This window comes from Myxococcus sp. CA039A (assembly GCF_013336645.1).
GTDB lineage: Bacteria > Myxococcota > Myxococcia > Myxococcales > Myxococcaceae > Myxococcus > Myxococcus llanfairpwllgwyngyllgogerychwyrndrobwllllantysiliogogogochensis.
In genome coordinates this window covers 1-57,671 of record NZ_JABUMQ010000010.1, presented here as the reverse complement: position 1 = coordinate 57,671, position 57,671 = coordinate 1, and the positions used below count along the sequence as shown (strand labels likewise).

Sequence of the window (57,671 nt, the reverse complement as noted above, 5' to 3'; positions counted from 1 at the left end):
CGAGGTCGGGAGTCGACGGGGTCGCCACTCGCGATGGAGGCGGGCGGTGACCCCGTCGATGCCAGCTCAGGTGTCGCGAAGGGGCGGAAGCCTGGCGCGGGTCCACATCTCGCGAAGTCGTGCGCGGAGCGCCTCGGGTGTTTCGGTCAGCAGCCGCGCGAAGTCCGCGGTCGCATCCCCCAACAGCTCGGGCTCCCGGTCGCGCATGAAGCCCGTGGCGGCCTGGACGAGCCATGAGGCCGACTCCTCCCTCTGCCCGCACTCCAGCTCCAGGATGCCCAACTGGAGGCGGGTTTCAGTGGAGACGCGCCGTTTGCCAAGCTTCTCCCGGAGGGCGAGCGCCTTGAGGTACCACGTCCGTGCCGCCTCGAACTCCCGCTGCTCCCGGGCGAGCCCCCCGAGCCGGTGGCAGACCATGGCCGCGTGGTCCTCGCTTCCCAGCTTCTCGTCGAGGACGAGCGCCTGGAGGAACCACGTCTGGGCCGCCGCGAAGTCCTTCCGCCTCCGGGCATTCGCCCCGAGCCGGAAGTAGCCGCTCGCCACGTCCCGCTGGTGGCCCCGCTTCTCGTCGATGGCGAGCGCCTTGCGGTACCACGCCTCGGTCTCCTCGAAGTCCTGCCGCTCCCGAGCAACTCTCCCGAGCTTGGTGCATGTTCGAGCCACCGCGTTCTCGTCACCCTGCTTCTCCTGGCTCGCGAGCGCCTTCAGGTACCAGGATTGAGCCGCCTCGAAGTCCTCCCGGTTGAGGGCGACCCTTCCCAGGTCGGAACAGGTGTTGGCCGCGTCGTGCACGTACTCCTGTTTCTCTTCGAGGGCGAGCACCTTGAGGAGCCACGTCTCGGTCGCCGCGAAGTCCTCCCGTTCCTCCGTCACCGTCGCGAGCTGCTCGCAGGTGTGGAGCACCGCGTCCTCGTCGCCTTGCTTCTCCCGGATGGCGAGCAACGGGAGGTACCACGCCTCGGCCGCCGCGAAGTTCCGCCGCGCACGGGCCAGGGTGGCGAGCCGCGAATACAGGCCGGCCATGCCGCGCTCATCGCCCAGGCGTTGGTAGAGGGCGAGTGCCTTGCGGTAGCACGTCTGGGCGGCCTCGAAGTTCCTCCGCTTGCTCGCGACGATGCCGAGCTGGGTATAGCTGATGGCCGCGTCGTGCTCGTTGCCCAGTCTCTCCTCGATGGCCACCGACTTGCGGTACCACGCCTCGGCCGCTTCGAAGTTCCGCTGTTCGTGGGCGAGCCTCCCCAGTTGATAGGCGGTGCCCGCGAGGGTGCGCTCCTCGCCCCGCAGCTCATCCAGGGCGAGCGACTTGAGGAACCACGCCTCGGCGACCTCGAGGTCTCTCTGCGCCCAGACCACCCTCCCGAGCTGGTGGCAGTACGCGGCGGTGCTGGCCTCGTCGCCCTCCGCTTCCACGAGGGCGAGCGCCTTGAGGTACCACGTCTCCGCCTCCTCGAAGTCCTTCTGTGCTTCGGCGACCTCCGCGAGCAGTTTGTAGGTGGCGTCGTCGTAGGCGTTGCCCTGTTTCTCCTCGAGGGCCAGTGCCTTGCGGAACCAGATCTCGGCCGCGTCGAGGTCTTTCCTCGACCGTGCCACCTTCCCAATCTGGTAGTAGGCGTAGACGGTGCTGTGCAGCTCGCTTGTCTTCTCGAGGATGCCGAGCTGTTTGAGGTACCACGCCTCGGCCGCTTCGAAGTCCTTGCGCTTCCGGGCCAGGTCCCCGAGCAGGTAGTAGGTGCTCTCGGCGAGGGACTCGTCGCCCCGCGCTTGCGCGTCGGCGAGGGCCTTGAGGTACCAGGCCTCCGCCGCCTCGTAGTCCCGACGTTCCTCGGCGGTGCTCCCGAGCGAATGGTAGAAGTCGGCCGTGCCTTGCGCTCCGTTGCAAGAGCGCTCCTTGCGGTGCCACGTCTCGGCCGCCTCGAAGTCTCGCCGCTTCTCCGCGAGCCTGGAGAGGGAGCCATAAAGACTGCCCTCTCCGCGCTTGTCTCCCCGAGCCACTCTGATGGTGAGCGACTTGAGGTACCACGCCTCGGCCGCCACGAAGTCGCACAGCTTCTCGGCGACGCCGCCGAGCCAGAAGCAGGTCTGGTCCAGGCCGTCCGTGTCGGGGTTCTGCTCCTCGATGGCGAGCGCCTTGAGGAGCCAGGTCTCGGCCTCCTTGAAGTCCTCCTTCTCCTTCGAGATATCCGCGAGCAGGTGGTAGAGGCGGCCGTTGTCGTTCGCGTGGCCTTGCTTCTCTTCGAGCGCCAGCGCCTTGAGATACCAGGCCTTGGCTGCGTCGAGGTCTCGTTGCTCCAGGGCGGCATCTCCGAACTGGTGGTAGGTCGCCACGGTACTTGCTTCGCCGCCTGGCTTTCCCTCGACTGCGAACTCCTTGCGAAACCACGTCTCGGCCGCCTCGAAGTCACTCCGCTTCTCCGCGAGCCTCCCGAGCTGATGGCAGGTCCTCGCGGTGCCGTACGCGTCGCCCTGCCTTTCCAGGAGGGCGACTGACTTGCGGAACCATTGCTCGGACGCCTCGAAGTTCTGGCGCACCCGGGCAAGCTTTCCGAGCTGGTGACAGGTGTTGCCGACGCTGAGTTCGTTGCCCTGCTTCTCTTCGAGGACGAGCGCCTGGAGGAACAACGTCTTGGCCGCATCGAGCCGACTGCGCGCGTGGGCGAGCCTCCCGAGCAGATGGAGGGCGACCGCCATCGCCGCCTCATCGCGTTCGGAGGCCCATTCCAGCAGGTCCTTGGACAGCCGCTCGGCCTCGGTGAGGTCGCCCAGGTTCAGGGCGTGGCGGGTGAGTGCCTGGGTCAGCGTCGAGCGCAGCGCCGCCAACCCATGTGCCTTGGCGAGCTCCAAGGCGTGGTGGAAGTTGGCGCCGTGGAAGAAGAAGGGGTCGCGTTGCTCGTCGAGCGACCAGGGTTTGACCTGGCTTGCGACCTGACCCATCCGTTCGACGAACGCCCGCTCCCAGTCCTCCCGGTTCTCACGGACGTGGGTTCTCAAGTACCGGGTGAGGACGGGCTGGAGCGCATGGACGCCCGGCTTGTGTGGAGACACCAGCCCCGCGATGGCGAGGAGCCCGAAGAGCCGCTCGACCTGTTCGGAGTCGGGGGCCCCGGGAACCGACGCTCCCATCCTGACGATGTCCGCGGACTCCGCGAAGCGCTCATGCAAGCCGAGCGGCACGAGCAGTGAGCGCAGCTCCTCGGGCAGCCTCGCGGTGAAGAGTCGCAGCGTGGCCACCATCTTCGCGAAGGATGCGCCCCCATCGAGTCCCGGCCCGGCGCTCGCCTCACGCAGGGTCTTCAAGAGGACTGCTGCTTCCGGGTCTTCCAGGTGGGGAAGGGCCATCCGCATCATCAACGGGTGGCCTTCCATGGCCTCCATCAGCGCGACCTCGTCCGGGGTCCTCCGGTCCGGTGTCCCCGCGGGGGTGCGAAGAAGGGTGGCGCGAAAGCGCCATCGCTCCTCTTCCGGCAGGCCATCCAGGCGGATTCGGGTGACGAGCGACTCGTCGAGCCACTTCTCTTCATCGTGGCTGATGATGAGCACCCGGGTCTTGCCGCCCCGCAGTTGCTCCAGGAACCGCTTGAGCCACGCGCGGTCTTCGGCGGGAAGCAACCCTCGCGTGGACTCGAATTGGTCCCAGACCACGACGTGTGGCTTGCGCTTCAACTGCCGCGACACGATGACCTTGGCGCCCATCGGTTGCGACAGTGCGTCGTGGTCCTGGAACTCCACCACGAACGGGTTGATGACATGCTCGGCGCTGCGGATGTCGCTGAAGTCGAACCAGAACGCCTTCTCGCGGAGCTTCTCCTTCGTCGACAGCCCGTGCAGGAAGGCGCGGACCAGCGTGGTCTTTCCGATACCCGCGGGTCCGTGAACGAGGATGCCCACCGGGGACTGGCGCATCGCGCGCCACAGCTCGCTGAGTGGGTTCTTTCGGCTGTGCAATGAGAGGAGGCTCACGCCGACATGTACCTCGCGAGGAAGCCTCGGGTGTTCGTCCTGCTCCGTGTCACGCTTCGAAGGGGGCTCGCTCTGGCCGCTGACAGCGACCTGGGGCGCCTCGTCGTTTTCAGTCATCAATGGCGGGTATTTCAACCCGATGGCATCTGTATGGGGAGTACAGCGTGTCCCAGAGCGCCCTGCGGCGCAAGGCCGCGCCACTTCAAGGTCCGTCAACTCCGAGGCTGGATGGGGGCTCGGGAGCGTCGCCCCCAGGCGACGAAGAGCGAGAGGCCGACGAGCAGGAAGTTGAAGGGCGTATTCGCGGCCTCTCCGCGTGAGAGGTGGAAGAGGATGGCGGAGACCTGGAGCGCCGCGCAGCCCAGCGCGGCGAGGACTGTCAGGCCCGGCTTGATTCGAGTGAGCGAGGGCAGGACGACGCCAATCCCGCCGAGCAGGTCGAACAGCGCCGTTGTGTACAGGAACGCCACCGGAACCTGACCTGTCCACGGAATCATCGCGGCGAGCGCTGCGACTGGCGTCAGGAGCTTCCAGAGGCCGGTGCCGGCGAAGAGGACTCCCAGGAGTGCCTGAACGAGCCACAGACTGGCGGGGAGCGTCTTGGATGGACTCGTGCTGCCGGTGATCGCCGTGGTCATGGAATTCCTCGGGTTCTGCTCTGGTGCTACCAATCGCGCTCCCAGCCCACGACGCGGGGATGGGCATCGCGGTTGAAGAATACCTGGAGACGTCCCCCCAGAAGGTAGAATGGCAAGGGCTCGTACTCCCATGTAACGGTGGGGCCCGACGAGGGCACACTGATGCTGGAGGGGAGTCCAAGGACTCGCTCGACTTCGGCCTGCGTGCGCCCTTCCAGCGCCGCTTGCCGTGCCCGCTCCACCAGTGCATCCACCCGCGCCGAGTTGATGGGCTCCAGCACTGCTGCCTGCATCCAGGGGTTGACGAGGATGATGAGTCCCACGAGTCCCCACGCGAAGCGCAGCTCGCGCAGCTTTCGGTCGCGCAGCCACGTCAGCAGGATGAGGTATCCCACCGCGAAGCCGGAAGGGCAGAACCCGAAGAGGAAGATCCCGGTGAGCGGCACATCACGATAGAGGGATGCCAGTGAAGTCATGCGTGTCGCTCGTCTCCGATGAAATTCGTGCCTCCGGCGCTGGCGCCGTGAACCCTAGCAGAGCGCGCTTCCAATGCCTCTTGTGAGGCGGAGGCGAGAGCCGCTCAGGCTGGCGCGAGGCATGCTCCAGGACAAACAGGAACCCGCCCGGACGTGCGTGTCCTGGCGGGTGCGTCTGATGGCCCTACGGCGACCAGCGAATGCGCCTGACGCCGCCGTGGTTCGAGCACCTGCCCTGGGCCCCGTCGCGGCCGTTGCCGCATACCTGGTAGGAACTGGCCACGTCGCCGTCACAACAACGGACCTCGCACGTGCGCCATCCTGGAACGCACGCACGACCCACAAGGCATGACGACGCAGCTCCACGACTCTCATGGCCTCCTCCACTTCGTTCCGCGTCTGCAGGGTCCTGAATTTCAGACGCAGATAGGAATACGCCCCGGTGTCTGTGAATTAAGCGCCGTCGTACTTGGGGCGGGGTCCGAGTTGGCCAGTGGTCGTTTGCCGTTGATTCCAGATGGAATCATCCCATGCCGCCACGAGAACCCCTCGGTCGAATGCGAGCACCGCGAACGGACGTCCGAGGCCGCGCCGGGCCGCAGGGCCCCCGTGCATTGCAGGGGCCTGTCCGTGCTTCCACCTTCATCCAGGGCGTGCGACGCGAGGCCCCGGGGCGGAGGCGCGGCACATGGTGGGCGCACGGACGTTCGGACACGGGCTCGAAAGGCTGCCTGCCCCGAGGCTCGTGGCGGCCCACGACTTCCACCGGAGCCGCTGGTGGTTGCGCCAGTCACTCTGGTGGATGCCCATCGTGGGCGCGCTGCTGGGCGGCCTCATGGGCGTGGTGCTGGTGCGGCCTCCTTCGGGGCTCTCGCCCGTTTTGCGGGGCGTGGCGTGGGATGCCTCTGTGGTCGAAGCCCGGACCATGCTCTCCACGGTGCTGGGCATCGTCCTGACCTCGCTGAGTGTCGTGCTGTCGCTGTCCATGATCGTGGTCCAGAACGCCGCCGCGCAGTACTCGCCACGCTTGCTGCGCATGTACCTGCGGGGCCCGGGCATCCGCTTCATCATTCCCATCTTCATCTCCACGAGCATCTTCTGCCTCGTGGCGACGGAGATGCTTGGGTTCACGCCCACCGATGGACGGTATCCGCGGCCCGCGCTCGGCATGGCCATGGTGCTGCTCATCCTCTGTGAGGCGGCGCTGGTGTTCCATGTCCTCAACACCTTCCAGTTGATGCGCGTGGAGAACATCGTCCGGCAGATCCGCCAGGATGCGTTGGACGGCGCCCGCGCGCTGGCGCGGCGCCGGAGGCACGACGTGGAGCCGCCCCAGCCGGCGCGGACGTCCTCTCAAGACACCGTCGTGTTCCGGGCTCACGGACAAGGCTTTGTCGTGGACGTGGACGGGGCCTCGCTCTTGTCGTGGGCCGAGGCGCGGGGACTCGAGGTGCATGTGGACGTGGCCATCGGCGAGCCCGTGACGCGGGGCGCGGTGCTGGGGCGGGTGGCGCCAGGACGGCCCGAGGTCTTCCCTCATCTGGAGAAGGCCATCCTGCTGGGCCGCTGGCGCGAGCAGGGCTCGGATGTGGCGCTGTGCATGCGGCAGCTCGTGGACATGGCCGTCAAGGCTCTCTCACCCGCCGTCAACGACCCCTATACGGCCCTGGAGGTGGTGGATCAGCTCACCTTCCTGCTGTGCGCGCTGGAGCCGATGCGACTGGGGCCGCGCGTGCTCGCGGATTCCTCGGGGCGCCCACGGGTGTTCCTCCGCGCGGCCACGTTCCGCGACTACCTGTCGCTCGCCACCCGGCAGATCCTCCGCTACGGCGCTGGCGAGCCCATGGTGGTGCTCCGCCTGCAGCGGCTGGCGGGAGAGGTCGGCCAGCGCGCCACGACGGAGGAGACGCGGCAGGCGGTGCGGGACGCCCTGCACCTCATCCAGGCCGAGGCGGAGCGCGCCCAGGTGGGCATGCCGGACCTCCAGGAGCTCCGACGCCATGGCGCGGCGATGGAGCGCTTGATGGAAGGAGGCGCCATGCCTCCTGTTCCGATGCTCGCTTTCTAGCCCCTCGGGTGGGTGGCGGACGGCTCAGGGCCGTACGTCTTCCCCGAGTCGACGCAGGGCGCTGGCCAGGTCCGCGCCCATGGCGAGCACCTGGGCCCGTGTGTCCGGGAGGTCCTGGCCCGTGCGGGAACCGGAGACGTCGAGGGAGAGGCGCGCGCTGGCGGACTGGGAGCCGCACCGCACCTCGAGTTGTCCCTGGAGTCCGAGCTGGAGGGCACCATTCACGGGCCGGGAGCCGCTGCCTCCGTTGAATCTCATCATGGACGTGCAGCCGCGTTCAGGAGGAAGCGGGCAGGAGCCCTCGTTGATGGTGAAGGTGGTCTCGCCCGTCATCGTCGCGAGGATGCCGGTGCCACAGTTCATGTCGTTGAGATGGACATGCACCCTGCTGCGGACGCTGTGGGTGGCGTCGATTCGGACGACATCCCGGATGGGGGTGAAGTCCGTGCGACCATTCAGCTCGGTGCCCAGGGTCCCCGTGACGTCATACGTGCCCGTGACGTTGGGACGATGGTCGGGCTGGTTGTCGTCCGGAGGTTCCACGTACCCCGGCTCCTCCGGGGACTTGGAATCACTCTCACCACACGCACTGAGTGCCAGCAGGGCAACCGCCATCAAGATGCGCGAACGCAGCATCTGGGCTCCCTTTCAAGGGGACGAAACGCGAGACATCACTGCCGGCCTTGCTGCCCCGCGTTCAGGGAACCCCGGAGGTCTATTTCCCGCGCAACGAAAGTTGCAGGTGTGCCCATGCCCGGCCACCCGTTCGTTCCGTGCTGACGTCGCGGGGGGCCGACTGTTAGAGCGCTGATGCATGCGAATCGCCATCTCCGGGACTCATCGCGCGGGGAAGTCCACCCTCATCGAGGAGTTGTCCGACCTCCTCCCCACCTACGTGACGGTGGATGAGCCGTACCACCAGATGGAGGAGGAGGGGTACGCGTTCGCGGAGACCCCGTCGGTCGAGGATTTCGAAGCGCAGCTCGCGCGCTCCATCGACAACCTGGAGGAGGGCACCCGCGACGTGTTGTTCGACCGATGTCCGGTGGACTTCATCGGATACCTGTTGGCCCACGAGGACAGCGACGCGTTCGACCTCGATGCGTGGCTCCCGCGCGTACGCGGCGCGCTCCAGAAGTTGGATTTGATCGTCCTCGTCGGCATCGAGCGCCCGGACCGGGTCTCGCTCTCCGCCTCGGACGACAAGGCGCTGCGTCTGGCTGTCGACGAGAAGTTGAAGGACCTCCTCCTCGAGGATGCTCACGGCTTCGAAGTGGAGGTGCTCGAGGTCGAAGGTTCTCCGAGAGCGCGTGCGAAACAGGTGCTCGCGCACCTCTCTGAAGCAGATTGATAATGAGACGCTCCTGTTGACTGACGCATGTGACCTGCCGTTAAAGTGTCGCTCGCAGGGGCCGAAGAGAGCGCTGACGTGGTCAAGGTGGAGTGGTTGCGATGCGTCGTGAAGGCGGCCCTGCTGAGGGGCGGCCCTGCCCGTGCTGACTCCGATGTGCCTGGCTGGGGAACAACGACGTCCGGGCGTGCCCCGTCAGACGTGTTGAGTCCCCCCAAGAACCTCCTCGTGGCGGGTGGCCCAGGAGTCTGTCCTTGACCCACGGACTTCCTCGGAACTCCCCGGAGTAGTTCGCATCCCCTGGGCAGCCCCTGACGCGAGAGCTCGTCGGCTCGCTCCGGGTCCGTCGCCGTTTCACGCATTTCTCCTCCTTCGCCAGAACTCCATGCTCTTGCCTCAATCACAAGCGCGGCTCGCGCTCATTCTCTTGTTTTGTCTGGGCCTCCTGCCACTCGAAGAAGCCCATGCCGCCTGTATCGACGGGGAGACGGTTTCCTGTTCGTCCGGCGCGTGTCAGGGAACCCGAATCTGTGAAGGAACCGCCTACGGGCCCTGCACCTATTCAGTGGAGTCCACCACCCCGTGCTCTGTCTGCGGGCGCAACGGGAAGCTCCAATGTAGTGCCACGGGAAGCACCATCCCCGGCTCCTGCACCGCGTTGCGGGACGAACTCTGTAACAGCTGCGACGACGACGGCGATGGCGCCGTGGACGAGGGCCTGTCGGGGCTGTCGTGCACCATGGCCAATGGCTGCGGTGGCGTCAGCGTGTGCGCGTCGGGGGCGAGCACCTGTGCCTGGACCGCGGGCAGCACGAAGGCCTGTGACTGGTGCGGGCCGAGCGGCCGCTCCGTCTGTGGGCAGGACGGCTCCGTTGGACCGTGTCAGCCCGTGTCTCCCTCTCGCGAGGTCGAGTGCAACCGCTGTGACGACAACAAGGACGGCATCCCCGACGGGGCCACGGGCAACGCGGAGTCCTGCAACGGGCAGGACGACGACTGTGACGGTGCCATCGATGAGGGGAGCAGCGGCATCGAGGGGGATGTGTGCCAGGTGGATGTCGTGCAGGCCTGCTGCGAGCCCACGACCTGCCAGGCCCAGGGCAAGAACTGCGGCGCCCTCGCGGATGGCTGTGGTGGGACGCTGAACTGCGGGACCTGCCCGAGCGGCCAGTCCTGTGGCGCTGGAGGGGTGGCCAACGTCTGCGCGTGTACCCCCATTCCGCAGGCTACCGCGTGCAACGGCAAGTGCGGCCTGGTGCCCAACGGGTGTAACGGCTCGTGGAATTGCGGCGGCTGCGCCGGCACGCAAACGTGTGGAGGAGGTGGCACGCCGAACGTCTGCGGCTGCACCGCACTCCCGCAGTCCACCGTCTGTGCCGGAAAGAACTGCGGCACGGTGTCCGACGGCTGCGGTGGCTCCTACTCCTGTGGCGGCTCCTGCTCGGGCGCCAACACCTGTGGCGGTGGCGGTACGCCCAACGTCTGCGGTTGCGCTGTCTACGAGGACGCCTGCGACGGCAGGGAGTGCGGAACCGCGAGCAATGGCTGCGGTGGGACGGTGAACTGCGGCAGTTGCTCGGGAGGTGCCTACTGCCGAGCGGGTGTCTGCACGGGCGGCTCCGAACCCATGAAATCAGAGCAGCGGCGATGAGGCGCACTTCGGACGTCGTCTCTCGGGACCTCCAGGACATCGACATGACATCAGAGCCACTTCAGAAGAAGGATGGTCGGGCGAAGCGCGCCCTTTCGCTGTGCATGCTGGGCCTCTATGGCGCGAGCCTTCTCGGGTCGTGTGGCCCCATTCCGGGCAGCGGCGAGGGACTGACCGAGGCCGAGGTCTCGGAGAACCGCCTGAGCGGGGATGAGCGGCTGCTGCCGCCCGTGGGAACGGTGGTGGACACCAATGCCCTGGCCGGGCTCGCCGCGGGTGCCACCGAGGGAACGTTCTCGGTCACCCCGGATGGCGCGGCGACCTACCGTCTGCCCTTGTGGGTGCCTCCGGGCCGCGCGGGGATGCAGCCGGAGCTCGCGCTCAGCTACCACAGCCGCTCCGGGATGGGGCTGGCTGGGATGGGCTTCACGCTGACAGGGACGCTCTCCCGCATCACCCGTTGTCGCAAGACGCTGGCGCAGGACAGCGCGGTGGCGCAGGTGCGCTTCGACGCGACGGATGCGCTGTGTCTGGACGGCGCCCGGCTCATCCACCTCAACCCCGAGACGACGCAGTACGGCGCCAGCGGGAGCGTGTACCGCACCGAGGTCGACACCTTCGCCCGGGTGATGCTCTCCACCAGCACCCCGAATGGTCCGCCGGATTACTTCGAGGTGCGTCAAAAGGACGGGCGCATCTTCACCTACGGCGCCGTGCTGGCGGGGATGCGGGTCCTCCCCACCCAGGCGCTGCCCGCGGGCGTGAGCACGGCGAACCTCCAGGCGGTGCGCTACGCCTGGGCCCTGTCCGAGGTGAAGGACAGGCAAGGCAACTACCTGCGGCTCGGCTACGACCTGCTGGGCGACCAGGAGACGGGCTACGAGCAGCGGTTGAAGAACATCGAGTACACGGGCTCCTACACGGACGCGACCGTGGCCGCGCGTCTGCGTCGCGTGGAGTTCCACTACGAGCCGGGGGACCTGGATGAGTCCTACGTGGCGGGCTTCAAGATGCGCTCGGCCTCGCGCCTGGACCACATCGACATGTTCGCGCCGGACGTGCCTGTCTCCCAGTGGGAGTCGGGTCCGAGCACCCTCTGGCGCAGGTACACGCTCGAGTACCGCAACGACAGTGTCTCCGGGCGGAGCCTGCTCAAGTCCGTGCAGGAGTGTGACGGCCGGAACGCGTGCAAGGAGAAGACGTCGTTCGACTGGGAGCTGGGCTCCGAGCAGTTCCTCACCCTCAACACGGGCATCGCGGACGTCGCGGCCAACAGCGACGTCCCCGACACGTCGAGCACCCTCCATTACAAGGCCCGCGATTTCTGGAACGTGCACGTCGCGGACGTCAACGGAGACGGAAAGGACGACCTGCTCTACCGCTTCATGCGGTTCTCCTCCACGGCCGGCTACTTCCCGGCGGAGTGGCGTCTGAGGTTGAGCACCGGCTCGGGGTTCGGCGGCTACACCACGGTCAACCTGCCCAGCTCGCAGGTCGGTGACTCGCAGGATGACCTTTCGGCCGTCGACATGGACATGGACGGAAAGACGGACATCGTCGCCCTCAACCGGACCGACTGCGACAACAACATCAGCGGCCACTTCCAGGTCTACCGCTACAACGGCTCCAACTTCACGCCCGCCGTCTTGGACGGCCATGAGACGTATGCGGTGTGCGGCACGTCGACCGCGACCGTGAAGCCCCCGGGCCTCCAGGTGGCCGACCTCAGTGGTGACGGCCTGCCGGACCTGCTCCGCTCGTGGCGCCCCAGCAATGCGAGCACGAGCGTCCCGACGGAGTGGGCCTGGCGGCTCAACCAGTTGGGCATCACTGGCAGCCTGGGCTTCCCTGGCTACACCGCCATCGGCGCGCGCTCCGGCATGGACCATTCCGGCTTCGTGGCCGACGTGGACGGCGACGGCGCCGCCGAGGTGCTGCTGCGCAAGCCGAACAGCCTCCCCACCACCCAGTCACGCAGCCCGGATGGGTTCGCCGGGTACTACACCGCGGTGGGCATCAACCCGGATGGCAGCCGGCGCGAGACGGAGACGACGCTGACGGCCCTGCCCTGGGACTACGAGTTCAGCGGGCCCTTCCACTACCGCGACATGTGGATGGTGGACGTGACCGGCGATGGGCTGCCGGATGCGCTCACGCTTCACAAGGAACGTCAGCCGCATGACGGCGTCCCGCGCGAACTCCGGTTGGCCATCAACAACGGCAGTGGCTTCCTGCCTCCGCAGACGCTCTCCATTCCCGCGGGGGCCATGCCTGGCCCCTCGCAGTGGGGAGCGGTGGGGCGCTTCGTCGACAGCGGCGTGCGCCTCCTCGACTACAACATGGATGGGCGTCAAGACCTGCTGCTGACGGACAGTTACAATGACCGGGGCACCATCCGGACGAACCTCACCGTGCTGTTGTCGACGGGCGCTGGCTTCACCTCGAAGGTGCTGACCGGCCTGCCGGTGGGGATGTCCACGGGGCAGGGCTTCACCTCACCCCTGGGCTCCACCACGGATCTGGAAGGGGCCGGCTGGGGGCAGAAGCTCACGCGGGTGGGCGACATCAACGGTGACGGCCTGCAGGACATCATCCAGGTCGTCGGGAACGTCTTCACGAGCCAGCTCGTGGTGCACCTGCGCCAGGGCCTCAAGCCGGACCTGCTCCGCCGGGTCACGGATGGCAATGGCAAGTGGGCCTCCTTCGAGCACCGCGCGCTGGGGAACTCTCCGGGCCACTTCACGGCGGGCGGGTGCACCTATCCCCAGTACTGCGGGGTGCGGGGCATGTGGGCCGTCAATGCGTACATGACGGACAACGGGCTCGACGGCCCGGATGCCTTCTTCCACTGGTCCATCCTCGCCTACGAGGGGGCTCGCACGGACCTCCGCGGCCGTGGCTGGCTGGGGTTCTCCCGCCGCACCGTCACCGACCAGATAACGAGCAAGGTGACGACGACGGTCTATGACAACACCACTCGCACTGGCACGCTGTACCTGCACGCGTTCCTCCCCAAGCAGGAAGAGGTCGCCACGCCCCTGACGGGACGCACCCATACCGTCACCAGCACCTTCACCCGCGAGCCGCGCATCGCTCCGGAAGGGCGCACCCGGTTCCTCTGTCCCTCGGTGACGACCCTCTCCGAGAAGGACGGAATCTTCGGCACCGTGTCGTGGAAGCTCCAGTCCCAGGACTGCGACGGCTACGGCAATGCCACGCGGCTCTTCACCGTCGTGCGCACGGATGAGAACGCCGTCGAGGGCACCTGGACGGAGCGCGTCCTGGAGGTGGAGAACCATCCATCCACCTGGGTACTGGGCCTCACCCGGCGGGAGACGGACACGTCCTACACTCCAGCCTCGACCCGCCATCCCGGCGGACAGCAAGCCACCCGCGCCACGACGTACCAGTACTGCCCCGGAGCTTCCTGCCCGGAGTCCAATGCCCTGTGGCGCGTCACCCAGGCGCCGGAGGGCACCGCGGACACGAAGCTCTTCACCACGTACTCACGCGACCTCACCGGCCAGGTGACGTCCATCGAGACCTCGGACACGCAAGGGGTGCTGCCGCGTCTGGAGCAGATCTCCTACGAGGGCCTCGAGAAGATCTTCCCCACGGTCATCATCAACGCCGCCGGGCACCGCACCGACGTCGCCCATCACCCGGGGTTGGGAGTGGTGGCGCTCACCGAGGACCCCAACGGGGTGCGGGTGCGCAACGCGTATGACGGCTTCGGTCGCCTTCGGATGGAGACGGCTCCCTACCGGGAGGGAGGAGCTTCTGGGGGTGCCACGGTTTGGATGGAGTACCACCGGGAGGCGCCGGGAACCCGCATCACGGTCCAGCGGGACGGCAGTCCCTCCCTGACTCACAGGCTGGACCGCTGGGACCGGGAGATCTACACCCTCGTCCAGGCCGCCGACGGCTCCTGGAGTCGCGCGACGATGGCCTATGACTTCTTCGGGCGCACCTTGCGCATCACGCAGCCTCGGTACGACCGCGAAGCCGAGAAGGCCACGACCTTCACCTACGACAACCTGGGGCGGAAGTTGAAGCAGACGAACCCGGACGGCACCTTCCGGGAGTGGGTCCACGAGTGGCGCACCACGACTGTCTATGACGAGAAGCGGAACAAGACCTACGTCAACCGCAACCCGCTGGGGCAGGTGGTGCATGTGAGCGAGCTGCGGGAGCCATCCGCTCCCTGGCTGGTGACCGAGTACCTCCACGGGCCGTTCGGCGTGCTGGACTCGACGAAGGACCCGAGCGGCGCCGTCACGGTGATGGAGTACGACGTGCGGGGGCGTCGCACGAAGCTGCTGGAGCCCAAGCTGGGCGCGCTCATCACCCTCTACGACGCCTACAGCGATGTCCGTGAGGAGACGGACGCGGCGGGCGTCCTGACGCGCTATGCCCACGACACCCTGGGGCGCGAGGTGTTCATCCGGAACCCGGATGGCCAGACGCACCTGTTCTGGGACACCGCTCCCCAGGGCAAGGGGGTATTGGCCAAGGCGGAGAACGACCGGAACACCGTCGCGACCGCGGATGACGTCGTCACGACCTATGCCTACGACACGCTGGGGCGCTTCACGCAGGAGTCGCTGTCGCTCAATGGCGCGACGTACCCCGTCGACCAGAGCTACGACGGGTACGGGCGTCTGGACAAGACCTGGTATCCGACGGGCCCCGGTGGCACCCGCCTGGCCGTCCAGCAGACGTATACGGCCACGGGTTACCCCGAGGCCGTGCGAGACGCGGCCACCAGCGCCGAGTACTGGCGCGTGAAGGACCGGGATGCCGCCGGCCGCCTGCTCGTCGAGGCGCGGGGAGGCAATGTCATCACCAGCTGGAACCGCTACGACGGCCAGGGGCGTCTGCGCTTCATCGAGTCCCGCAAGGCGGCCGGACAGCTCGTCCAGTCGCTGGCGTACAGCTACAACGCGGATGACAGCCTGCGCAGCCGTCACGACAACCTGAACCAGGTGACGGAGTCGTTCCAGTACGACGGCGTGGACCGCCTGACGCGTTGGACGGTGCAGGCGGGCTGCGACAACACCGTCACCAACTACGGCTACGACGACCTGGGCAACCTCAACGCCAGGCGGGTGGTCCGCAATGGCACACAGACCGAGCAGCTCTACTTCCAGTACGGGGCCCTCACCGCGTCACGGCACGCCATCACCGGCGTGAGCACGGACCCTGCCTTCGGCACACTGGCTGAGACGTTCAGCTACGACACCGGGGGGAACCAGACCCAGGCGAACGAGCCCGCGACGGGGCGCTTCCGCAACATCACCTATACCGCCTTCAACCTGCCCTCGACGCTGGTGACTCAGCAGGGAACGCTGACGTTCACCTACGACGCGCTCCAGCGCCGCACGCTCAAGCAGCACAGCAACGGGGACTCCACCCTCTACGTGGCGGGGGGCCTCTATGAGAAGCGCAAGAAGGCGGGCGTCGAGTCTCACGTCTTCCAGGTGATGGCCGGAGGGAAGGCGGTGGCGCAGGTGACGCTGGCCGCGAGCGGCGGCGCCACGCCCGTCACCACGTACCTGCTGCACGACCACCTGGGCTCGGTGGAGACGGTGACGAACGACGCAGGCAACGTGCTGGAGCAGCGCAAATACCAACCCTTCGGGGCGCAGGGCCGGGCGGACGACCCGACGCTGGCGCCGGCCTCCACCGCCAGCGACGTGCGTGTGGGCTTCACCAGCCACGAGTGGGACGACGAGGCGGGGCTGGTCAACATGAAGGGGCGGCTCTACGACCCGAGGGTGGGGCGCTTCCTGACTCCCGACCCGGTGGTCAAGGCGCCCTATTCCAGCCAGGCGTTCAACCGCTACAGCTACGGCTTCAACAACCCCCTGCGCTACGTCGACCTCAGCGGGTTCACGCCCACCGAGTCCTCGAGCGTCGTGGGCACCTGGCATACGGCGGACGGCGAACTGATGGAGATCTGCGGCTCGGCGAACCCCGGTGACTGCGGCGCTCCCAGCGTGGGAACGGGGACTGGTGACGGAGTCGGACAGGGTGACAGCACTCCTTCGGCCGTCGCGGGTGGGGCCGACCAGAACGGCAGCATGGAGACGGGCTACGTCGAGTCCTCGTGCAAGTACTGCGTGGGAGATGGTCGCGGCCTGTTCGCGATGAACGACCAGCAGATGGATTCGCTCCAGGGATGGCTGCGGGAGACCAAATGGTCCTACGTCCCCTTCGTGGGGCTCGGCACCACGTCGCTCAACCTGATGCTGTCGTTGATGCGAGGTGACAACGATGAGCTGGCCAGTGATGTGACACAGGTGGTCATCTCACTTGCCTCCGCGAAGGTGGTGGGGTTCGCGTTCAAGACCGCGGCACCCATTGTCACCTCGGCGACCCGCAGTTTGATCAACAGGGCGGGGCTCGCCCTCGCCCCCAGATTCCCGCTCGGCGGCTGCTTCGTCGCGGGGACTCCCGTCCTCACCGCGGAGGGCCTGAGGCCCATCGAGGAAGTCCTGGCGGGAGACTGGGTGTGGGCCTGGAACGAGAAGACGAAGGAGCCGGGCTGGCACCGGGTGACGAGGACCTTCATCAAGCCGGAGAGGGTGGTGCTCCGCGTCGTCCTCGAAGCGCCTGACGGCACTCGTGAAGAGCTCGGAGTGACGGCGGAGCATCCGTTCGGCGTCGCCGGCCATGGCTGGACGGAGGCTCAGGACCTCCGCGCCGGGGATGAGGTCGAAAGCGCCACGGGACAGCTCCTGCGCGTCCTCTCCGTCGCGACGTCCGCCGAGCAGCAGGTCGTCTTCAACTTCGAGGTGGAGTTCGCCCACACGTACTTCGTCGGGGAGTTCTCCTCGTGGGTCCACAACAACTCGGTGAGCGGGCTGGCCGTGAAGGAAGCCGTGTCCTTCACCTACGGCGAGCTGCGCAAGGCGGGCCTGCACCTCACCGACCGGATGTCCGGAAACCAGTTCGTGAAGCTGGTCAAAGACATCCAGAAGGACGGCATCAAGGACAAGCTCATCAACTTCGTCAAAATCGCGAACGAGAACTACGTCGTGCTCGGAAACAACAGGTTGCAAGCCGCGCGAAAGCTGGGCCTCGCCGATGAGTTGATCTTCAAGGAGGTGCAGCTGCCGTTCCGAGGATTCAAGACGGAGGATGATGTCATCGAGGCCGCCGCCGATTTCCTGAGCGGAGGCTGAGACAGCAGGACTCCGTGAGGGTGGTGCCCCGGGTGGAGCGGGTGCCACCGCACAGGCCCTGCCGGCGGCGGAATGCCGGCAGGGCCTGTGTCCCTTCGAGTCTGGCGGAGCGTGGGCCCGCTCACTCCATGACCATCGCCTCTGGATTGGCGATGGTCTTCAGCATGGGCCCGCTGGGGCCGCCGTTGCGGATGCACTCATTCGAGTATTGCGTGACGATGTTGAGGCAGCCATCTGGCGGATTGCCCCACTGGAGGATGGAGTCCATCCACGCCGGACCGTTCGTCGACGTGTAGGTGCCCAGCGGCTGCCAGGGGATGATGACGGGGCGGTCCCACCCAATCCACGGCGTGCCTCTTCCTGTCTCGTCGCTCAGGAGCTCTCCGTTGAAGAGCGTCTTGTACACATGCGAGCCGGTGTCCGGATAGGCGCCGTGTGAACCAAAGGCCACATAGGTCTCGGGATGGAAGTTCAAGAGGCCCAGCGCTTTGTCTCCATAGACGAAGAGCTGCCCTTCGGCATGCTGGGCCATGAAGACATGGGTCGGTCTCCCGTCGACGAAGCGCACGGTGACGTGCTCCCAGTCGCCCACGTGGTTGCCGAAGGTCGAGAACTTCCCGAGGCAGGAATGCACGGCATTGTAGAAGCCCACGCAGACGCGCTTGCCTCCGTTGTAGGGGTAGAACATCCAATAGACGACGTCGGTGGTCTGGGTTGGGGCTCCGGCCTGGGTGCGAGGGATGATCTGCGCATACATCGGCACGTGGGTCGTCGGGTCCGGACGCTGGCCGTGCAGGAACGCGGGGTCCGTACAGGAGGCGCAGCCCAGTGGCTCGCGGGTCTCCATGAAGTATCCGACGGGCGTCACGTTCGCGAGGAAGAAATCGGCGGAGGACGGCCAGTAGTATTCGTCTGGATGGAGCCAGACCAGGGGCGCGTACTGGAGGACGGTGAGGTCATCGACCGGGGCACCCTGGAGTTCGGCGTTGGCGAGGGCGCTCTTGTTGAGAGCCCAGAAGAGACTGGCATTGGCGGCGCCATAACCGACCTGGCCCACCATGGATGAGGCGGTCAGGGACCGGTGGTCCGTGGCATTGGCCTGGAAGACAGTGCCGTCGCGATAGGCACTCGAGCCCCTGTCGTCCCACAGCCAGGCAGGGCTCGCGGGCAGGACATACTCACTGCGGACACACCGGATGAGCTGGGTGGACGGCTTGTCATAGCCCAGGGTGGCCACCGAGCCGAGGCAGGTATAGCCAGGAGCGGGCCTGGGGTGCCAGAAGCTGGCATCGTGAGAGCCGCGGGTGTGTTTGTCATCCCAGACGAGGTCATAGTCGATGGGAGGCGCCAGCACGTCCCCCTCACCGGAGACCACGAAGGTCATCCGAGGCGGTGAGCCATGGGAGGGCATGGCCACGTCGCCCAGGGAGTAGTGGCCCGGGAACCGGTCGAGCTTGGGACGCCAGACGGAGATGTTGTCGTGCGCTCCGGTGTTGTGGTCGTCGTAGACCCAATCGAAGTGGGTCTCTGCCTGGACGAAGAGGCGCAGCGGGTAGCGGAGCCGGGCCTTGTCGGAGCGCAGGGTGAAGTCGGCCGTCTGCCCGGCCTGGGTCGTCGCGGCGACGAGCTTGTAGCTGCCGGGCTGGAGGTCATAGGCGATGCGCGCGCGTGAGCCGCCAAGGGGGTCGTTCGCCTCGGCGAGCACGTTTCCGCTGGAGTCGAGGAGGTAGAGGTAGGGGCTGGCGTTGTTGGCTTCGAGGTCGAAGGTGACGATGTCGGGCGGGCCGGAGTGCTCGACGAGGAACTGACGGTTGGCGGGACTGGTTCGGCTCTGGCCTCCGGAAGCGAGCCACTGGCCATGGAGGATGTTGTTGTTGCGGGAGGTGGTGGACTCGACGACGAGGCTGGAGGTGACGGCGTTGAGGAGGCTGCCGGTGAGGTCCGTGTCCTGGGTGAGGACGATGCGCTGGCCGGAGAAACCCGAGTCCGCGTAAAGGGTGACCTGGAAGCCGTCGGGTACCTTGAGGGAGCGGAGGGTGTCATTGCCCAGCGTGAGCTGGTTGATGTCATACCGGCCCGCGCGCAGGGATTGACGGACTCCTCCGAAGTTGTGCTGGGAATAGACGGACACGGGGGCTTCCACCTTGATGCTGGAGGCCCGTTTGTCCCAGCCATTGCCCGTCAGGAGGGTGTCGGAGGTGAAGGTGATGGAGCTGCCGGAGAAGCGCGAGTGCTCGTAGAGGGTGACGGCCCAGCCCCTGGGGACGTGGACGGAGCTGATGGTGTCGTTGCCGACGGTGAGCTGGTGCTGGTCATACCAGCCGGGCTGCAGCGCCTGGGCGGAGGGCTCGGCGCCACCGGAGGGGTAGACGCGTGCGACAGGCGTCCAGGCGACAGGTGGAGCGGCGTAGAAGAGGGGGAGGGCGCCGCCGAGCGCGGGGTCGGCGCCGAGTGGAGCCGTCCAGCCGCAGTAGCCGCCGCCAGTGATGGAGACGACCTGGTCGACGAAGCTGTAGGACGCGGCGCCCAGCTGGCTGAAGCCACTCGTCACGAAGTAGTCGGCGGGCAGCTTGAACGGGGTGCCGCGCAAGTCGACGTTGGCCCTGCCGGAGCCGCCCCAGTCGCAGGACATGGCGGTGGCGTAGGGCATGGTGGAGATGTTGGCCTGGCCATTGTGTGAGAGCGCGCCGGTGGACGTCGCGAAGCGCCGGTCGGACGTATCGACCTCGAGCGTGACGGGGTTGATGCGCAGCTTGGAGAAGACAGTGCGGACGTTGCTGCCGGGGGCCGCGCCACCCGCGGTGTATTGAGAGAAGTTGGAGTGGAGGCCATTCTCGGGGAGCGGGAGATACTCGGTGGGAGTGCCGGCCATGTCGTGGCACCAGGCCTTCCAGGGCCGGGCGGCGTCCCCCATGAGGTGAAGGGTGTACTCACCATCTCCGGCCTGGGGCCTGGCGTTCTTGATTTCCCGGCAGGACTTCTCGCGCAGCGGGGCCAGCTGTTGCTGGAGGACGGGCAGGGCCTCTGTCTCTCCGGGCAGGGATTCGGAGTGCCCGTCCGACTCGATGCCTTCGCCCTGGCAACCCGTGGAGAGCGCGAGGAGTCCCCCGAGGAGCACTGCGCGCCATGCCGCGGATTTCAATGAAACACCCAGACTCATGTCGTGAACCCTTCGCTTGATTCAAGGCGGGGGTGGACGCAGGTCGTGGTCACCCCTTCTTGAATGAGGACTGCCCACGAGCGGGGTCCTCGAAGGAGGCCGCGCGGTGGGGGCCGCGAGGAGGCTCGAGGGGGTTACTCCGTGGGTGGAGTGCGTCGTCTCCGGGCTGGAGACGGCGAAGGGTTTTCGCGTGTGATTCCCGGGGATTTATCCGGCGCGCCCTTTCGGAGGGAGGCACAGGCGGAGAACCCGCATCACGTCCTGACCCAGGAGGGTCATAAGCGGCCCGCTCGGTCAGGGCTGAAGTGTTTCTGGAGTAGAAAAGTACGCCAGTCGCGACTTTTGAAGATTCGCGGTTTTCCTGAGACAGTCGAGGGGCCGGCTCACGCGTGGGTGGCCCGGTCATCCCGTCATCGTGGAGACATCATGAAACTGCTATCGAAGTCCCTGTTCGCAGGAGTCGCGGCGCTCGTGTTGGCCCCGCTGTCCGCGTCGGCCCTGCCTCCGGACTGCTCCCAGGCCCGTTGCAATGAGAGCACGCCGTGCTGGCTGGTCTGTGCCATTCCCTGGAGCATGCAGGTCGTCACCTGTGAGGAGTGGGTGACCGAGTGGGAGTACGGCACCTGTGGCGGCGCGGCCCTGGGGACCGAGGAGGACGAGCTGTCGTCGTCGGAGTCGTCGCGTGATGACGCCGCGCTCGTGGCCCCCATCTGCGCGCCGCCGATGCTGGCTGCTCGGGCCGTGACGCTGTAGCGCCGGTTCATCCTGAGCGGTCGAGTCCATCACTCGCATGCTGGCGGGTGATGGACTCCCATCAAGGCTTCCGGCGACTCAGGGCTCCCTGCCTCGCCTGGCGGTTCGCGGTGTTTGATTTCAGAGAAACAAGAAGCATCGGCGGCGCTTCGGTCCGTCCTCGGAAGGTGCCTTGTTCCGCGGCGGGTCGGATGACGAACAGCCAGGTGCTCCGCGGCACGGGGAGGAATCCAGCTCAAGAGGACCATCGTAAGGGCTCGTGAAATCAATCCGGTCCATCCTTCGGGGGAACCCATGACCCGTATCAGGAAGCCGCACCAGTTCCTCGCCGCGCTCGCTACCGCGCTCTTCCTCACGGCCTGTGGTGACGACGACGACCCGAACCCGACTCCCGGCACGGGGCTGGATGGCGCGCCGGACCCGGTCATGGTGGGAGAGGTCGTCGCCCTGACCGCATCGGACATGCTCGTGTCCTTCAATCGCGCGACGCCCGATGTCCTGGTGGGCTCCATCGCCGTGACGGGTCTGGACGCGGGAGAGTCGCTCTTGGGCATCGACTACCGTCCCGCCGACTCGCAACTGTATGGCCTCACCAGCGGGGCGCGAATCGTCACCCTGGCCCCGGACACCGGCATCGCCACCGTGAAGGCCACGCTGTCCGCCATGACAGGGGACGACAATCCGTTCACGGACCTCGTCGGCACTGACTTCGCCGTGGACTTCAATCCGGTGGCGGACCGCCTGCGCGTGGTGAGTGACAGCGGTCAGAACCTGCGCATCAATGTCGACACCGGCGACACCATCACGGATGGCGCCATCAATGGCGGCAATGGCGGCGCGCAGGTCAGCGGTGCGGCCTATACCAACTCCTTCGCGGAGACCGCCACCACCCGCCTCTTCGTGCTGGATGCGGCGACCGACACCGTCTACCTCCAGGATCCGCCGAACAACGGCACACTCTCCGCCCCGGTGGCATTGGGCGTGGATGCCTCGGGGGTGAATGGCTATGACATCGATGCGCGGACCAACGTCGGTTATGCCGCGCTGACGGTTGGCGGTACGCAGCGCCTGTATCGCATCACTCCGGAGAATACTTCGGCCCCCGCCACGGAAGTCGCGGCCATCGGCTCGACGGAGCCCCTCAAGGGGCTGGCCCTGAAGCAGGAGTCGGGCGCCACGGTCTACGGTCTCACCACCGACAACCAGCTCGTGCGTGCCGCCGTCTCAGCGCCCAACACGCTGACGGCGACGGTGGCGCTGACGGGGGTGCCAGCAGGGGAGACGTTGCTCGGCATCGACCTGCGCCCGGCGGACCGGACGATGTATGCCCTGTCGTCCGCCGGGAAGCTCTACACGGTGGACACGCAGACAGGCGCGGTCACCGCGAAGGCCACCCTGAACGCGGACCCCGCCGACACCACGGAACCCTTCACCGCGCTGTCGGGGACTCAGTTCGTCATCGACTTCAATCCCGTGGCGGACCGTTTGCGCGTGGTGAGCGACACGGGGCAGAACCTGCGCATCAACGTCGACACGGGCGCGACGACCACGGACGGCGCTATCAACCGGACGCCGGATGCCGTCGTCTTCGGTGTGGCGTACACGAACAGCGTCATGGGTGCGACGGCGACGACGTTGTTCGACCTGGAGCGCAACAGCAACGTGCTGACTCAGCAGGTGCCCCCCAACGATGGCACGCTGGTGAACGTGGGGGCGCTGGGCGTGACGTTTGTCGGCGCGACGGGGTTTGATATCGCTGGCGGCGACAACGGGCTGCCGCTGGCGGCGGGTCGCACGGCGGCCAGTGGTCCCTATGTGCTGTATCAGGTGAATCTGCTGACGGGCGCCGCGACGTACTTTCCGCGCACCGCTACGACAGCGGAACAGGCGGCCATCGGTGGGGCTTCCGGTCCGGAGCTGCGAGACATCGCCATCGTGTACTGACGCATGCATCTGAAGGGTGGGCGCGCCGCCATTCCCTGCCTTGCGCGCAGGGGTGGCGGCGCATCTGTGTGGAGAGGTACGCACCTCGCCCTTCCCGGTCGGGCTCGTCGTGCGCGCCGCTGTTCACCGCGGCCCGCCGAGCCGTGGAGCATCCGGGATGGCCTTCAGTCCGCTCCGCGCTTGCCAGACACCGCGCTCCGCACGGGCTGCTCCGGCACCGAGGGGCCTTCCACGACGTCTGTTCCCGATACCTGAGCCGTGGCGGGCGCCTCCCTGCGCTTGCGCCAGTAGAGGAACACAGGCACGCCCGCGCCGAGCAGCAGCGTGCCCTTGAGCGCGTTGAGGGGATTGGAAGCCGTGGACCCCACCACGACGTAGAGCGCCGCCGCGATGAAGAGCAGGGGCGTGACGGGATGGCCAGGCACCCGGTACGTCACGCGGGGCACCTGTCCCTGTCGCTCCCGGGCCCGGTAGACGAAGAGCGTGGCGGCCGTGGCGCCGAAGACAAGCCAGTCCGCGAAGACGACGTAGTCGAGCAGCTCGCCGTAGGTCCCCGTGCTCGTGAGGAGGATGGCCCAGACCGCCTGGAAGACGATGGCCGCCGAGGGCGTGTGGTAGCGCGGATGCAGCCGCGCCATCCACGGGAAGAACAGCCCATCCGCCGCCATCGCCTGGTAGACACGGGGCGACACGAGGATGACGAGGTTGAGGAACCCGAAGGTGGAGAGCGCCACGCCCGCCGTGATGAAGGTACGGCCCGTGGGCCCCAACAGGAGCCCGAGCGCATCCGCCGCGGGAGCGTTGCTCGCCGCCAGTCCCTCCGCGCCGAGCGTGCGCAGGTAGGTGAGGTTCGCGAGCAGGTACACCGTCACCACGCCGATGACGCCCCAGAGGAGCGCGCGGGGCAGGTTGCGCTCCGGATTCACCAGCTCCTCGGCCACGAAGTTGGTCTGCTGCCAGCCGCCGTAGCTGAAGAGGACGGGGACCAGCGCGGCGCCGAGAGCCAGCACGATGGAGTCCGGAGGCGAGGGGGGCGTCGTGGTCCCCACCGAGGGAGAGGCCCCCGCGAGCAGCAGTCCCGCGCCCACGAGCACCGCGAGCGCCACCAGCTTGAGCACCGTGAAGACGTTCTGCGTGAGCGCCCCGGGCCGCACGCCGAAGTAGTTGATGCCGGAGAGCAGCACGATGGCGCCGACGGCGAGCGGAAACCGATAGCCGTCCGCGAGGCCCGTCAGTGCCAACGTGTAGTTGGCGAAGGTCACCGCCACCGCGGCGATGGCGCCGGTGGCGATCATCAGCAGCATTCCCCAGGCATTGAGGAAGGCGGGCAGCTCGCCAAAGGCATCGCGCAGGTAGACGTAGCTGCCGCCCGCCTTGGGGATTCGCTGTCCCAGCTCGCCGTAGATGAAGGCGCCGATGAGCGCTACGCCACCGCCGAGCAGCCAGGCCCCCAGCGTGAGAGCGGGGGTGTGCACGCGCTGGGCGACGATGGAGGGGTTGAGGAAGATGCCCGAGCCGATGATGCCGCCGATGACGAGCATCACCCCCGAGAACAGGCCCACCCGCCGCGAATAGCCTCCGCCCGACGTGCCTGACGGAACTCCAGCTTCATGCTCGAGAGGAGGGCTCATGGCCGTCGAGCATAGTCCGAGGGCGGACGCCGACCAGCGTCAGGCCCGTGAGAGCCCTGCCCGGGGCCGCTGCGCGGGAATCGCTGGAACGCGAAAGAGGGCCGGTGGACGACCCGGCCCTCCTCCGCGATGGACTCACGACAGGTGTCGCTACCTGTGGTCCTCGTAGAACTCCTTCAGCTCCTGCTCCGCGCTCTCCAGGTTCTCGGTCGCCTTGTCGATTTTCTTCTGGAGGGCGCGGTCCTCGGCCGCCAGCTCGTTGATGCGCTGGTGGACGTAGTCCATGCGCTCCTCATCCGGCAGGGACTGGCTCGCCTCTTCGAGGTAGCTGCCCAGCTCCTGGTGGAGGGCGGCCTGCTGCTGCGCCATCTCCTGGAGGGCCTCGCGGATGAAGCGGGCCCGCGACTGCGCCACCGGCTCGCTGAAGAGGGGATTGGTGCCGTTGATGCAACCGCCGATGAACTTCACGACCTTGATTGCGGCGTTGGCCTTGCGGACCCCGGAGACCACCGGGTTGTTCAAGAACCGCTTGCCCATGTCGTACCCGGCCTTCACGCCCGAGACGACCTTGGGACCGCCGACCTGCACGCCCGCGGCGATGGCGATGGGCGCACCCACGCTGACCGCGTTGCCGACCGCGTCCCCCGTGGGAACGTTCTTCTCCTCGGTCCCCGTCGGGTCCACCAGGTCCAGTGGACGGTTGCTCACGTAGCTGTAGAGGTTGCACTCGACGGGACTGGCGCGGCACTTCTCCAGGTCCTCGAGGAACAGCGGGTCCGGAGTGGTGAAGCGATTGATGCGGGCGTCGTAGTCGCGGACCCCCATGCGCACGAAGCCCATGTCCGCGTCGTAGGCCTTCTCCACGTAGTCCAGCGCCGCCGAGCCCGTGGGGTGTGTCGCCCGGTCACCGAAAGGCGAGGCCACCCGCTGCGTCCCGTCCGCATCCGCCATCACCGTGCCACGGCGGTCGGTGGACAGCAGGCGGAAGGCGCCGTTCTCCAACGCGCCCACCAGCTGCGCATCCACGCGCACCGGCTGGGTGAGTCCCGCGCCATCCAGATACGCGCCGCCCTCCAGATATGCCGCGAGCGGTGCCCCGGACGCATCACGCTTCAACAGGCGCTCTCCGTCCTCGTCGTACACGAAGCTCCAGCTCTGGGCGCCCTTCTGCGCGGAGGCCACCTGACCGTCCGGCCCATAGGTGAGGCTCAGGTCGTCCCGGGCCACCGTGCGGCCCAGCCCGTCCCGCGTGTACGTCACGCCACCGACCACCCACGTGTTCGCGCCCGTGACGAGGTTGCGAGTCCCCGAGGCATCCGAGATGAACGTGGACAGGCCCAGCGCGTCGAAGCCGTAGTCATACGCATGCTGCGCGTCCTGGGCCGAGGCCAGGAAGCCCTGGGGTGAATAGCCGTACTGCCGCGCGAGCGTCGTGCCACCGAAGCCCATCACCTCGCTGTCGGTGAGCCCGCGAGTATTCAGCTTCCAGGCGATGGAGGAGCTCCAGGCCGGCGTGGTGTGCGAGAGGCTGGTGCGCTGCCGGGTGAGGACGTCGTAGCCTAGCGACACCGACGTGCCACCACCGAAGTCCACCTTCGCCGTCTTGCCCAGGGCGTTGTACTGCACGCTCGCCCAGGGCTGACCGTTGCGCGTCAGGGCGCTCATCCGGCCCCAGGCATCCCAGACGTAGCCGAGCGACGTGGTGGACAGGACGCCGCCACCCGCGTCCTTCACGCGCGTGACCTCCTGCCGCACCTCTCCGCTCTCCGCGTACGTCAGCTCGCTCTCCACCGTGCGCCAGCCGGTGAGGCTGAGCGTCGACTTCGTCAGCGTGCCGTCCGTCCGGTACTCCATCCGCTTCGTGTACCCGTCACCCGACGTCGCGGTGAGCAGGCCCGGCACGCTCGTGTTGGCGGGAGCCGCCGGCGAGGCACCGTCGTAGTAGAGCTGGTACGACTTCACGCCGCCCGTGCTCGTGTGGGTGATGCCGGTGCGGCGGCCAATGCCGTCATACTGGTAGCCCTCGCTGCGCATCAGCGTGTTGCTCGGCGTGCGGAAGCGCTTCGCGGACACCAGCCACGTCCCGGGGGCGTACTCGAAGTCCACGTTCGCCACGCCATCGCGCTCCACGCGTTCGACGCGACCATAGGCGTCGTAGGACAGCCGGTGCCCCTGGTTGTCCGGCATCGTCACGCCCCGCAGGCGCCCCAGCGCGTCGTAGGTGTACGAATAGGCGAAGCCGAGCTCATCCTCGTACCGCGTCATCCGCTTCGCCGCGTCCAGGAACTGCCGACGCGTCTGCGTGCTGTTCTCCTGGGTCTCCACGACGAGCCGTCCCCCCGACAGCGCCCAGGACGTGGCCAGGGTCTGCTGGACGTCGACGTGGTGGCGCAGCACCTTCTCCACGTCGTAGCCGAAGACGGCTGTGCGCACGCTCGACGTCTGCTCGATGCCACCCAGCAGCGTGGCGTAGTCCAGGGCCGCCATGTCGGCGTTGGCCGGCAGGTTGGGACGCACGTACCGCGTCTTCTCCCGCTGCTGGCGGCTGTGCAGCGTCAGGCCGTCCACCACCCAGCCCTCGGGGACCAGGCGCGTCCTGGCCACGTCTTCCCCGGCGGCGGTGGAGTACTCCTCCGTGTAGCGCCGGGCATTGCCGCCAGCGTCCACCAGCGCCGTCGCGGCGATTCCGGCAGGGCGGGTGGCGGTGGCGAACCGGTAGCTGAGCGTCTCGTTGGGGTTCACCTCGCTCGCGGCGCCCAGGGCGTCCCACCGCTTCGCCAGTCGCTCCATCCCGTCGTAGCGGAAGCGCTCCACATGGGTGCTCGCGCCACGTCGGGTGGTCATCGTCAGGAGTCCGTCATGCAGCGGGTGGCGCTCGGTGACCTCCAGCGCCACTCCGTCCGGCTGGGTCACCTTGGAGAGCAGCAGGCGGCCCGGGGTGTACTCGAACGACGTGCTGCCCCGGCCCGGCTCGCTCACCGTCTTCACGGTGAAGTCCGGCCAGTAGCTCACCGTCTGGAGCGGCATGGCGCCCTGCGGCCCCTGGGCGACGACGCTCTGCACGAGCCCCACGGTGTTGCGGGTGATGACCCCCTGGTACGAGAAGTTCAGCGAGGACTGCGGATGCGTGCCCGCGTACGTCAAGGTGGCGGGCAGGCAGTGCAGGTGCTTGACGAGCGCCGGCAGGCTGGCGCGTCCCAGCGTGGTGGTGAGGGTGCCCCACGGGGTGGCGCGCACCTGCTGCTGCGGGCACAGGCCGTCGAAGGCGACCGTCTTCGTGGACTCGGTGAGCGTCACCGCCGGCAGGCTCGCGTCGCGGAAGCCCTGCCCCTCTTCCTTCAAGCGCTTGAACGTGACGCCCTGGTGCGTGGCGTCCTCGTACTCGCGGAAGGAGACCTCGCGGACCTGGGGCGTGAGCGCGTCCGTGCGCGTGTCGGAGAGCAGCAGGCCGGCGAAGTCATCTCCATTGAGGAAGTTGACCGCGTGGCTCTCCTGCGGCGCGGTGCGCACGACGCTGTCAAAGCCGACGAGGAAGCCACCCTGCGAGTGGTAGTTGGCGCCGAAGTACTGGTAGGCGTAGGTGATGGTGTCGTAGCCCGAGGACGCCGATGTCAGCGACGCCAGCACGGGCTGGCGGAAGCGGGCCCCGGGGGCGGCGGGCAGTCGCGTGTACGTGAAGCCCAGCAGGGTCCCCTTGCCGTCGTCCGCCGACTTGAGCAGGCCCGTCTCCGGGCCGTCCAGCGACGTGCTGTAGGCATCCGAGCCCTTCGTCACGGTGAGGCTGGTGTTGCCGCTGCCCGCGAAGTCGCCCTGAGTCAGGGCGCTCGTCGTCCCGTTGAAGAAGGTGAGCGCGGGGACGGTGACCTCGCGGAACTCGCTGCCGTTGTTGACGAAGAGCAGGGCGAGGCCCGCCTTCGACAGCAGCACGTCCGACATGCCGTCGCGATTCACGTCGACGAACATGGCCGAGTACGTCGCGAGCTGCGCCAGGCTGGTGCCGTTCTTCGTCAGCACGGGGAACAGCTTGCTGGACGCCGAGTCGAAGGCGTACCTGCCGGTTCCTGGCCACACATGCAGCCCGTTGGAGAGGCGCGCGACGATGTCCGGGATGCTGTCGCCGTTCATGTCATGCACCCACGTCGCCGTCGCCGAAACGCTCGGCGTCAACGTGCCGTTGAGGGTGGCACCGAACTGCGTACCGGGCGCCGCGCTGCTCGTATTGGGACGCACCTGGAAGCCGCCCGGGACGACGCGGATGAAGTCCGGCTGCTGGTCGCTGTCCAGGTCCACGAAGCGGGTGTGCGGGCCCAACTGCCACGCGCCCGTCAGGGACTGCTGGGACAGCAGCGTGCCGGCGCGGTCACACACGCGGATGTCCGTGGTGGAACCGCTGGTGTTGGTGATGGCCACGACTTCGGGCTTGAGCTGGTTGGGCCGCAGGCGGGCCAGCAGACGCGGCTCGTTGCTCACGTGGGCCGTGGGACGGCACACGGACTGCGTGCCGGCGTTGGCGGGAGGCAGGGCCTCGGCGCGGAAGCCCGAGTCCTCCTGGACGTAGAGCATCTGGGCCTGGGCATGCTCGAAGTCGAGCCGTCCATCCTCGTCCTCGTCCAGCAGCGAGGCGCGCCAGGGCTGGATGGCGTCCTGGCCCGCGGTGGCGAGCGTCGCGTCCAGCTTCGTCACCCGGCTGAAGGTGGCGGTGGCGAGCGCGTCCGCGGACGTGTGGTAGGTGTAGCGGGCCGTGGGCGCCACCGTCACGTCGGGCGCGGTGCCGTAGGTCTGGTCCACCTGGGACAGGTAGAAGGCCACGCCGTCCACGGGCTCCGTGTAGGCGAGCTGGTACTGCCACCGCGCTTCGAAGAGGCCCGTGCTCGCGCTCTTCGCCTTCACCGACAGGGTGGACACGCGGCGGTCCAACCGCAGCTTCTTGCTCGAGCGGAAGTCGTCCACTGGCTTCGCGAGCGTCGCGTAGCCCAGGTCCACCTGGTACTGGAAGTCCGTGCCGGTGCCGCCGTACCGCACCGTCTTCAGGAAGAGGCGGCCCGTCGCATTGGCCTCGTAGGTGAAGTGCGTCTTGCGGCCCGTTGCGCTCACCACCTCGCGCAGGGACCAGGAGTAGGTACCCTTCACGGTGTTCACCTGCGCCGAGCCCGCGACTCCACCCGCGCCATCACCGAAGCTCCAGACGCTGCCGTCGGGGTGATAGGCGGTGAGGCCCGTGGCGGACTGCTCCACGCGCATGGCGGGGTTCATGTCGGCGGGGTACCAGGCACCATCGGCGCCGAGGACGAGCCGTCCCCAGGGGCTGGTGAGATCGTCCGTCGCGTAGTCCAGGTCGCCCCGGACACGCCACCGGCGAATCTCCAGCCGCGTCTGCCAGCCATGTCCCCACTCCGACTGGCCAGCATCGGAGGAGTAGGTGGGGAAGGGCGAGCCGAGCACCTCGCCCCTGTCCTTCGGCACGGCGAAGGGGGAGGCGAGCGCGAAGCCACCGCGCGCCACATCCGCCGCGCCGAAGGCCGTCTGCGCATAGGTGCCGATGAGGGAGCCCCGCTGCGGAGCGGCGAGCTGGGGCGGTTGAATCTTGGCGTCCGTGAAGCCGGCGGGCTGCGCGAGCGCGAGAGGGGAGACGAGCAGGGCGGTGCCGCCCAGCATCCTTCGGAAGAGGGATAGCGGTTTCATGTTCCTACCTGATGGGTGAAGTACGAAAGAGAGAGGCGCTGCGAGATGGCTGGGGAGGGCGGAGCGCGGGGCGTTCCCCACGTCGCTCCACCCTCCCCGTTGAATGGGAGCTGACTACTGGCAGACGGTGACGCCGGAGACCGGCGTCGCGAGCTCCAGCACGTCCACCTTCATGGTGATGACCAGCGCGGAGGCCTCGGCGAACAGCGCGGGAGGCACGTTGCCCAGCCGGATGTTGAAGGTGCCGAAGGGCGACAGGCCATTGCCGGCGATGGTCGCGAACGGCTGCTGGAGGTCCTGCGCGAAGAGGGTCAGCACCTCGATGTCATTGCCGAACAACAGGTGCGGAGCCCCCACGAGGAAGTCCTGGTTGAGCATCACGTAGTTCTTGATGCCCGCCGTGGAGGGGTACGACAGCACGTCGCCCCACCGCACGGGCACCGTCAGGCCCGCCTGGGAGTCGGACGCGTTGGTGCTGCTGAAGGGACGGACCACCTGGACGCCCAGGTTCTTGATGATGGGCATGTGGTGCTGGCAGAGCAGCGCGCCACCCTGGCCTCCCACGCTGTACAGGTCATCCGGCGTGAGGGTGATGCTCACCTCGCCCGTGCCCAAGAGGAGCGTGTTCCACAGCGTCTCCGAGCGCTCCGGGTTCGCCGCGTGCCACTGGGTGGGCATGTTGAACGCGGGGTTGGGGAAGGCGAAGGCGAGCGCCACGTCCTTGGGCAGCTTGTCGGTGATGCGTGCCTGGGCCAGGGCTCCCTCGACAGCGGTGACGGCCGCGAGCGCCTTGTCGGCGAGCACCGTGAAGTCGTCGGACCAGTTCGCCTGCAACAGCGCGTTGATGTCCGCGTTCGTCTTCAAGCCCACGAGCGAGCTGGGGTGGCGCAGGTCCAGCGTCGGGTAGAGGTACTCGGTGACGAGCCCCGTCAGCGCGCGCGACTTGTCACGCAGCTCCTCGCCATCCAGGTTGCGCAGGCGCCACAGTGGGAGGAGGCGCAGCAGCCGTGCCTGGTTGGCGCCCATCGTCAGGTCATCCGCCAGGGACTGGATGTCGAGCAGTTGGAGTTCGATGGCGCGCTCCACGGTGCGCAGTTGCACCAGTCGCTCCAGCCGGGCGAGTTCCTGGGTGGCGAAGGAGACGAAGAGCGCGCTGAAGATGTCTGGCATGCCGCTCATCTGGCAGCCCGGGCACTCCACGCTGTACTGCTGGAGCAGCCGGGACTCGGCGGTGACGCGCAGGGCCTCCAGCTCGCTGCTTGTCACGCGCCCCTGTTCCACGTAGGCGGGCGTCGCCCCGCGCAGCTCGGTCATCACCGTGGCCATGGCCTTGCCCAGCGCCCGGGCGGCTTCGCCGGTGGGCATGAGGCGCACGCTCTTCACCGTGAGCCGGTGCGACAGGTCGTCCGCGCAGGAGCCCACGTCGTTCACCACCAGGAAGTAGTCGGTGTCCGCCTCCACGACGACGCCCGTGTGGGGCGACTGGAGCACCTGCACGTCGCGGATGTGGTTGCGGCCGGTGCCTCCCGGCGTCATCGCCACCAGCAGCAGGCTGCCCACCGGCGCGCTCGGGAAGGGCGTGTTCGGCAGGCGCAGGCCCATGGAGAAGCTGGCGGTGCTGCGCTGCTCGCTGCCGGACTGCTGGTCGAACGTCCCTTCGATGCCCGTGGAGTTGTTCACGCAGGCCTCGGCCGACACGTACGCCGTCGTCCCGTTGCCGAAGAACTCCGCGCCGGCCTCTGTCTTGACGCCCGCGCACAGCCGGGTCTCCACGGAGCTCTTCGAGAACATGGACAGGTTCGCGCTCTCCGCTTCGTAGCCACTGCCGGAGAAGGTGACGGTGTAGCCCCCGGGTCCCGTGAGGGCCTGGCCGTTGCCCAGGTTGATGGCGGACGGCGTGCCGCTCGAGGGATGGGGCAGCATCGCTCCGGAGATGGCGCAGCTCGGCGTGTACTCTCCAGACACCTCGAAGTTCAGCAGCTCGCCGCGCAGCGCGGGGATGCCGAAGGCCTGGGGACCGCCGACGCCGCCCGGCCCCGGCTGACGCACCGCGAGCGAGAGGATGTTGAACGTCCCGCCCGGCGACCAACGGGCCTCATCCGCGCCGATGCTGAGCACCTGCACCGGGCCGCGCTGGATGTCCGTGCCCAGGTTCGGCGACTCGTTCTCCAGCGTGGTGTTGAACGCCGCCGCGAAGTCGCTGAACTGCATCCGCTGTATCTCCAGGTTGTCCTGGAGCCCGACGAGGTCCGCGTTGAGCGAATAGAACTCGTTGAGCTTGCGCGCCAGCGTGGTCCGCACCGTCTTCTGGTTGGCGGCGTTGGCCACCTCGCCGAGCACCTCGTTGATGAGCGCGGCACGGTGCTGAGTGAACTCGTTCAGCGCCGTCGTGAGCGCGCTCTTGCGCGTGGCCACCACGTCGTTGATGAAGTTGGCCTTGTACTCCTCCGTGCCTGTCTTCAGCGTGTCGCGCGTGGTGCTGACGAAGAAGCCGGACTTGGCGTAGCTGCTGGAATACGCATCCGCCTTCTCCACCAACTGTGCCCAGCGGGCCAGCGGAGGAGGCGCGCCAGCCGCGCCGCTCTTGAGCAGGGCGGGGCTGTACGTCGTCTCGCCCGTGGCGGAGAGAACCGCCTGGGTGAAGGTGACGTGGTTCGAGTGCAGCAGACCGAACACCGAGACCCAGCCCGCGTGGTCTTCGCCGGCCGTGTTCAGCTTGTTGGCCGCTGAAATCGCCGCCTGGAGCGTGGTGGCCTCCGGCACTGCGCCGAAGAGGGCCCACAGCTCCCCCGTCTCGGTGTCCACGGTGCCCGCCGCGCAGCCCTTGAAGCGGCAGCCCAGGTCATGCAGGTAGCTGAAGTCCTCCATGCGCTGGAACAGGCCGCTGAAGCCATCACCCAAAAGCATCAGCAGGGGAGGGCCGCTCATCGCCGGGGTCCCCGTCAGGGTGGCCTTGAGCACCGCCTGGTCCACGAGCAGCCCCGCATTGAGCGGCTGGGCGTGCAGGGGCAACCCGTTCACGTTCAAGAGGGCGTTCTCGTAGGCGACCTTCCAGAACATGCCGAACGTCTCGCTGAGCTGCTTCATCAGCGTCGGGCTGTTGAGGGCCCCGGGGAACATCTGCGCCTGCTGCACCGCGTACCAGTCGCTGATGGACTTCAGGTGGGTGCGCACGTCGTCCGCGTTGGGGACCTTGCGCTGGAGCGTGTCGTTCGGGACGTCATCGCGGCGGATGTCGGAGAGGGTCCGCTCGTACAGCTTCAGCCACATGGCGTGGTACTTCTCGCGGTACACGTCACCCTGGCAGACGCCCGCGGGCACCGCCGCGACCTGCGAAGCCAGGCCCACGCAATAGGCCGCCTGCGAGCGCGCGGAGATGCCGGGGACGTGGGACGAGGACAGTCGGGTGCAGAGGTCCATCGACGCGTTGAGCGCCGTCAGGCTCGTGCCGCAGCCGGGCGTGGACGGCGGGATGAAGCCCGCGCTGCAATTCGTGTTGGCGGACGGGTCGGACAGGTACAGGCCTCGGATGAACTGCACCTGCGCGGGCGTCAGTTGGTGTCCATGGAGTTCGAAGAGCAGCTTCAGCCGGGAGACGACCTCCGTGCGGAGCTGTGCGCCACCGGCTCCGGCCGGGAGACCCGAGGCGAGCCCCTGCTGCACCAGACAGTCGTACTTGGCGGTGACCTGCACGGCGGTGGAGGCGGCGGTGAGCGTCAGGTGGTCACACGTGCGGCAGAGCGGCTGCTGCACATAGAGCGGCGAGGGCTCGTAGTTCTTCGGCGTCATCGCCGCCCACTTCGCCGCCGCCGCGAGCTTCACGGAGTTCAGCGAGGTGTCCGCGGGGTGGAACAGCGGGTTCGCGTTGCAGGCGGTGGCCACGTCATTGCCGAAGTTGTTGTGACGGCACGTGGGGTAGATGGGCTTGGACGGGTCCGGGCACGGGTGGTTGCCCGTGGACGCACCACAGGCCGGGTCCGCCTTGGCGATGTACGTGGGCCACAGGGTCAGCGTGAAGGTGCACGAGCCGGAGTTGACCTCCCGCTCGGTGGCCCCCTGGACTGACTGGATGACGACGAGGTTGCGGTCCGCGAGCGGCAGGCTGTTGCGCTTCGCGTTCGCCGCGGCCAGGCACTGGGTGGCGCAGTTGAAGCGGGTGACGTCCGTGCAGAGCTCCACATCGGGCGTGTGCGGCTTAGGTCTGCACTCCTGTTCCGTGTACGCGGTGCAGGAAGTGACTGTCTGGCTGAAGTTCGTCGTCGCGCGGCCCTGGACGCCGAACTGGGGCAGCCGGCACGTCGGGTAGTCGTAGCAGGTCATCGTCTCGAAGCCGGTGGACGGGCCACAGGTGACGTTGGTTCCGGACTTGTTGCAGTCCAGCCCGTACTGCCACGGCACCGCGCAGATGTTGGACGGGTCTCCGGCGGAGGCCCAGGCCAGCCGCGTGTCATCACACGCGCCATTGAGGGACTGCGAGGCCTCCGACAGCGCCTCCACGCCGTTCAACTCCTCCTCGGTGGCCTCGCCGCAGGCCACCAGCGCACAGAGGACTGCGAGACACCACGGGCTCGACGGACGCATGAAACACACTCCTCCCGTGGAGCACCCGCGTGTGCGCGGCTCCCGGGTCTCCGGGCGCTTCCAGGGCGCCCTCTGTCAGGGACTGCGATGGGAACCGCGCGGGCCCAGGCTCTGACGGGAGCGAGGGCCCTCGGCGGGGTCGTGAAGGCTGTCAGCGATGGGAACGGAGCCCGCGCCGGATATTCCCGGGGATTATTCCGCTCCCGGTGCTCCCGGGCTCAGCGTCGAATCTGGCCCACGGGTCGACGGGGCCAGGCCTTCGTCACTTCCGCCACGGGTTGCGCCGTGCCGCGGCATGGGGCAGGGAAGGAACCATGCACAGTCCCATTCTCGCTCCCGTCGTCGCGCTCGTGTCCTGGTCCATGGTCATGTGGGCCTGGATGTACGCCACGCGCTTGCCGGCCATGTTCAAGGTCAACATGAAACCCGACCCGTATGCACCGCGCGGCGAGCAGATGAGTCAGCTGCCGGCCCAGGTGCGCTGGAAGGCCGACAACTACAACCACCTGATGGAGCAGCCCACCATCTTCTACGCCATCACCCTGGCCCTGGCGCTGCTGGGCGAAGGAACGGGCCTCAACCTGATACTGGCCTGGAGCTACGTGGGCCTGCGCGTGGTGCACAGCCTGTTGCAGGCGCTCATCAACAAGATCGAACTGCGCTTCTTGCTCTTCGTGCTGTCGTCACTGGCGCTGGTCGGGCTGACGTTCAGGGCGGCCATGGCCGTGCTCTGAGCAGGTCATCGCGGGGCGGGCCCCAGTCCGGCTCCCAGCGCGAGGGTCACCACCTCGGCGATCGCGACCTTCTCGAGCAGCTCGACCTTTGGAATGCCGGGGATGTTTCCCAGCACCCTCGCGGCCCGGAGCGACGCGAACCCATGGCACAGGGACAAGGCGGCGATGGCCCGGGCGACGATGGCGTCGGGCGGCAGCCCCGGGTTGCCCTCGGCCACCACCTCGAACAGCGTCAGCAGGGAGCGGTCGGACGCCTCGTGGACGGACGCGAAGCGCACCCGGTCCTCGATTTCGGGCAGGAACATGATGCGGTAGTGCGAAGCGTGCTCCTTCGCGAACGAGAGATACGCGGTGGCGATTCCCGTCAGCTTGCCCGCCACGGTGGGCTCACTCGCCACGGCCCGTGCGACGCGCTCCGCGAGCAGGTCGTAGCCCTCGGTGGCCAGCGCCGCCAGGAGGGACTGCTTGTCCGGGAAGTGGTGGTAGGGCGCTCCGGGAGACACGCCCGCGGCCCGCGCGAGGACCTGGATGGTCAGCCCCGTGACGTCGCCTTCCCTCAGGAACTGGATGGCCGCGTCCAACAGCGCCCGGCGCAGATCCAGGTGGTGATAGCCGCGAGGCTTCGCGGCTTTCTTGGCCGTCTTGGCTGCCGGCTGACGCGTCTTCGGTGTGCTCACCACGTGACTCCCATCTTCTTCGTGGGGAGCATAGGCCGCGACAATACGAGTCGTCAGTCCCGCCGTGCCGTCAGGTCGAGCGTCGACTCCTTCTGGATGTGCCCGATGCCGACCTTCATATAGGCGGCGAAGTCCTCCTCGACGAAGTCCTTGAGGATGCCCTCCGTGGGCCACCCATTGCCCCGGAAGCGATAGGTCCAGGTCAAGTGCGTCCCCGTCGCGGTCGGCGCGAAGCGGAACTCGCCCACCGCGTACTGGACGGCGCGCCGTGCCTCGTTGGTGAAGTTCCAGACGACGTACTGGAACCGACGGCCTTCCTCGACGACGAGCAGCTCCTCGAGGGAGGTGTTCCCATCGCGCAGCACCACGCGCCGGCGCGCTCCAGGGCTGCCCCAGGAGGCGGAGAGGACATCGGTCCGCTCGATGCCGGCGAGCTTCTCGGTTCCCAGCAGGATGCGCTCCAGCGGGACATTCACCAGCCAGGGCAACAGCACCTCTGGAGGCGCGGCGATGTCGGTCTCGACCGTGTGCGCGATGAACGGCGCCTCCGGCTCCACGGTGGGGGCCGGCGTCGAGCGGTGCAGCGTGTCCCGCTCCGTGACGGAAGTCCCCGACGCATAGCCGATGGGCGTCGCGCACGCGCTCAGGAACACACCACAGGCGAGGGACAGCAGGGTGACGGCAGGTGTCGCGATCCGCGGCATGGCTGTTCTCCTGGAACGACGAATCTAAAAGATATTTAGATGTGAAGGCATGGATTGTCAAGGCGACCCCGGTCGTCCCGGTGGCGCCGCGCGTCGGGAGCCCGTCATGGAGGTGTGGAGGGGTGGGGTGCCGGAAGGGCAGGCCTTATTCGAGTGGCGCCCTCATGAAAGTCTTTGTCGCGAGATTGTAAGTCATGGGGTCGGGCCAGGGGTGCGCACGACGTTTGGGGGCGCCCTGTGATGCGGGATGAAAGTAGTTTCGAGGGATTTGGCTTTGAGTGCGTTAATGGCAGGACAGCAACACCGGCTCACTCCATGAGGTGGGCTCTCTTCATCACCCGGGGGTGGGATGTGGCGTGCGACTCGCGCATGAGGGCCTGGATTCGCTTCGTGGGGAGTGGGGCGGGCTTGCTGCGTCCGAGGATGCTGGAGGCCCTGGGCGCGGCGGGCATCGACCTGGTGTGCGGGGACGCAGCTCCTTCGGGACTGGGGGTGCTCGTCTTCGATGAGGTGGACGCGCTGACGCTGGACGCTGTGCGGGCCAGTCGGCTGAACCTGTCGACGCGGGTGCTGGCGGTGGCCACGACGGCCCAAGGACTCGCGGGTGGGGCTTGCTGGCGCCTGCTTCAAGAAGGGGCCTCGGACGTGCTCTCCTGGGAGGGTTCGCACGACGCGGTGGCGGAGATTTCCGCCCGACTGGAGCGCTGGCACGAGGTGGAGCGCCTCATCAAGTCACCCGAGGTGCAGCGGCGGCTGGTGGGGCGTTCCCCCGCATGGCTGCCGGTGCTGAGGCAGCTCGTCGAGGTGGCCACCTTCACGGATGCCTCGGTGCTGCTGCTCGGGGAGAGCGGGACGGGCAAGGAAGAGGTGGCGCGCCTCATCCATGAACTGGACCGGCGTCCGGACAAGGGGGAGCTGGTGACGCTGGACTGCACGACGGTGGTGCCGGAGCTGTCGGGCAGCGAGTTCTTCGGTCACGAGCGTGGCGCCTTCACGGGCGCGGCGAACCTCCGGGACGGAGCCTTCGCCCTGGCCCATGGGGGAACATTGTTCCTGGACGAGGTGGGGGAGCTACCCCTGGCCCTCCAGGCCCAGCTGCTGCGCGTGGTGCAGGAGCGCCTGTACAAGCGCGTGGGCTCCAACACCTGGCAGCACACTGACTTCCGGCTGGTCTGCGCCACCAATCGCGACCTGTCCGAGGAGGTCACCCAGGGCGCCTTCCGCCGCGACTTCTTCCACCGCATCCAGAGCTGGGTGTGCCGGCTTCCGCCCCTGCGCGAGCGCCCCGAGGACATCCTCCCGCTGGCCCAGCATTTCCTCCGGGCGATGCGGCCCGATGTCGAGCTGGAGCTGGACCCGCATGTGCGTGAGTTCCTCCTCAAGCGCGACTACCCGGGGAACATCCGTGAGCTGCGCCAGCTCATCGGCCGCATCTGCAAGAGGCACGTCGGCTCCGGGCCCATCACCGTGGGGGACATCCCTCCCGACGAGCTGCCCTCCGTCGAGGGACTTGGGGCGTGGTGCGATGCCTCGTTCGCGCAGGCCATCCAGCGCGCGTTGATGCTGGGGATGGGACTCAAGGAGATTGGCCGGAGCGCCGCCGACACGGCGGTTCGCCTGGTGCTCGAGGAGGAGCAGGGCAACGTCCAGCGCGCGGCCCGGCGGCTGGGCGTCACGGACCGCGCGCTCCAGCTCCGACGGGCGCAGCGCGAGCCGTCGTAGCCCGCCCCGAGCACCGACGTCTGGGGCTCAGCAGCACCGCTGCCGGAGGTCCGCGGGCTTCCAGGGGTCCTGGGCCTCGTCCTCCATGGTGGGAGCCGCCGTCGCCCAGCGAGACACCCGCCCCACCGGACGTGAACGGCGCCGGCCCATCAAGCGCAGCAGGTTGCCGCCCAGCACCAGCTGTTCGTCTCGCGCCGACAGCTCCAGCGCGCGCACCTTGGCCAGCTCCACGCCCGGATGCAGCCAGGGACCGTCCGAGCCGAAGAGCAGCTTGTGCGCGCCGGCCCGCGCCACCGCCTCCACCAGGAGGTCGAAGCGGCGCACTCCCGCGGTGTCGGCGTGGACATTGGGCAGCCTCACCAGGAGGTCCAGCAGCGCGCGCTGGGCCTTCCAGTCGTCGGCGAAGCTGCCCAGGTGCGGGATGATGAAGCTCACCTCGGGGTACTCGGTGGCAATCAGCTCCACGCCGGAGACTTCTCCCATCACGTCGTAGAGGACGGGCAGGCCGAAGGCCCGGGCCACTTCACATACCTCGCGGGTGATGCGCGCGTCATGTCGGTGGACCTTGATGCCGCGGAAGCCGTGGCGCCGCACGGCCTCCTGGACGCGCTCGAAGACCTGTCCGCGCTCTCTGGCGGCATGCACGAAGACGAAGCCGTAGAAACGCTCCGGGTGGTGCTTCACCAGGCGCGCCACCTGCCGGTTCGCGGTCTCGTAGTCGGAGTGGAAGGCGGCCAGCAGCACCGTGCGGGAGATGCCCGCGGCGGATGCGCGCCGCAGGTAATGGTGGAGCGGCGCGGCCGTGTCCCAGGGACCGGTGAGCCCATCTCCCTGCCCCGCGTGACAATGACAGTCGATGATGAGCATGCCTCAAGTCCCGAACCGCGCGTCGGAGCGCCGTGGAGGGGCGAGCCCCAAGGCCCGGGCGGCCTGGACTCCCCAGTCGCTTGGGGGGAGCAGCCCCTGGAGGGAGGGAAGGCCGCGCCCGTCGGACTCCTCGATGGCCTCCGGGTCGGCCCCCGTGTCACGCAGCCGGCCCGCGGGCACGACCCCCGAGCGTGTGAGCGCGCGGCGAAGGGCTCGTTTCGCCCTCGCGCGCGCGGCCGGGCTGTTGGGCATGAGGGGGCCGAACCAGACGGTGATGGGCTTGGAGAGCCGCCCACCCCGGCGCGTGAAGCCCAGTTCGTAGAGGGCGGTCAGGCGCTGGCGCCAGTGCGTCTGGAAATTGTCTGTCTCCCCCACATGGAGCGGGTGCCCGTCCTCCTCCACGACGTACACCCCGCCTCCAGCGGGAAGCTGGGTGAAAGGGTAGCGCTCCATCCTCGACCTGGACCACGCGATGCGCGGCGTGGAGACGAGGACCTCCTGTGCGTCGGGCGCTGGTGGCTCGTCGTCGGGCTCAGCGGGAACGGGCAGGTCCTCCGGCGAAGGTTCATCGAAGGGCACTGGCGTGGAAGGGGGCGGTGTGTCGTCGCCGGGCTCGGTGTCCCACGGCGGCGGGGGTGGCGCGGCGGCACCGGAGGACGCGGCGTCCCTCGGCGGTGGTGGGGTGTTCCCCGGTGTCGCGGGTGGAGGTTCGACCGCGCGCGGCGTGAGCACGGCGTACGTGGCGGGCCGTCCCAGCAGCCGCCAGGGGCGAATGCGGGGCCATCGCCTCGTCCCGGCGGGCTTCCACGTCCTCACGCCACGCCCCTGCCTCGGGGGGGCGGGCCTTGGACCCGTCCGCCGCGCGGTGCCTCTCGCATTCGTGCTGGCGCGAACCGCCCGCGTCTGGCGCCTTGGGGGCTGACGGGAGGAGCGCCGGACGTGAGCCTCGTCTTCGCCCATCCCCTCGGACTCCTGCTCGTCCTCGCCTTCGTACCATTCATTCATGACGTGTCCTCCTCTCCTCCGTGGTCTCCGGTGGAGGGCCTCCGTCAGCCTCTCCACCGCGCGATTCCTCTCCGGTGCGCGCGCCGTGCCTGGAGCGACGCGGTGACGTCGGGCACGGCGGTGAGCCCCGTCACCGCCTCTTCTGGAGGGCCAGCCGGTTGCGCAGGTGGACCGAGGGCGGCACGTCTCGTTCGGACATGCGCTGCGGGTCGGTGTGCACCACCGTCAGGTCCACGCCCGTCACGGCCCGGTACGCGTGGATGTAGCCCTGAATCTCCGGCCGCCAGTAGCGCGCCCAGTTAGCCGCCTGGCTCGGGTCGTTGGACACGCTCCAGCCGCCGTAGCGCACGGAGAGCAGGATTTGCTCTCCGAAGACTCCCAGGTCGTGGAAGTGCACGGAGCTGACGTCCGTCCAGCCCTGGAGCGACTTCATCGCGTCCACCCGGTCCATCCACGGCTCCGGATAGGGCACCATCACCCGCCCGCCGAGGAACTCACGCATCTCCGGGCGCGACAGCATCCACTGCTGGATGAGCATCTCCTGGCGCGAGGTGGCGGGCAGGTCTCCGAACTGGTTGTGGGCGCCCTGCGCCAGCACGTAGTGCGTCTCCTTGAGCGCGTTGAGAATCGGGAAGCCATCCGACACCACGGTGGTGTCGTCGTCCTTGCGGAAGAACTGCACGCACAGGTGGAGCAGGTTGTGGAAGGACTCGAGGAACTTCGAGCGCCGGTCCGCGGTGCGAATCCCAGCCACCGCCCTGCCGTGCAGCGTGAAGCCATATTCGTGCGCATACTCGCACGCTCGACGCACGACGCTCAGCCGCCGCTGCTCGTCCTGGAAGTAGCCCCACAGCATGTTGTTGAGGGGGCGCAGCGGGTCGATCTCCAGGTTCGCCAGCGGGTCCCGCTCCCCGGGGCCGCGCACGTTCTGGAAGCGCTGGCTGATGTGATTCACCGCCTGGACCAGCATTCCCTCCTCGTGCCAGTAGTTCCAGATGAGCTCCAGCAGCGGCGGCTGGCTCAGCTTCTTCTGGAGGACGCCGTAGGAGTCCGCGAGCTCCGCCTCCGTGAGCCCCGGGGGCACGATGACCGGCACTTCGGGGAACTTGTTGCGGATGATGGCCAGATACGGGAGCGCCACATCCTCGCTCCCGTTCACGTCCACCAGGTAGTCGGTCCACAGCGTGTTGAAGTCCTTGGGAAGGGCACGCCCCAGCCGGCCGCTCTCCTCATCTGCCTTCAGGCCGTCGAGCAGCTTCGAGAAGTCCGCCAGCACGCCCGTGCGCAGCATCAAGAAGCACTCCGTCAGGGAGCGCAGCTTCCGATAGGCATCCACCCCCGAGATTCGGGGGCGGGGCATGGGAGACTGGGACTGGAGCGACTCGTGGGACTGGGGCGAGCCCGTCCCGTAGAGGTGGTCCTCGACGAACTGGCTGTACTCGTTGAAGGAGATTCCGTTGGTGCTCTTGCGAATCACCATCCAGAGGATGGCGTCGCTCGTGAACGGATGCTGGGTGCGTTGCAGCCCCACCGGGACGACGCCGTCGTGGGGGTGGTGCGTCGCGAACGGTTTGAGTTCGTTGAGGGTGTCGCGCACCACCTGCCGGACATCCGGGGCTCCCCCCGCATGAGCGAGGACGCGCTGGCGGGCGTCATGGATGGACACGGGGTCCTCGTTCGTGTCCCGCGTGTACTCCCGCAGCGTGACGCGGACCGTGAGCTCGCGCTCCTGGGTTGTCGGAGGAATCGTCCAGGTCGTCGAGGCCTCGACGTCCTGGCCGGTGGTCCGCACCTGCCGGGGCGTGACGGTGCCTTCGTCCACGCTCCATTCGTAGACGCGGTGGGCGACCTCGGGATTGGGTGAGTCGGCGGATGCCGTCAATGTCACCTGGGCACCCGAGGGGCCGGGCGTGACGGTGGTGCGTGAGGCGACAAGGGTGACGCGAGCCATGATTCTTCCTCCAAAGCTAGGTGACGGAGTTCCGCGGCAACGTGGGGACCCTGAGCGCGGAGGCCAGGGCCCGTGACTTGGAGCGAGAGGCGCACGTCTCCGATGCGTCGAGCGTGCCGCGCAGTGCCCAGTACTTGAGAAGCTCGGCCAGGACCTGGCTCTCCTCCTCGGGAGAGATGACGCCATCGGCCCTGGCCTGCCCGATGACGGCGAACACCAGTGAGGGTGACGCCTCCCGGATGCCCGAGCGTCGCTCGCGCCACGTCCGGTAGAGCGCGCCGAGCCGCGCCGGCTGCCGCTCTTGCGTCTTCAGGACCTCCGCCAGCGAGTGGCCGCGCAGGGAGGCGGGACGGTGCTCCATGAGGAACCGTGCGAAGCGCGGCAGGCTGGCCTCGAGCGCCTCGAGCACCTGGCGGTACTGCCTGGACAGCCCCCTCACGGGATAGAACTCCTCCCACAGGTGGGAGAGCCGTGCCCACTGCGGATGGGGGAACAGGTGCGCTCCCAGCGCGCAGCTCAGCTTCACGCGAATCCATGGGACGGGGTGTGGGTCGTCCACGTCGAGCCGGAACACGAACGGCCTGGGCAGGCTCACCACCCCCATCAGCCCCATCGTGGACGTGACGCCCAGGCGAGCCACCGACCAGGCGTCGGCGACGACCTCCGACATCCACCGCTCCCACAGGCTCCAGGCCAGCGCGTCGCCGGAGCCTTCCCGCGCGATGTCCTGGAGGGCCCCGCGCAATGACGCCACCAGGTCCAGCAGCGCGGCGCCCTGATGGCCCACCTCGTGGAAGAGCGAGGAGGCGAGGCTGCTGCCAATCATCCGCTCGCGAGGGATGCGGATGATGGCGGCCGGGTTCGGTCCGCCGCCGGGCAGCCGTGTGCGGGCGCGCCGGATGGCGGCTCCCGGGCCTCGGGCGAGGTAGCAGATGACGGGGGGAACTTCGTAGTAGCCGGGCAGCGCCAGCGCGTCCCGGGAGAGCACGTCCAGCCCCGCCAGCCAGACGCCGTTCTCCGCCTCGCTGCGCTGGCTCAACGCCTCGCTGAAGATGTCGAAGTGCGACAGCACCACGTTGAACCGCAGCCGCAGGAAGGTGAAGCGCCGCTGTGCCTCGGCGGGGGTGGCCCTTCGACCTTCGGGGCCCTCCATCCAGGCGATGTATCGGTGAAGCTGGGTCCGCAGCTCACGGCGCCCCTGGATGAGGTAGCGCTCCACCGCGGCCTGCGCCTCCATCGAGAGCGTGGCGGCGGGAACCATCGTCTCCGACATGGCGAAGGACTTGATGCGCTCGAGCCGGGTGAGCAGCGCGCGGGCCTCCTGCGACAGCATCCAGGAGGCGAAGGAGCTGGCGGACATGATGGCTCAGGCCCCGTACAGGACGATGGTGTTGCCCTTGCGCACCCAGCGGCCGGTGGTGCCGGCGCTGCTCGCGGCGCGCGCCGGGACGAGGCCAGGGGCGAAGCGTTGCAGGGCCTGCTGGACGGCCGCGCCCGCCACCTGCTGGGGCGAGCCACCCGGCGCCGCGGAGAGCGCCGCCTTGGAGGCATCCGCGGCGAGCCGGACGAACTGCTTGGCCACCTCGAACTCGCTGTCCTCCTGGCTCAGCCCCTCCAGCTCCAGCCCGAAGGCCTGCCCGGCCCGCTGGGCCAGCTTGCCGCCCACGATGCCACCGATGCCCGGGGCCACCAGGTTGCCGAGCGCGCGGCCCACCATCGGCAGGCCCTCCCGGGCCGCTTTCTTGAGCAGACCTCCGAGCTTCTGGCCCAGCGGGCTGTCCACGGCCTTGCGAAGGGCGCTGCCCGCCCGCTTGATGAGATTGCCGAGGAACTGCTCCAGCTCCTGGTCGTTGCTGACCTCCAACAGCTCCGCGGCGAGCTCGTTCAGCTCAGTCTCGTTGAAGACCTCGCCCCATGGGCCCTCGGCATTGAACTCGAACTCGAACGACTCACCTTCCAGCTCCTGGTACGTACGATCCACGTCATGCATGGGTCTGGTCCTCGTGTGATGGGCCCGGCTGTGTGGCCACCGGTTGAGCGGGACCTAGCAGCGGCTGTGCCAACCCATTCGAGGGCCGCGCTCCTCGGAGCGAGTGGTGACGCGAGCGAAGCGCGCTTCGGCGGCGGGAAGTGGACGAGGAATCTGGCGAAGCGTGCTTCGGTGCGCCCGCTGGCGGTCGCTATCCCGCACGGTGCGCCCGCCGCTGACTCGATTCGTCTTGCCTCGCGGCCCTATCGCTCAGAGCGCGGCGAAGACATCGCCGAGCGTGGCGAGCATCGACTCCGAGCTCCGCACGCGGAACGTCGACTCGGTGACGCGCGCCGCCTCGATGCGGTCGACGCGGAGCATTCGCACCGCGCCGCGCAGGTGGTCCCAGACGAGCAGGAACCATGCGGGCCAACTGAGCAGCAGGTAGTGCGGCTCCACGATGCGCACCGTGCTCGCGTCGTTCGAGCGGTAGGTCAACTCCAGCGCGCGTTGCTCGAAGAAAGACTCATGGATGGGACGGAGCACCGCGAGGCTGGGGGCCTTCCACGTCGCGGCGACGTTCCGCGAGCTGGGGCCGACCAGAATCCTCCGGCGCAGTCCGCTCACCCGGGAGCGCTCCTCCGGTGGAAACGAGGCGGAGAGCTTCTGCCGCAAGCCCTTGAGCGTGGAGAGCAATAGGGGTGAACCCAGTTGCTCCGCGAGCGCCAGCGCGAGCATGAGGTCGAGGACCTCCCGGGTGTCGAGCTGAACGCGCCCCAGCCCCGTCCGTGGCGGCACGCGCACGCCGCCGCCTCGCCCCGCGTCCGACTCGATGGGGACACCCCGGGCCGCGAGCCGGGACAGGTCTCGGCGGATGGTCCGCACGCAGACGCCCAATTCCTCCGCCAGTTCTGGTGCGGTCCACGATGGGCGTGAGGCGAGGAGGCCGAGGACGCGGTCCAGGCGATCGATGACGGGTTCGCGTTTCAAACGTGACTCATTCTGTCACCTTTAGGGGGGATGGTCACTGTGTCGCGAACGAACGCGGCCCCGGACACGAGAGACCCATGACCTTCATGCGCGGAATGAGCACCATCAACCTCTGGGCGGACGACCTCCGGGCGGCGACCCGCTGGTACTCGGAGTTGCTGGGCGTGGAGCCCTACTTCAGCAGCGAGGCCGCCGGGCGCGGCCCCGGTTACGTCGAGTACCGCATCGGCGACTATCAGCACGAGCTGGGCATCATCGACCGACGGTTCGCGCCCCCGGGAATCGCCACGAGCCGGGGTGGGGCGGTCGTCTACTGGCACGTCGATGACGTCGCTGGAGCGCTCTCACGACTGCTCGCGCAGGGGGCCGAGCTCCTCGAGGGCGTCACCGAGCGGGGCCCAGGCTTCGTCACGGCGTCGGTCATCGACCCCTTCGGCAACGTGCTGGGTGTCATGTTCAATCGGCACTACCTGGACGTCCTCGGAGCCCGCGATGCCGCGCGCTGAGCGGGGTGTCGTCGCCGAGGCCCCGGTGAGGGCGTTTCGCGGCGTGGCGGAGTTCGAGGCGTGGCTGGAGGAGAACGGCGGCGCGCCCGAGGGGGTCTGGTTGAAGCTGGCCAAGAAGGGGACGGGCATCACCTCGCTGACGGACGACGAGGCGGTCGACGTGGGGCTCTGCTTCGGCTGGATATCGGGCCTGAGGAAGTCCCTCGATGACCGCTTCTATCTCCAGAAGTACGTGCCGCGCCGGCCGCGCAGCCGTTGGTCCCGCGTGAATGTGCGGAAGGTGGAGGCGTTGCTCGCCGAGGGCCGGATGCGACCGGCGGGGCTCGCCGAAGTCGAAGCCGCCCAGGCCGATGGGCGCTGGGCCGCTGCCTACGAGTCGCAGCGGAACGCCACCGTCCCCAGCGACCTGACGGCCGCGTTGTCCGCGAACCCCCAGGCCGCGCGAGCCTTCGAGGCGCTCGGGAAGACCCGGCGGTATGCCCTCATCCTGGAGATCGTGACGACGCGCACGGAGACGGGCCGTACGAAGCAGGTGCGGCGCATCGTCGACTCGCTCGGTTCCGAAGACCCTTGAGTCGTCTACACGCCCCCCGGGAGTTGCCGCACCCCCGGGAGGTCCATGTCCGCGATGAAGAGCCGGTGGCGCTTCCCCTCCCGACCCGCCTCCATGCCGTCAGCCAACGTGGCGATTATCTGCCCAGGGAGAAGCTCCCTCCCCAGGCGCCGTAGGAGAGCGTGGTGATGCCGTTGCGAGTGGTGCCGGTGTAACTGCTCTGTCCCGGTTGGATGGTGACGACCACCGTGCCTCCCGTGGCGGGAATCACTCCCGCATGCACCCCGGCCGCGCAGGCATCCGAGTCATCGGTATAGAGGTCCGTGCCCCACACGACTCCTCCACTCACTGCCGGGCAACCGCACCGGATCTGCGTCCCGTTCTGCCCACGGTAGGACGTGAAGTTGTAGCTGGAGCAGCTCTGCGCCGGTGGAAGCTGGAATGAGAAGCTCCCACCCCAGGCGCCGTAGGAGAGCGTGGTGATGCCGTTGCGAGTGGTGCCCGTGTAGCTGCTCTGTCCCGGTTGGATGACGACGACCACTGTTCCTCCGGTGGCGGGAATCGCGCCCGCATGCACCGCGGCGGCGCAGGCATTCGAGTCGTCGGTATAGAGGTCCGTGCCCCACACGACGCCCCCGCTCACGGCAGGGCAGCTGCATCGAATCTGCGTCCCGTTCTGCCCACGGTAGGACATGAAGTTGTAGCTGGAGCAGCTCGGGACCGTGCCTCCGTAGAGGGCGTCCAGCGCGGTGTTGTCGGAGCTGGTCCACTCGCCAGTCTCGGTGGAACGGAAGCAGGAGTTCATGACGGAGCCGCCGACGACGGCCGTGGTCGGAGTCCCGGGGATGTGGATGGCGCCCACGCCCGCGTCTCCCTCGTCCCCGCCAGCGCCGCAGCTGATGCTGCGATTGTAGTAGTCCGAGTGGCGGAAGCCGACCGCGTGGCCCAGTTCGTGGGTGATGACGTGCTCGTTCACGTCGGCGCTGTAGTCGTTCAGGCCGGTGCCGATGTTGATGATGCCGTAGGGCAGCCCGCCCGAGGGGAAGCCGGCGGAGCCTCCGGTCCCAGACGTGGTCTGCGCGGTGATGTTCGCGGTGCAGCCGGTGGCCGGACCGCGCGCGAAGGTGATTCGCAGACCCCGCTCATTGTAGTTGGCGATGGCCAGGTCGAGCCCCTGGCTCAGCATCGGGTAGCTGTCGAAGGTCGCGGTGGAGTTGACGCAAATCCTGGTCACGCTCGAACCGACGAGGTTGGTCGTGCGGTACTGCTCCTCGCTCTCCAGGGGGACCTGAAGCATCTCCCGGGACGCATCGAGCGTCACGTGCGCGTCACGGCCCACATACACGGCGTCGTCGGCGACCAGGATGTCGTCGGCCGGAAAGCCGGCCTCCAGCAAGTTGGAGATGATCTCCTCGTTCTCTGCCTGCGGGTCCGGGCCACAGCCGACCAGCAACGCGCCACAGCTCACCACGAGGACTGCTGCTTTCTTGAACATGGGGGCTCGTTTCGCTGACAGCGGGGGATGCGCCGTCCGCCTGACAGGCCAGGCGACACGGCGCTACGGCCCACCAAGCATTTCCCTGTTCAAGGCCGGCAATATCGTAAAAACCTGACTAACTGTTGATGTCTGGATGGATCGCGAGGCGAATGCCTCTCCGCCCTGACGCGGGTCATCCGGACTCGGAGCGCGGAACGTCGGACTCGGGGCTGTCCCTGTCTATCGCAGCCAGAGGCGCATGGATGCGATGGTGAAGCCCAACGAGGCCTGGACGCTCCATCCGCGCGAAGTAGGATTCGCGCATGCTCAAGGTCTACGGCTTCGCCCGAGTGAACAAGATGGCCCGCGGCAAGACCCGCGACCTGCGCGTGCTGTGGGCGCTGGAGGAGATGGGGCTGCCATACGAGGTCGTGGGGATGGATCATCCGAGGCACGACCTCGATGCGCCCGCGTATCGCGCGCTCAATCCGTTCGGACAGATTCCGGTCATCGACGACGACGGCGTGGTCGTCACCGAGTCGGGCGCAATCCTGCTCTACCTCGCGCGCAAGAGCGGCAAGCTGATGCCGCGCGACCTCGCCGGCGAAGCGCAGGTGCTGCGCTGGTGCGTCGCGGCGTTGAACACGATTGAAGTCCCGCTCCTGACCGCGTGGTTCGTCGACTTGAACGGCGGCAAGGGCACCCAGGGAAGCAATGCGCTTCACCAGTGGGGGGCCATGCGCCTGAAGCAGCTCGACGGCTGGCTCGAGGGCAGGGAGTTCGTCGCGACCGACGAGTTCACCGTCGCGGACCTCTTGATGACGCATGTGCTGGGCGCCGGCATCGACGAGAGTGTCGTCAAGGACCATCCCAACGTGCTCGCCTTCCAGAGGCGCTGCATCGCGCGCCCGGCCTGGAAGAAGGTGTTCGAAGCCTACTGCGACCGCGTCGAAGCGGGCTGAGAGCGGGCAAGCCAGGGCCCCACGCGTGCCCCCAAGGGCAGGTACGCCGGATTCAGGTCGCCCAACGCCATGTCGGTTCTCGCGAGGAGGCGCGGTTCATCCCGCGTGAAGAGAGCCTGGCTCGACAGCTCGGCTCCCGAGGCCTGGGGGCGTTCACGCCTTCACGCGGCTGAACTCCATCACCCAGTTGGTCTCCCAGCTCTGGCCCTCGTCGGGAGAGAAGGCCTGCTCCCAGCGAGCGGTGTCCTGGCCCAGTCGGGTCCAGGTGAAGCGCACACGGATGGCGCGGCCCTCGAACGTGTCGTTCGTCTCGAACACGCCCACGTCACCCGAGAAGCAGCCCAGCACGGGTGGGTCGATGGTGTGGTTCCGGTTGTCCACCCAGGTGATGGACCACTGCTTCGTCGCGGGGTTGTAGACCCGGAGCGCCAGGCCCACGAAGCCGGGCCAGAACTCGCTGCGATAGGTCTCCTGATTGCCGAGCCCGCCCGGCAGGGGATGCTCCTCGGCGGTGGCCTCGAACGCGACCCACTCGGTGCATCCCTTCAACCGCTCCTTGATCCGACGGTTGTGCACCCGCCAGGTTCCCATGAGGAAGTCGAAGTCTGCCGCCCCGTCGTTCTGTCCCTGTGTCCGCACGCAAGCTTCTCCGTTCAGGATATCGAGGCCCCACCTCGGGGCCACTGAACGCGCACGGTAGAGAGCATATAGGGCGAACCCCGCCCTGATTCGGACAGGCCCTGACTTACTCCTTCCGGGAGGTCTTGCGCCGCGTGAGCCGCGCCTCGAGCCCGGCGAGCATGGCCTCGAGCCCGAACTCGAATTCCTTCTCGATGTCGTGTCGGGCGAGGACGGCCACCAGCTCATGGACGCGGGGGAAGTCCTGCTTGCTGAGCTGCTCGTAGGCGGGCCGGGACTCCTCCTCGGGTCGGGTCGGCGAGTAGCCCGCGACAGTGTGGCCGACGACGAAGGCCACCATCACCTGCAAGGTGCAGAGGGCCTCATCGGCACTGAAGCCCGCCTTCCGGAGCAACTCGAGCGCCGCTTCGACGTGGATGATGGACGCAGGCGTGACGGCGGGGCGCGTCGCGAAGAGCGGCAGCGTGTGCGGATGAGCGCGGAGCACGAGCCTCAAGGCCCGCGCGTTGTCTCGGAGGGCGACCTGCCAGGTCGCCGCCTTCGTCGCCGCGGGCATCTCGGCGAGGACGATTTCGAACAGGCCGTCGAGGATGGCCGCCTTGTTGGCGACGTGGTTGTAGAGGGACATCGCCTCCACGCCCAGCTCCTGCCCGACACGCCGCATGGAGATCGCCTCGAGCCCTTCGCTATCAACGACGCCCAGTGCCGCCCGCAGGATGCGCTCTCTCGAAAGGGGTTCGCGTTTGGTGGACTGTCTCATGGCTTCCTTGACAGACTTACGCCATAAGCTTACGTTGTAAGTCAATCATGTGGATTCGAGAGCGAGCGGTCGAGGAAGCCACTCCGTTGCCCCACGGCGCCACGCAGTCGGATGAGGTTCGCCTGCGCCAGTGGGTTGAACATCTCGCGATTCCCCGGCACCTCTTCGCGAACGCCCGGAACAATGCCTGGGTGCGTGACGAGCTCGGGGCGGCCTTCGAGCGCTACGGCCTGTCGGTGCGAATCCAGGGTCGATATCGGAACGTCGTGGCGCTGCCTCGACACGCGAAGGGCAGGCCGGTGACGTTCGTGGCGGCCCACTACGACAGCGTTCCGGATTGCCCCGGTGCCGATGACAATGCGAGCGGCCTGGCGGTGATGCTGGAGTGTGCGCGGGTCCTCGCGCAATCCGACGCGGGCCCGCACGTGGGCTTCATCGGGTTCAACGCGGAGGAGGATGGGCTGTTGGGCAGCCGTGACTTCGTCGCCCATGGACTGCCGGCGCTTCCCTGCCAGCTGGGCATGGCGCACGTGCTTGAGATGGTCGGCTTTCGCAAACGCTCAGGCCCTGTCCAGGCGCTGCCGTTTCCGTGGGTCCCCCAGAGCCTCAGGGCGCCCGACTTCCTCGGGCTCGTGGGGAAGGGTCGCTCCAACGCCATCATGGACCGTGCCGTCAACTCGACCGAGTCGCCAGGGCTGCGGTTGATGACGGCGAAGACGTGGGGACCGCTCCACGTCCTGCTGCCCGACCTGATGCGCAGTGACCATTTCCCGTTCTGGACCGCCGGGAAGCCCGCTGTGCTCTGGACCGATACCGGGAACTTTCGCAACCCGCACTACCACTGCTCGACGGATACGCCGGACACGCTCGACTACGGGTTCATGCGAGAGGTGTCCGTGCTGCTCAACGCGGTGGTCTCCAAGGGGGCTGTCTGACCTTCGCGCCGCGCGCAAGCAAACCCTTGCGCGCGGGCGTCCCTGGGACTCGCTCCGTCAGGGCTTCCCGGCGGCCTCGGCGGGGCAGCCAGCCGTCGCGGTGTCGCGCTGGATGCGTCCGAGCGCGGGAGCCGCCAGCGGCTTGCCCCGGGTCTTCCAGTGCTCCACGAGCGCGTCGCGCAGCGTCAGCGCCTGACGCTCACCCAGGTCGATGCTCCCGGGCGCCAGCGTCTTGAGCACGTCCTCCAGCCCCCCACCGCCGCGCGCCAGGAAGTCCGGCATGGCCACGCGGAATCGCTTGTTGGCCGGGAGCGCCTTCCCATTCGGCAGGGTGACGGAGGTGAGCCGCGAGGCCCCGTTGCACAGCTCCACCCGCACCTTCAGCCCCGACACCTGGAGGACGCCCTTGCGCCCAAAGCCGGCCTCCAGCAGCTTGCGCAGCTCCGCCGCCGAGACGGTGATGACGGCGAGGGTGTTGTCGAAGGGAAGCACCTCGTAGAACGCGCCGTAGGTGAGCTCGCCGGCCGGCAGGTCCGCGCGCAGCCCGCCGCTGTTGATTACCGCCACGTCCGTCGCGGAGACCTCGCGCAGCGCGTCCGCCAGCACGTTGCCGAGCGTGCTCTCCGCGTCATAGTTGCGGGTGAGCGCGGTGGGAACACGCACGCCCAGCGAGCGCTTCTGCTCCTGCTCCACGCGAGCGAACGCCGCGGTGAGCTGTGACTCCATCGCCGCGTCGGCCACCACCGGGCGCCCCCGGAAGGTGGCGGGGACCAGCTCCAGGCTCTTCGCCGCCTTCAGCTTCCGCTCGTCACACGTGCCCAGCGTCGCGTCCATGCGCGCGCACACGGGGATGGAGCCCTGAAGCACGGTCTGCTCGGGGAGCACTTTGCGCGTCACCGGGTCCACGAAGAGCTCCACGAGCCCGAACGCGCGGCCCCGGCCCGACGTCTCGATGACCGGCGTGCCGCGAATGAAGTGGCCCACGGGCTGGTGTGTGTGCCCGGCCACCACCGCATCCAACGTCCCCTCGGGCAGGTTCTCCAGCAGCTCCACGATCTCGCTGTCCCCGCGGTCGCACGAGGAGGCGTCGCGAGGGTCGTCCTGGCGCTTGCACACCGCCCCCGCGTGCGCCACCGCCACCACCACTTCGGCCCCCCGCGCGCGCAGGGCCTGGGCCGCGGCGAGCGCCGACTGAGCCAGGGGCGCGAAGCGCAGGCTCGCCACATTCACGGGATTGGTCACCTGCGGGGTGTGGGGCGTGGCCAGGCCGAGGATGCCGATGCGCACCCCGCGCCGCTCCACCAGCCGCATGCCCTCGTTGCCGAGCCAGGTGGGAATCGCGCCCGTCTGGCTGTCGGTGACGTTGACCCCGAGCACCGGGAAGCGCGCCTGGGCGATGCGCGCCTTGAGCGCGCCGAACGGGTCATCCCCGTCGAGCGCCACCGAGCGGGGCCCCACGGGCCCGTAGTCGAACTCGTGGTTGCCGAGCGCCGAGGCGTCATACGCGAGCGTGTTCATCGCGCTGATGACCACCTCACCCTCGGTGAGGTTGGAGGCGAGGGTGCCCTGGAAGAGGTCGCCTCCGTCCAGCAGCAGCACGCCGTCCGGATTCTCCGCCCGAAGGATGGACACGTAGCCCGCGAGCGTCGCCAGGCCGCCCTGGTCCACCCCGGTGCCATCGGGCAGCGTGGCGCGGGAGGGCATCACCCAGCCGTGCAAGTCGTTGGTCCCCACCACGGTGATGCGCAGGGGGGCCGGCGCGGCTTTCACCTCGCTCGGGGGCGCGGGCGCCACCGGAGCGGCCTCCGGCACGGGCGGAGTGGACGAGGCGCAGGCGGCGAGGAGGGCGGACAGCAGCCCGAGGCGGAAGGGACGGATGGCGGAAGTCACACGCCCGTCTAGAACGGTGTCCCCGCCGGATTCAAGGGCCCTCGCTTCCGAAGCAGGACTTCCGGAAGCGAGGGCCCCAAGTGCGCGGGTGTGGCTAGTTGCGCACGCGCAGCAGCAGCTCGGCCTGCATCGGGCTGCGGCGGCTGGTCGCCGTGCCGAAGCGGTTGTTCGTGGGGCGGTACTGCTCCTGAACGAAGGTGACGTCGCTGTTGTTCAGGACGTTGAACATGATGAGCGTGAGCTCCATCTTGGTCTCCTGCGTCTTCACGATGCGGTTCAGGTCGTAGCGGGCCTGGACATCGAACATGAACTGGCTCGGCTGGCGCAGCTCGGAGATGGCCGCCGGGTCATTGAAGTCCGGCAGGCCGGTGTTGGTGTTGTAGGAGTGGCCGGTGCCGCGCTCCGAACGAGACACGCGCTGCCGGTCGACCGTGCCCTCCGTGAACATCCACATGGGCGCGCCGGTGCGGTAGTTGAACCGCACGCCGAAATCGAGACCGAACCGCGTGGTGTACCCGATGGCGCCCTTGATGGTGTGGCGGATGTCCTCGGGGGACGGACCCTCGAAGAAGCGCTTGAAGCGCGGGTTCACCCCGTAGCCGTCGAAGTAGTCGCCCACCGTGCCGTTGCTGTAGGCAAGGGTGTAGCTGGCGAGCAGATCCCACGGGCCCGTCTTGCCCTGCGCCCACAGGTCCATGCCCTTGTAGTCGCGCCAGGCGTCATCCGGGTTGTGGATCTTCACGATGGTGTGATTCACGCCGTCCACGTAGCCGACCACGCGCGAGCCGGACGGATCCCAGATGCGGTTCATCTCCTCGTCCACCCACATGTTGGCGTACTTGCGGTAGGTGAGGTCGACGCCGATGACGGAGCCCTCGGTGATGGCGTGGTGCAGGCCGAGCGCGAGCTCGTCCACGTGCGGCGGCGTGTGGCTCGTCTTGTCGAAGTAGCGGCCAGAAGCGCCACCCGACACGCTGCACTGGGGGTTGCCGACGGTGTCCGGCGCACAGTCCGCGAAGGCGCCACCGGCGAAGGTGGACCGCACCGTGGTCAGCTCCGGGTTGGCGTGCTGCGCGATGAAGACGTCGCCCACTTCGTTGGAGCGGCCGTAGTGCACCTTGACCAGCGTGCTGCGGTTGCCGAACAAGTCGTAGGTGGCCGACAGACGCGGGCCCACGCCCACCAGGTTGGTGATGAACTGGTTGTCGTCGCCATACAGACGGCCCACGTCCGCGCGGAGGCCCGCGACCAGCGTGAGGTAGCGGTTGACGTTCCAGCGGTCCTGGAGGAAGGCGCTGGAGATGAGGGTGCCCGCCTCGGTGGTCAGCGGGGCCTGCGCGCCGTCGGTGTTGTAGAAGTCCAGGCGCTCGTTGCAGAACTGGAAGGTCGACGGGTCCTCGGGGTTGCACTCGCCGTTGCGGTCATTGAAGCGCTGGTTGCCAATCACCTGCGTGGTCTTGTCGCCGCTCAGGTAGCTGAACTGCAGACCCGCCTTCATCTGGTGGTTCTTGAGCTTGAAGAGCAGCGTCGGGTCGAACTGGTAGCGCATGCGCTGCTCAGTGACCAGGTTGCCCACTTCGTTGCGCAGCGCGCCGGCGTTCCGGTACGTGACGCTGTTGTAGGTGTGGGAAATCTCCTGCGAGTCCTCGTCGATGGGGCCCTGCCAGATGTCCTTGAAGGTGGTGCCCGTCTGGAGCTGGAAGAGGACGTTGTCGGAGATGCTGCGGTCGTAGTTGACGATGGCGAAGAAGCCGCCGCGGTCGATCTGCGTCTCCGCCTCCGGGGCGGCGAACGTCGAGGCGACCTGGTTGGTGATGGTGTTGTTGTCGTAGTTGAACGCCAGGGACAGGCGGTCCTTCGGCGTGGGCTGCCAGGTGAGCTTCAGGCGGGCCAGGCGCGTCTGCGTGTCCGTCGTGCGGCTCTCCTCACCCAGCGGCGTGTCGCGCTGGGAGAAGTTCCACTGGCCGGAGACGTAGAACCACAGCTTGTCCTTGATGATGGGGCCGCCCACGCCCACCAGGGGGCTGTAGAAGGCCGTCTCGGACAGCGGCACCTCGTTCTGCGTGTAGTTGGCCACGTTGGGGTTCTGGTTGGCCGCGCCCCGGTACTTCGCGTTGGCCCACGCCGGCGACAGAATCATCGTCACGTCGTAGGTGAACTTGTTGGAGCCGCTCTTGCTGACGACGTTCTGGATGAGGCCCAGCGAGTTGTACTGGGCGTCCAGACCGCCGGTCATGACCTCGAAGTTCTCCACCGCGTAGAAGCTCATCGGCGAGCTGATGCTGCCGTCCACCACGTCGGACGTGTCCATGCCGTCGATGAAGAACTTGCCGTAGCGCGACAGGCCGGCGCGCAGGCTGGGCGCGTTGCCGTTGCCCACGCCCGCCACCAACTGGGGCATGGCCTGCACCTGCGTGAAGACGGGCGAGGTGGCCGCCTTCTCCGCGTTCATCACCGCGCCCATCTGCGCGGAGTCCGGGTTGATGATGGGGTTGACCTTCTCGACGATTTCGTAGGTGGCCACCGCCGTCTGCTCGGTGAACACCTCCAGCTTCACGTCCACCTGCGAGGCCTGGCCGAGCAGGACGGTGATGCCCGTCTTCTTGATGGGGGCGAAGCCCGGGACGTTGACCTCCAGGGTGTAGTTCTCGCCCGGGGGCAGGGTGTCGAACTCGAAGCGGCCGTCCTCGCCGCTGGTGCGCGACTGGGGCTGCAGCAGCGCCGGGCCCGTCACGGTGAGGGGCACCTCGGCGAGCGGGGCGCCCGTCGGGTCATAGACGTAGCCGGCCATGCGGCCGTAGTTCTGGCCCGCGGCGAGGGCGGGCACGGGGAGGGCCGCGACGAGCGCGAGCAGCAGCGCGAGCGCGCCGCCGCCCCGGAAGAAAGGCGTCTTCATGGAAGGGCTCTGGGAAGAAAGGGTGGCGCTCACAGGGTGCTCCCCACGACGAAGAGCACGCCGGCGTACCGGGTGACGGTGGAGAGGTTGAGCTCGGTCTCCGCGCAGGTGTCGACGCACAGACCGGTGTAGCTGGAGGCGGGCTTCGCCGCGGTCGCGGTGAAGGTGCGCAGGCGCACCACCGGCGACCAGCCTTCCTCGCCGGGGAGGGCCGAGAACAGGTACACGGGCGTCTCCGTGGTGGGCGCGCCCGTCGGCGGGCTCACCAGGACGCCGTCCATCACCCGCACGTTGCCGGTCTCATCCACCTGCACGGGACCGCCGTCCAGGTAGGCCAGCTGCAGGCCGCGGTACCAGCCGCCCTGGGCGGTGAACTCGGAGCCCGTGCGCAGGGGGTTGAGCTGCGCGGACACGTCGATGATGGCGCGCAGGGCGAGCGTCGTCTCTTCCTCGGCGGCGCCACCGAAGGCACCCTTGGTGAGCGAGGCCACGTCCTTGATGGAGTTGCACTGCTCGGCGCCCGTGCCCGTCCAGCGCGCCACCTTCATCAGGGGCAGCACGGGGGGCGTGGTGTTGCCGGTAACGGTCAGCGGTAGCGCCGCGAAGAGGGGCCACTGCACCGTCTCCGGGTAGCTGTCGAGGCGGAAGTCAAAGTCCGCCTTGCCCGTCTTGCAGCCGTCCGCGAAGTCGTACGAGGTGGCGACCACCCTGCTCGCGGGCAGGAACGGACGTCCGGTCTCGTCCACGGGGACGCCCGAGTTGGTGAGCACGCCGCGGTCATCCTTGCGCTCGGTCGCGACCTGTCCCAGGTTGTAGAAGGGCACGTTGGTGCCCCTCACCCGGGCCGCCGCCGGCCGGTAGATGCCGCTGGTGGGCCTGAACTTGGAGTCGAGGTTCGTGGCGTCGATGACTCCTTGGTACTTGTCACCGACCTCCTCGTTCGACTCACCACACGCCATCGCACTCAGGGCTGCCGCGAGCCCGAGTACGCACTTCATTTTTGTCTGCACGGAAAAAACCTCTGGGGATGGGACGAGGTGGCGGCCCTCTAGCACGAGTCTCACGTCCTCAGGTATCAGTTGAGTGGCGTCCTCGTGACAGACCCCCGTTCTGCTGGCGCAGCACGATTACATCCCGAGGACTCTTCCCCAGCTTGTGGTATGCCCTGCCCCGGCATGTTCGCGCAGCAGACCGACCCTCCCTCGCGCATCCTCGGCTTTGCCGCCTTCTCGATTGCCGTGCACGTCGGCATCGTGGCGGTGCTGATGTTGCTGGTGAAGCCCATCGCCCTCGAGGCGGAGCAGCCCATCGAGGTGGTGCTCAACCTCGTCAAGGCCCCGCCTCCGCCCTGTCTC

Annotated in this window: 34 protein-coding genes and 1 pseudogene; 13 read left to right on the top strand and 22 right to left on the bottom strand. The window is 68.0% G+C overall.

The annotated features are described in order from the left end of the window. Positions 1–66: 66 nt before the first annotated feature. From HR086_RS02955 to HR086_RS02945, 3 genes are all read right to left on the bottom strand, one after another. The gene (locus tag HR086_RS02955) at positions 67–4,074 is read right to left on the bottom strand and encodes a tetratricopeptide repeat protein (RefSeq protein ID WP_174464806.1); all 4,008 of its coding nucleotides are present in this window, start codon (positions 4,072–4,074) and stop codon (positions 67–69) included. 95 nt (positions 4,075–4,169) lie between these two features. Then, the gene (locus HR086_RS02950) at positions 4,170–4,595 is read right to left on the bottom strand and encodes a DoxX family protein (protein WP_174464805.1); all 426 of its coding nucleotides are present in this window, start codon (positions 4,593–4,595) and stop codon (positions 4,170–4,172) included. 26 nt (positions 4,596–4,621) lie between these two features. Further along, the gene (locus HR086_RS02945) at positions 4,622–5,071 is read right to left on the bottom strand and encodes a hypothetical protein (RefSeq protein WP_174464804.1); all 450 of its coding nucleotides are present in this window, start codon (positions 5,069–5,071) and stop codon (positions 4,622–4,624) included. Positions 5,072–5,759: 688 nt separating this feature from the next. On the opposite strand from HR086_RS02945, the gene HR086_RS02940 reads away from it, so the two are divergent. Beyond that, on the top strand, positions 5,760–7,139 hold the full coding sequence (locus HR086_RS02940; protein WP_174464803.1) for a DUF2254 domain-containing protein: 1,380 nt from the start codon (positions 5,760–5,762) through the stop codon (positions 7,137–7,139). Between the two features lie 24 nt (positions 7,140–7,163). On the opposite strand, the gene HR086_RS02935 is transcribed toward HR086_RS02940, so the two are convergent. Next, a complete protein-coding gene (locus HR086_RS02935; protein WP_174464802.1) occupies positions 7,164–7,775 on the bottom strand; it encodes a hypothetical protein in 612 nt (203 codons plus the stop codon). 178 nt (positions 7,776–7,953) lie between these two features. Here HR086_RS02935 and HR086_RS02930 point away from each other — a divergent pair, with 178 nt between their 5' ends. From HR086_RS02930 to HR086_RS02920, 3 genes are all read left to right on the top strand, one after another. Next, positions 7,954–8,490, top strand: a complete 537-nt coding sequence (locus HR086_RS02930) for an AAA family ATPase (RefSeq protein ID WP_141642742.1) — start codon at positions 7,954–7,956, stop codon at positions 8,488–8,490. 565 nt (positions 8,491–9,055) lie between these two features. Next, positions 9,056–10,141 (top strand): hypothetical protein, encoded by a 1,086-nt coding sequence (locus HR086_RS02925; RefSeq protein WP_174464801.1) that lies wholly within the window; start codon positions 9,056–9,058, stop codon positions 10,139–10,141. A 44-nt stretch (positions 10,142–10,185) separates the two neighbouring features. Beyond that, entirely contained in the window at positions 10,186–17,328 is a 7,143-nt protein-coding gene (locus tag HR086_RS02920) for an FG-GAP-like repeat-containing protein (RefSeq protein ID WP_174464800.1), read from the top strand. A 121-nt stretch (positions 17,329–17,449) separates the two neighbouring features. Here HR086_RS02920 and HR086_RS02915 read toward each other — a convergent pair whose 3' ends face one another. Continuing rightward, the gene (locus tag HR086_RS02915; RefSeq protein WP_174464799.1) at positions 17,450–20,488 is read right to left on the bottom strand and encodes a Vps62-related protein; all 3,039 of its coding nucleotides are present in this window, start codon (positions 20,486–20,488) and stop codon (positions 17,450–17,452) included. Positions 20,489–20,914: 426 nt separating this feature from the next. On the opposite strand from HR086_RS02915, the gene HR086_RS02910 reads away from it, so the two are divergent. Then, positions 20,915–21,241, top strand: coding sequence for a hypothetical protein (locus HR086_RS02910; protein ID WP_174464798.1), 327 nt, complete (start codon positions 20,915–20,917; stop codon positions 21,239–21,241). Between the two features lie 294 nt (positions 21,242–21,535). Continuing rightward, positions 21,536–23,185 carry a DUF4394 domain-containing protein gene (locus HR086_RS02905; protein WP_174464797.1) on the top strand — a complete coding sequence of 550 codons (1,650 nt, stop codon included), beginning with the start codon at positions 21,536–21,538 and terminating at the stop codon, positions 23,183–23,185. A gap of 164 nt (positions 23,186–23,349) precedes the next feature. On the opposite strand, the gene HR086_RS02900 is transcribed toward HR086_RS02905, so the two are convergent. From HR086_RS02900 to HR086_RS02890, 3 genes are all read right to left on the bottom strand, one after another. Further along, positions 23,350–24,816: an APC family permease gene (locus HR086_RS02900; RefSeq protein WP_174464796.1), complete on the bottom strand. Its 1,467-nt coding sequence runs from the start codon at positions 24,814–24,816 to the stop codon at positions 23,350–23,352. 150 nt (positions 24,817–24,966) lie between these two features. Continuing rightward, a complete protein-coding gene (locus tag HR086_RS02895) occupies positions 24,967–30,498 on the bottom strand; it encodes an RHS repeat-associated core domain-containing protein (protein WP_174464795.1) in 5,532 nt (1,843 codons plus the stop codon). A 114-nt stretch (positions 30,499–30,612) separates the two neighbouring features. Continuing rightward, the gene (locus HR086_RS02890; protein WP_174464794.1) at positions 30,613–35,079 is read right to left on the bottom strand and encodes a hypothetical protein; all 4,467 of its coding nucleotides are present in this window, start codon (positions 35,077–35,079) and stop codon (positions 30,613–30,615) included. A gap of 314 nt (positions 35,080–35,393) precedes the next feature. Between HR086_RS02890 and HR086_RS02885 the strand changes: the two genes are divergently transcribed. Beyond that, positions 35,394–35,813 (top strand): MAPEG family protein, encoded by a 420-nt coding sequence (locus HR086_RS02885; RefSeq protein ID WP_174461348.1) that lies wholly within the window; start codon positions 35,394–35,396, stop codon positions 35,811–35,813. A gap of 5 nt (positions 35,814–35,818) precedes the next feature. Here the strand turns inward: HR086_RS02885 and HR086_RS02880 are convergent, their stop codons facing one another. Further along, entirely contained in the window at positions 35,819–36,490 is a 672-nt protein-coding gene (locus HR086_RS02880) for a TetR/AcrR family transcriptional regulator (protein WP_174453365.1), read from the bottom strand. A gap of 53 nt (positions 36,491–36,543) precedes the next feature. Continuing rightward, the gene (locus tag HR086_RS02875) at positions 36,544–37,194 is read right to left on the bottom strand and encodes an SRPBCC family protein (protein ID WP_174453366.1); all 651 of its coding nucleotides are present in this window, start codon (positions 37,192–37,194) and stop codon (positions 36,544–36,546) included. Positions 37,195–37,563: 369 nt separating this feature from the next. On the opposite strand from HR086_RS02875, the gene HR086_RS02870 reads away from it, so the two are divergent. Continuing rightward, the gene (locus HR086_RS02870; RefSeq protein ID WP_174464793.1) at positions 37,564–38,916 is read left to right on the top strand and encodes a sigma-54 dependent transcriptional regulator; all 1,353 of its coding nucleotides are present in this window, start codon (positions 37,564–37,566) and stop codon (positions 38,914–38,916) included. Between the two features lie 27 nt (positions 38,917–38,943). Here HR086_RS02870 and HR086_RS02865 read toward each other — a convergent pair whose 3' ends face one another. The 6 genes from HR086_RS02865 to HR086_RS02840 form a co-directional block, all read right to left on the bottom strand. Next, positions 38,944–39,783, bottom strand: coding sequence for an amidohydrolase family protein (locus HR086_RS02865; RefSeq protein ID WP_174464792.1), 840 nt, complete (start codon positions 39,781–39,783; stop codon positions 38,944–38,946). Positions 39,784–39,786: 3 nt separating this feature from the next. Further along, positions 39,787–40,599, bottom strand: a complete 813-nt coding sequence (locus HR086_RS02860; protein ID WP_174464791.1) for a hypothetical protein — start codon at positions 40,597–40,599, stop codon at positions 39,787–39,789. A gap of 319 nt (positions 40,600–40,918) precedes the next feature. Further along, positions 40,919–42,739 (bottom strand): hypothetical protein, encoded by a 1,821-nt coding sequence (locus HR086_RS02855; RefSeq protein ID WP_174464790.1) that lies wholly within the window; start codon positions 42,737–42,739, stop codon positions 40,919–40,921. 16 nt (positions 42,740–42,755) lie between these two features. Further along, on the bottom strand, positions 42,756–44,099 hold the full coding sequence (locus HR086_RS02850; RefSeq protein WP_174464789.1) for a hypothetical protein: 1,344 nt from the start codon (positions 44,097–44,099) through the stop codon (positions 42,756–42,758). A 6-nt stretch (positions 44,100–44,105) separates the two neighbouring features. After that, complete coding sequence (locus tag HR086_RS02845; protein ID WP_174464788.1) at positions 44,106–44,729, bottom strand: hypothetical protein; 624 nt, start codon at positions 44,727–44,729, stop codon at positions 44,106–44,108. A gap of 249 nt (positions 44,730–44,978) precedes the next feature. Next, a complete protein-coding gene (locus HR086_RS02840) occupies positions 44,979–45,698 on the bottom strand; it encodes a YafY family protein (protein WP_174464787.1) in 720 nt (239 codons plus the stop codon). Positions 45,699–45,775: 77 nt separating this feature from the next. On the opposite strand from HR086_RS02840, the gene HR086_RS02835 reads away from it, so the two are divergent. After that, positions 45,776–46,204 carry a VOC family protein gene (locus HR086_RS02835; RefSeq protein WP_141642729.1) on the top strand — a complete coding sequence of 143 codons (429 nt, stop codon included), beginning with the start codon at positions 45,776–45,778 and terminating at the stop codon, positions 46,202–46,204. Next, positions 46,191–46,778, top strand: a complete 588-nt coding sequence (locus HR086_RS02830; protein ID WP_174453373.1) for a YdeI family protein — start codon at positions 46,191–46,193, stop codon at positions 46,776–46,778. Before HR086_RS02835 ends, HR086_RS02830 begins: the two co-directional genes overlap by 14 nt. 115 nt (positions 46,779–46,893) lie before the next feature. Here HR086_RS02830 and HR086_RS49355 read toward each other — a convergent pair whose 3' ends face one another. Next, positions 46,894–48,252: a M57 family metalloprotease gene (locus tag HR086_RS49355; RefSeq protein WP_174464786.1), complete on the bottom strand. Its 1,359-nt coding sequence runs from the start codon at positions 48,250–48,252 to the stop codon at positions 46,894–46,896. A gap of 305 nt (positions 48,253–48,557) precedes the next feature. On the opposite strand from HR086_RS49355, the gene HR086_RS02820 reads away from it, so the two are divergent. Next, positions 48,558–49,196: a glutathione S-transferase family protein gene (locus tag HR086_RS02820; RefSeq protein ID WP_174464785.1), complete on the top strand. Its 639-nt coding sequence runs from the start codon at positions 48,558–48,560 to the stop codon at positions 49,194–49,196. Positions 49,197–49,349: 153 nt separating this feature from the next. Here HR086_RS02820 and HR086_RS02815 read toward each other — a convergent pair whose 3' ends face one another. Both HR086_RS02815 and HR086_RS02810 read right to left on the bottom strand, forming a co-directional pair. Next, a complete protein-coding gene (locus tag HR086_RS02815) occupies positions 49,350–49,835 on the bottom strand; it encodes a hypothetical protein (RefSeq protein WP_371745474.1) in 486 nt (161 codons plus the stop codon). Between the two features lie 106 nt (positions 49,836–49,941). Further along, on the bottom strand, positions 49,942–50,595 hold the full coding sequence (locus tag HR086_RS02810) for a TetR/AcrR family transcriptional regulator C-terminal domain-containing protein (protein WP_174464784.1): 654 nt from the start codon (positions 50,593–50,595) through the stop codon (positions 49,942–49,944). Between the two features lie 47 nt (positions 50,596–50,642). Between HR086_RS02810 and HR086_RS02805 the strand changes: the two genes are divergently transcribed. Then, positions 50,643–51,530 (top strand): M28 family peptidase, encoded by an 888-nt coding sequence (locus HR086_RS02805; RefSeq protein WP_174464783.1) that lies wholly within the window; start codon positions 50,643–50,645, stop codon positions 51,528–51,530. Positions 51,531–51,587: 57 nt separating this feature from the next. On the opposite strand, the gene HR086_RS02800 is transcribed toward HR086_RS02805, so the two are convergent. From HR086_RS02800 to HR086_RS02790, 3 genes are all read right to left on the bottom strand, one after another. After that, complete coding sequence (locus HR086_RS02800) at positions 51,588–53,420, bottom strand: 5'-nucleotidase C-terminal domain-containing protein (RefSeq protein ID WP_174464782.1); 1,833 nt, start codon at positions 53,418–53,420, stop codon at positions 51,588–51,590. Positions 53,421–53,514: 94 nt separating this feature from the next. Continuing rightward, positions 53,515–56,316 carry a TonB-dependent receptor gene (locus HR086_RS02795; RefSeq protein WP_174464781.1) on the bottom strand — a complete coding sequence of 934 codons (2,802 nt, stop codon included), beginning with the start codon at positions 56,314–56,316 and terminating at the stop codon, positions 53,515–53,517. Positions 56,317–56,345: 29 nt separating this feature from the next. Continuing rightward, positions 56,346–57,314, bottom strand: a complete 969-nt coding sequence (locus HR086_RS02790) for a hypothetical protein (RefSeq protein WP_174464780.1) — start codon at positions 57,312–57,314, stop codon at positions 56,346–56,348. A 177-nt stretch (positions 57,315–57,491) separates the two neighbouring features. On the opposite strand from HR086_RS02790, the pseudogene HR086_RS02785 reads away from it, so the two are divergent. Then, positions 57,492–57,671, top strand: a pseudogene (locus tag HR086_RS02785) (PaxA); the annotation flags it as partial.

Excerpts from the sequence above, each read along its gene's own strand:
- HR086_RS02955 (WP_174464806.1), bottom strand. The coding sequence starts at position 4,074 with ATGACTGAAAACGACGAGGCGCCCCAGGTCGCTGTCAGCGGCCAGAGC.
- HR086_RS02950 (WP_174464805.1), bottom strand. The coding sequence starts at position 4,595 with ATGACCACGGCGATCACCGGCAGCACGAGTCCATCCAAGACGCTCCCC.
- HR086_RS02945 (WP_174464804.1), bottom strand. The coding sequence starts at position 5,071 with ATGACTTCACTGGCATCCCTCTATCGTGATGTGCCGCTCACCGGGATC.
- HR086_RS02940 (WP_174464803.1), top strand. The coding sequence starts at position 5,760 with ATGGTGGGCGCACGGACGTTCGGACACGGGCTCGAAAGGCTGCCTGCC.
- HR086_RS02935 (WP_174464802.1), bottom strand. The coding sequence starts at position 7,775 with ATGCTGCGTTCGCGCATCTTGATGGCGGTTGCCCTGCTGGCACTCAGT.
- HR086_RS02930 (WP_141642742.1), top strand. The coding sequence starts at position 7,954 with ATGCGAATCGCCATCTCCGGGACTCATCGCGCGGGGAAGTCCACCCTC.
- HR086_RS02920 (WP_174464800.1), top strand. The coding sequence starts at position 10,186 with ATGACATCAGAGCCACTTCAGAAGAAGGATGGTCGGGCGAAGCGCGCC.
- HR086_RS02915 (WP_174464799.1), bottom strand. The coding sequence starts at position 20,488 with ATGAGTCTGGGTGTTTCATTGAAATCCGCGGCATGGCGCGCAGTGCTC.
- HR086_RS02910 (WP_174464798.1), top strand. The coding sequence starts at position 20,915 with ATGAAACTGCTATCGAAGTCCCTGTTCGCAGGAGTCGCGGCGCTCGTG.
- HR086_RS02905 (WP_174464797.1), top strand. The coding sequence starts at position 21,536 with ATGACCCGTATCAGGAAGCCGCACCAGTTCCTCGCCGCGCTCGCTACC.
- HR086_RS02900 (WP_174464796.1), bottom strand. The coding sequence starts at position 24,816 with ATGAGCCCTCCTCTCGAGCATGAAGCTGGAGTTCCGTCAGGCACGTCG.
- HR086_RS02895 (WP_174464795.1), bottom strand. The coding sequence starts at position 30,498 with ATGAAACCGCTATCCCTCTTCCGAAGGATGCTGGGCGGCACCGCCCTG.
- HR086_RS02890 (WP_174464794.1), bottom strand. The coding sequence starts at position 35,079 with ATGCGTCCGTCGAGCCCGTGGTGTCTCGCAGTCCTCTGTGCGCTGGTG.
- HR086_RS02885 (WP_174461348.1), top strand. The coding sequence starts at position 35,394 with ATGCACAGTCCCATTCTCGCTCCCGTCGTCGCGCTCGTGTCCTGGTCC.
- HR086_RS02875 (WP_174453366.1), bottom strand. The coding sequence starts at position 37,194 with ATGCCGCGGATCGCGACACCTGCCGTCACCCTGCTGTCCCTCGCCTGT.
- HR086_RS02870 (WP_174464793.1), top strand. The coding sequence starts at position 37,564 with ATGAGGGCCTGGATTCGCTTCGTGGGGAGTGGGGCGGGCTTGCTGCGT.
- HR086_RS02865 (WP_174464792.1), bottom strand. The coding sequence starts at position 39,783 with ATGCTCATCATCGACTGTCATTGTCACGCGGGGCAGGGAGATGGGCTC.
- HR086_RS02855 (WP_174464790.1), bottom strand. The coding sequence starts at position 42,739 with ATGGCTCGCGTCACCCTTGTCGCCTCACGCACCACCGTCACGCCCGGC.
- HR086_RS02850 (WP_174464789.1), bottom strand. The coding sequence starts at position 44,099 with ATGTCCGCCAGCTCCTTCGCCTCCTGGATGCTGTCGCAGGAGGCCCGC.
- HR086_RS02845 (WP_174464788.1), bottom strand. The coding sequence starts at position 44,729 with ATGCATGACGTGGATCGTACGTACCAGGAGCTGGAAGGTGAGTCGTTC.
- HR086_RS02835 (WP_141642729.1), top strand. The coding sequence starts at position 45,776 with ATGACCTTCATGCGCGGAATGAGCACCATCAACCTCTGGGCGGACGAC.
- HR086_RS02830 (WP_174453373.1), top strand. The coding sequence starts at position 46,191 with ATGCCGCGCGCTGAGCGGGGTGTCGTCGCCGAGGCCCCGGTGAGGGCG.
- HR086_RS49355 (WP_174464786.1), bottom strand. The coding sequence starts at position 48,252 with ATGTTCAAGAAAGCAGCAGTCCTCGTGGTGAGCTGTGGCGCGTTGCTG.
- HR086_RS02820 (WP_174464785.1), top strand. The coding sequence starts at position 48,558 with ATGCTCAAGGTCTACGGCTTCGCCCGAGTGAACAAGATGGCCCGCGGC.
- HR086_RS02810 (WP_174464784.1), bottom strand. The coding sequence starts at position 50,595 with ATGAGACAGTCCACCAAACGCGAACCCCTTTCGAGAGAGCGCATCCTG.
- HR086_RS02805 (WP_174464783.1), top strand. The coding sequence starts at position 50,643 with ATGTGGATTCGAGAGCGAGCGGTCGAGGAAGCCACTCCGTTGCCCCAC.
- HR086_RS02795 (WP_174464781.1), bottom strand. The coding sequence starts at position 56,316 with ATGAAGACGCCTTTCTTCCGGGGCGGCGGCGCGCTCGCGCTGCTGCTC.
- HR086_RS02790 (WP_174464780.1), bottom strand. The coding sequence starts at position 57,314 with ATGAAGTGCGTACTCGGGCTCGCGGCAGCCCTGAGTGCGATGGCGTGT.